Origin of the sequence: Halomonas sp. IOP_31 (assembly GCF_021151495.1) — a bacterium.
In the GTDB taxonomy this organism is placed as follows: domain Bacteria; phylum Pseudomonadota; class Gammaproteobacteria; order Pseudomonadales; family Halomonadaceae; genus Modicisalibacter; species Modicisalibacter zincidurans.
Genome location: NZ_JAIRBP010000028.1, coordinates 1 through 50,013, shown reverse-complemented (window position 1 = coordinate 50,013; position 50,013 = coordinate 1). Strand labels below are relative to the sequence as shown.

Here is a 50,013-nt window from a genome sequence, read left to right as displayed (position 1 = left end):
CTTCAAGGCCCAGGCCAAGGGTCAGAATCTGCGTACTGTTCATGTCCTGCCTCCTGTCCATGTGGAGGTCATATCCTGGCCCAGTTCAAGGGACGAATTCCACACCCAACGACGAAGAGCCTTATTACCTCGCCTGCCCTGGGTAAAATTGACCAGAATCAATAATTATCAAGACTAATCAGCTGTTTGAATTTGGCACGCAAGCTGCAACAGGAAGAAAGCAAACTAGCAAAGGAGCACGCACCATGACCCTTCTCGACCAACCCGTCGGTCAACTGGCCCGCCAATTGCCTGGCGCCACCCGGGTGTTCCATGAATACGGAATCGACTTCTGCTGTGGCGGTCGTGCCACCCTGCGCGACTCGCTGGCCGGGCACGATGCCGATCTGGCCCGCCTCGTCAGCGCGCTGGAAGCGTTGCCGGCTCATCAACCCGGCGAGCGCGACTGGTGCGAGGCCAGCGCCAGCGAACTGATCGATCACATCCTGACCCGCTATCACGCCGTGCATCGTCAGCAACTGCCCGAACTCATTCGCCTGGCCCGGCGCGTCGAGCAGGTTCACGGCGAGCGCCAGGACTGCCCCGCCGGCCTGACCGAGCTCCTCGAGGGGATGCATCAGGAAATCGAAAGCCACCTGCAAAAGGAAGAGATGAGCCTGTTCCCGACGCTCAAGCGTGGCCTCGCCCACAACATGCACGGGCCGATTGCGGTCATGCGATTCGAACACGACGAGCATGGCGAAACGCTGGCCCGGCTGATGGCACTCACCGATGACATCCAGACGCCCAAGGGCGCCTGCACGACCTGGCGCGCACTGTATGCCGGCCTGCGCGAATTCCGCGAGGACCTGATGCAGCACATCCACCTGGAGAACAACGTGCTGTTCGAGCAGGCCACCGCAGACCAGGTAGCGCTGGGTGAATCATCGCCTGCTTCGCCGATGGCAGGCGAATTGCCCCGCGCATGATCGTAATCAAGCCTCACGGATCGGCGGCTCCCTAGGCTGAGACAGGAAACATCGACTGTCATGCTCTGAGCAAGGACGCCTTTTTTTACGGAGACCCGCGTGGACTATTTCCTGATAAAAAATATCCATATGACCGCCGCCGGTCTCAGCCTGGGGCTATTCGGGCTGCGCGCATGGTGGTCGGTTCGCGCGTCTCCACAGCTCCAGCGGCGCTGGGTAAAGGTGTTGCCGCACCTGATCGACACGGTACTGCTGGCGGCGGGGGTGAGTTTGATGATCATGCTGCGCGCCTGGCCTACCCAGCAGCCTTGGCTGGCGGCCAAGCTGATCGCCCTGGTGGCCTACATCGTCATCGGAACCTTGGCGATCAAGCGCGGCAGGACATCAACGATTCGCGCCGCGGCATCCCTTGCCGCCATCGCCATCTTCCTGTACATCGTCGGCGTGGCGATGAACCACAACCCGCTTTCCTGGCTAGCAGGCGTCTGATGCGCCGTTCGCATGCGCGCGGGCGGCAACCCGGCCACTCAGCCACGAACAAGCCGAAAGCAGGCTTGCCTGAGGCGAATCGGCGGTGGAAACTTCCATTCGCGGCAGTGCAGTTCAGATCATCTGCAGGTAGCGTGGCCGCCCCTCGCTAAAAGCGCCGTCGAAGAGCATGACCAGACGCTCCATCAGCAAGCCCCCGGACTGCGTCGGCTCAATGCCGTCGCGTCGAAGCTCGACCAGGTCATCGCTCGCCATGGCCTGCAGGGCCAGCAGCTCAGGCGCGAAATAGTTGCGAAACACGAGGCGATGAGCTTTCTCGACAGTCGCATATCGAACGTTGCCGCCCCCCATGAGGTGCTGGATAACGGCTTGTCTCACTCGGTCATCGGCAGTCAGTTCATAGCCTCGGCAGATGGCCAGCTGACCCGCGTCCAGACGCGCACAGTAATCCGGCAATTCCCGCGCATTCTGGTAATAGCCATCGTCGAGATGGCTGATTGCACCGGCCCCCAGCCCGATGCAGTCGGCCTCGCCCCGCAGATTGTAACCCTCCAGGCAACGCTGCAGCTGGCCATGGCGTTGCGCAGCCACCAACGCATCGCTGGCAAGCGCAAAGCGCCCCATGCCCAGATGCACGTAACCGGCCGGCACCAGGCGCTCCACGCCTTGCGCCAGCAGAGCCAGGACAGCGCCACGCTCGGGCGTTGCGATCCGCTGCCACGGAGCCGATGGGCAAGAGAACGCCGGCCAGACAGCCGCGCCGCACAAGCCATCGCGATACAGGGTAATGCGCTCGGGACGTAGGCTGACCAGGCGCTCGAGCAACGCCGAGAAGCCAACCGCCGTGCGTCCGGACAGACGCAATGCCAGCTCGGTGACGGGCAGGTGGCTACGCTCAGGGCCAGCGGGGGCTGGCCACTCGTCCGCCGGTTGACGCTCACCGGGCACGCCGGCCGGCGTCTCAAGGTCTTGTAGGTCGACGAGCAACCGGTTGAAGCCGAGAGCGGCCAGCAGGGGCAGGCGTTGCGGTGACAGACCGCGAGGATCGATGCGCAACGCAAAGTCGCGATCGCGGCTACGCTTCAGCCCGAAATGCACGTCCAGCTCGGCGAGCAAGCCAGCCAGTTGACCGTCTCCGAGACGCCCCGCCCCGTTCCCGCTCAGCACGAGCCGCTCGATTCGGCGATCGCCATCGAACAGGGCGCTCTGAAGCGCTATCTCGCGCTTGAGATATCCCAGATATCGAACTGGCCCACGGCTATCGTGGCCCAGCCAGGAGGGCACATGGACATAAACCGTCAATGGCTTGGGGATGGGGTCTTCATTGCTGGCAAGCGCCACCAGCCGGTAATCGTCCGCCGAGCGCTTTTCCGGCAAGCGGACCAGGGTGGGAAAGAGTCCGTAATCCGGGGCCGGCCGGTCATGCTTAACGAGCAGAGCGAGATCGATGGAACGGTTCATTGGGCTACCGCAGTGAGCAGATCCAGACTCACCCTAGCGCGCACTACCGACAATGAGCTTGACCGGAATCAAGCCGTCAAACGAAGCCCACTGCGCCTGGTCAAGCCCGCGCCGCCTGGGCACCTTGCGCACCGAACGCCAGCCCCTGCATGGCGCAGATATCGACGATCTCGACCTCCTTGCCGGCGATGCTGACCAGGCCCTGCTCTTCCAGGCGACGGAAGGTGCGGCTCATGGTCTCGGGCACCAGGCCCAGATAGTTGCCCAGGTCGAGGCGCGACATCGGCAGGCGGAAACGTTGCGCCGAAAGGCCGCGGCTGGCGAAGCGCTCGGAGAACGTGAGCAGCACCACGGCCAGGCGCTGTTCGGCGGAACGCCGCGTCAGCAGGTGGTTGGTGCTCTGTTCGGCGAGCAGCTCGCGACTCATGATGCGCATCAACTGATGCTGCAGGGCCGGTGTGCGGTCGCTCAGATTCTCCAGTTCGGCATAGGGAATTTCACACACGCTGGCGGTTTCCAGAGCAACAGCCGTCGAGGGGTGATCCCGCGAGACGATGGCGTCGAGGCCGATGACCTCGCCCGGCAGATGGAATCCCGAAATATGCTCGTCGCCATTGGCCATGAGTGTCGTGGTCTTCACCGCCCCGGTACGCACCGCATAGATCGAGTTGAAACGTTGTCCGGCCTGAAAAAGAAGGGTGCCCCGGGACACCGGCTTGCGACGCTGCACGATCCCCGCCAACCTGCCGACGTCTTCCACCGGCAGGTTATCGGGCAGGCACAACGTGCGCAGACGACAGTTGTGGCAGTTATCGCGTGTCTCGCTCAGCGTCGCAATGCGGGTCATGGCGTGTTTCTCCTTTCTGCGCGCAATGTCATGAGCACGATGTTACCCAACGCCCGCCTAGCCCCCGATAACCATTTAGAGGTAGTCCGGGTGATATTGCGAGGTAAGCGAAGGAGTTCGCTACCCAACTTGACTGAAATCAAAATCGACCCGCCACGATCTCCTTAAGGTGATCTCAGTTCAAGCAGGGGAGGTTCGCCATGGCAAGCCAGCTGACACACCACACCTCTTGGCCCGGCGACGTGACCGAGCCGACGACTCCCTGACTCCTGACCGGACTTCATAGAGGCAAGCAGCAATGAGTCATTTTCTCGACCGCCTGCAGTATCTGGGCAAGCCCCGCGAGGCATTTGCCAATGGCCATGGCGAAACCCGCAGCGAATCCCGTGACTGGGAAGACGGCTATCGTGCGCGCTGGCAGCACGACAAGGTCGTGCGCTCCACCCATGGGGTGAACTGTACCGGTTCGTGCAGCTGGAAGATCTACGTCAAGAACGGCCTGGTCACCTGGGAAACCCAGCAGACCGACTATCCGCGCACCCGCCCCGACCTGCCCGACCATGAACCGCGCGGCTGCCCGCGTGGCGCCAGCTATTCCTGGTACCTGTACAGCGCCAACCGCCTCAAGTACCCGCTGGTGCGCAAGCGCCTGATCAAGCTGTGGCGCGAAGCGCTGGCCCAGTACATCGACCCCGTGCTGGCCTGGGCCGCCATCGTCGAAGACCCCGAGAAGACCGCACAGTACAAGAAGGCCCGCGGCATGGGCGGTTTTGTGCGCGCCGACTGGGATGAGCTGGAAACCCTGATCGCGGCCTCCAACGTCTACACCGCCAAGCAGTACGGCCCCGATCGCATCATCGGCTTCTCGCCGATCCCGGCGATGTCGATGGTCTCCTACGCCGCGGGTGCCCGTTACCTGTCGTTGATCGGCGGGGTATGCCTGTCGTTCTACGACTGGTACTGCGATTTGCCGCCGGCCTCGCCGATGACCTGGGGCGAGCAGACCGACGTGCCCGAATCCGCCGACTGGTACAACTCGAACTACATCATCGCCTGGGGCTCCAACGTCCCGCAGACGCGCACGCCTGACGCCCACTTCTTCACCGAAGTGCGCTACAAGGGCACCAAGACCGTGGCCATCACCCCGGACTACGCCGAAGTCGCCAAGCTGTGCGACGAATGGCTGAGTCCCAAGCAGGGCACCGACGCGGCACTGGCGATGGCCATGGGCCACGTGATCCTCAAGGAATTCCACCTCGCCAAGCCCAGCGCCTACTTCACCGATTATGTGCGCCGCTACACCGACATGCCGTTTCTGGTCGAGCTGGATACCCGTGAGGACGGCAGCTTCGCCCCCGGCAGGCAGCTGCGCGCCAGCGACTTCGATGCCAACCTGGGCCAGGACAACAATCCCGAGTGGAAGACCGTGGCCTGGGACGAAACCAGCAACCGCCTGGTGGTGCCGCGCGGCTCCATCGGCTTCCGCTGGGGCGAGCAGGAAGACGGCGAAGGCCGCTGGAACCTCGAGCCGCTCGATGCCGAAGGCAACGAAGTATCCCTGCAACTGTCGCTGGCCGAGGGTCACGATAGCGTCGCCAAAGTCGGTTTCCCCTACTTCGGCGGCATTGCTCACGAGCATTTCAACCATGTCGCCGGCAACGACGTGCTCTATCACAACCTGCCGGCCAAGCGCCTGACGCTGGCCGACGGCCGTGAAGTGCTGGCGGTGACCGTGTTCGACCTGATGGTCGCCAACTACGGTATCGACCGTGGCCTGGGCGCCGAGGGCGAAGACGACGGCGCGACGTCCTACGACCAGGTGCGCCCGTACACCCCCGCCTGGCAGGAGCGGATCACCGGCGTGCCCGCCGCACAGGCCATCCGCCTGGCGCGCGAGTTTGCCGACACCGCCGACAAGACCCATGGTCGTTCGATGATCATCGTCGGTGCCGGTATGAACCACTGGTACCACATGGACATGAACTACCGTGGCCTGATCAACATGCTGATCCTGTGCGGCTGCATCGGCCAGAGCGGCGGCGGTTGGGCGCACTATGTGGGCCAGGAGAAGCTGCGCCCGCAGACCGGCTGGACCCCGCTGGCCTTCGGTCTCGACTGGCAGCGTCCGCCGCGTCACATGAACGGCACCTCGTTCTTCTACAACCACTCCAGCCAGTGGCGCTACGAGAAGCTCGAAGTCAGCGAGCTGCTCTCGCCCATGGCCCGTCGCGAGGACTTCACCGGCAGCCTGATCGACCTCAACGTGCGCGCCGAGCGCATGGGCTGGCTGCCATCCGCGCCGCAGCTCGACACCAACCCGCTGCAGCTCGCCGAAGCCGCCCGTGTCGCCGGACAGGATCCCGCCGATTACGTGGTCGCCCAGCTCAAGAGCGGCAACCTGCGCTTTGCCGCCGAGGACCCGGATAGCCCGCAGAACTTCCCGCGCAATATGTTCGTGTGGCGTTCCAACCTGCTCGGCAGCTCCGGCAAGGGCCACGAGTACATGCTCAAGTATCTGCTGGGTACCAAGCATGGCCTGCAGGGCAAGGACCTGGGCGACATGGGCGGCGCGCTGCCCGAGGAAGTCACCTGGCGCGAGGACGCTCCGGAAGGCAAGCTCGACCTGCTGGTGACCCTGGACTTCCGCATGTCCACCACCTGCCTGTACTCCGACGTGGTATTGCCGACGGCGACCTGGTACGAGAAGGACGATCTCAACACCTCGGACATGCACCCGTTCATCCACCCGCTGACCGCGGCCACCGACCCGGCCTGGGAAGCGCGCAGCGACTGGGACATCTACAAGGGCATCGCCAAGGCGTTCTCGAAGGTGTGCGTCGGCCACCTGGGCCAGGAAACCGACATCGTCACCCTGCCCATGCAGCACGACTCCCCGGCCGAGCTGGCCCAGGCCGAGGTCAAGGACTGGAAGAAAGGCGAGTGCGAACCGATCCCCGGCAAGACCCTACCGCACCTGATCGCGGTCAAGCGTGACTATCCGGCAACCTATGAGCGCTTTACCTCGGTCGGTCCGTTGCTCGACACGCTGGGTAACGGCGGCAAGGGCATCAGCTGGCAGACCCAGCCCGAAGTCGAGTTGCTCGGCAAGCTCAACCAGCGCAAGACCGAGGGTCCGGTCACTGGCCGCCCAAAGATCGAGACGGCCATCGATGCCGCCGAGATGATCCTGACGCTGGCTCCCGAGACTAACGGCAACGTGGCGGTCAAGGCCTGGAATGCGCTGTCCAGGATCACCGGCCGCGAGCACGCCCATCTGGCGTTGCCCAAGTTTGATGAGAAGATCCGCTTCCGCGACATCGTCGCGCAGCCACGCAAGATCATCTCCAGCCCCACCTGGTCGGGCCTCGAGGACGAGCACGTGTCATACAACGCGGGCTACACCAACGTTCACGAGCTGATTCCGTGGCGCACGGTGACCGGTCGCCAGCAGCTCTATCAGGATCACCCCTGGATGCGTGCCTTCGGCGAGAGCCTGCTGGTGTATCGTCCGCCCATCGATACCAAGGCCGCGGCCAGCGTCTCGGTGCCGCAGGATAACGGTAACCCCGAGATAGCGCTGAACTTCCTCACGCCGCACCAGAAGTGGGGCATTCACTCCACCTATTCGGACAACCTGCTGATGCTGACGCTGTCCCGGGGCGGCCCCATCGTCTGGCTGTCCGAAGATGACGCCCACGCCATCGGCGTGGAGGACAACGACTGGATCGAGGCCTACAACGCCAACGGGGCCATCGCCGCCCGGGCGGTGGTCAGCCAGCGGGTCAAGACCGGCATGGCGATGATGTATCACGCTCAGGAGCGCATCGTGAACGTGCCCGGATCGGAAGTGACCGGCACCCGCGGCGGCATCCACAACTCGGTGACCCGCGTGTGCCCCAAGCCGACTCACATGATCGGCGGCTACGCCCAGCTGTCCTACAGCTTCAACTACTACGGCACCGTGGGTTCCAACCGTGACGAGTTCGTCATCGTGCGCAAGATGCACCATGTCGACTGGCTCGATGGCGAAGACAACGACAGCGTGCAGGAGAGAGTGAAAGTCTGATTCCGCCCCGCTTCACTGACATGACGGCGAATCGTTCCGTGGCAACCGGGCGAATTCGCACCATCGCAGGCTCGGCGCTGCTTGATGGCATTGCCGATTTCGACTGCTCTCAGTCAATGAATTTAGCCTCGGGTTGAAGACATGGGCACGGCCCATCGCGTCCTACAGCGACCCGATCGAATCACCCCAGACAGACCAGCTTGAAAGGAGTTGTAATATGCTGACAAATGCCCAGGAGCAGATCATCGAGGCCACGGCACCGGTCGTGGCGGAACATCTCGATGCCATTACTCAGCGGTTCTACCCGCTGATGTTCGAGCGCTATCCAGAAGTCACCCCCTTGTTCAATCAGGCCCACCAGGCGGATGGCGGGCAACCCCGGGTGCTCGCCAGCGCCGTACTGGCCTATGTGCAGCTGCGCAAGGACCCCGCGAAAGCCAGGACGACGCTCGCCACGGTAGTCAGCAAGCACGTGTCGCTGGGGATACGGCCCGACCAGTACCCGATCGTCGGCGAATGCCTGATGGCGGCCATCGGCGAGGTTCTGGGCGATGCGGTCACGGCCGAGGTGGCGGATGCCTGGGGCGCCCTTTATCAGGAACTGGCGACGCTGCTGATCGAGCTGGAGGAAGCCAGCTACCGTGAATTCGCCGAACGCCCCGGCGGCTGGCGGGGCACGCGGCGATTCCGTATTGCCGAGACCCGTCAGGAAAGCGCGGTGATTCGCTCATTCGTGCTGAAACCGGTCGATGGCGGAGCGGTCGCCGATTTCCAGCCGGGCCAGTTCGTCGGCGTCAAGCTGACCATCGATGGCGAACCGGTGCATCGCCACTACAGCCTGTCCGGCTTTCCCAACGGAAAAAGCTATCGCATCTCGATCAAGCGCGAGCCCGGCGGCCGGGTCAGCCAACACTTTCACGATGAGCTGGCGGTCGACGACGAACTGGAACTTCTCCAGCCCGCGGGGCAGCTGATTCTCGACGAGACCACCGCCCCGGTGATGCTGATCAGCGGCGGCGTCGGCCAGACGCCCATGTTGCCCATGGCCTGTCGTGCGCTCGAACAGGGTCGCCAGGTCGTCTATCTCCACGCGGCCCAGGAACGCGAGCATCACGCCTTCGCCGATGAACTGGATGCCTTGGCCAAGGAGGATTACCCCGGCATATTGACATCGGTGACACTCTACGAACGGGGCGAACGAGACGACCGGGCCGACCACATCGGCCGCGTCAATCGTGAGCTGCTCGAGCGTTACCTTCCCGTTGATTCGCCCGAGTGTTATTTCGTCGGTCCCCAGGGGTTCATGACCGCGGTCGACGAGGCACTGAAGGCGCTCGGCGTGCCCGCCGAACGGCGTCACTACGAGCACTTCGGGCCATCTCGGCCATTGCACGCCGCCTGAATCGCTATCCCGACGTCACAGCCGGGATGAAAAAAAGCCGGTCGCCATGGCGACCGGCTTTGTTTGCTTACTACTTTGCCGACTTACTGCAGTGCGGCTTCTTCGTAATCCAGTTCGCGAATCAAGGTCTGCAGCATCTGCTCATCGATGTGGCGTCGCTTGCGCAGCCGGTAGAGTTCCTTGCGCTGGACCTGGATCGCCTGCATGCGCAAATCCGTTTCCAGCACGTGAAGCTGACGCGCCTGGTTTGCCCGGTCGTCACGCTCCATCGCCATTGCCTGCATCTCCTGCCGGTAGGAATCGATGATCCGGGCCGTGACCGAGCCCTTCAGTTCGGGCTCGTCATGCGCCTGCGCCTGCGACCACTCTTCCAACCAATTGACAGCGGCCTGAGAGGCGATATGCCGCGCCTTCAGCAACTCGCGCTCGTGCTCCTCGAGATCGTTCAACGACAGGAATCTCAGGAAAAAAGGAATCCCCAACGCACCGACCAGCAGCGATAGGATAATCACCGCAGCCGACAGGAAGATCATCAGATCACGCCCGGGAAACGGCGTCCCGTTGACGAACAGGGGCACCGAAAGCACACCGGCCAGGGTAATGGCTCCACGTACGCCGGCCACCGAGCTGAGTGCGGTGATCAGCAGCAGCGGCTGGCTCTCGCCGCTCTTTCCGCGCAGCTTGAGCAGGCGGGTCTCCGCCCAGTGATAGAGGTAAATGAAGGCGAAACGAATCGCGATCAGCAGCGCCATGATCACCACGGCGAAGAACACCAGGGTGGTCATCTCATGGCTCGGATTGCCTGCGGCTCCCCAGACACGCTCGACGATGCCCGGGAACTGCAACCCCAGCAGCAGGAACACCACGCCATTGAAGACGAAGTCGAGCATTTCCCACATGCTGCGGTTGAGGATGCGAGTGCTGGTCTTCACCGGCAGCATGTCGACGCGACTCTGCACCATGCCGGCAGCCACCGCCGAGAGAATGCCCGACATGCCGGCATGCTCGGCAAGAAAGAACGCGGCGAACGGCAGCAACAGGATAGTCACCACGTAGGTCGCCGGATCGTAGAGGTTACGCGCGGTCATCCACTGCTTGAACTTGCCGACCAACCAGCTCAGCCCGCCGCCGATCAACAGCCCCCCCAGCGCGACCAGCAGGAATTCACCGGACACCGAGAGCAGCGAGAAGCTACCGGTGATGACCGCCGCGACGGCGATCTTGAACGAGACCAGGCCCGTCGCGTCGTTCATCATCGCTTCGCCTTCCAGCTGATGCGACATATGGCGTGGCAGACGCCCCTGAGCGATGGCGATCACCGACAACGCATCGGTGGGAGAAAGAATCGCGGCCAGCGCGAAGCTGGCCGCCAGCGGAATCGACGGTATCAACCAGTGAATGAAATAGCCGACCGCCACGATCGTGACCAACACCAGCAGCAACGACATGGCAGCGATCTGCCCGCCATGCTCGGTGAATTCCTTCTTGGGAATCTTCCATCCGTCATAGAACAGCAACGGCGGAATGAACAACATCATGAAGATTTCGGGATCCAGCTCGACTTCCATCTCGAAAATTGGCGAGGCCAACAGGCTGCCCAGCAGGATCTGCAAGATAGGCAATGGCAAGGGAACGACATTGGCCAGTATTCGACTGATGCCGACGGTCAAGGTGAGCAGGAAAATGAGATTGAGTATATCCATGATGTCGGCGAGGCCAGATAGGTAACCAGGGAGTGTTTTCACCAGTCGTTATCGGCTGCCACACGGCGTCTCTGTAGCCCTTCGGCGATAATCGTGAGGGGCGCTAGCGTGCCGACATTGCCTGATGTCCTCTGCCGCCACGGCGTGCAGGAGGATGGCTGCATAGCTTACTCCCAAAACAGTGTTCCGTTACGTGGTGTCGGTACAGAATCGGCCTGTCTTGACTGAAGTCATCCGAGCGGGACGGGGTTTGTCTGCGGGCAGCGGTTTCATGCGCCACAGGGCAAACGTTATGCTGTGGACGCTAGCCAGTCAGGTCGTATGGCTAGCAGCAATCAAGCACTGACAGGGAGCCTAACTATGGATCAACAGCAACTGCCCTCCGAGGCAGGGGAAGTGGCCAAGCGTCACCCGGAGATATGGAAGGCCTACGCCGAGCTCGGCAAGGCGTGTAGTGAGGCCGGCCCTCTGGACAAGGCAACGAGCCGGCTCGTCAAGCTGGCGCTGGCCATTGGGGCAGGCTCCGAAGGCGCCGTGCACTCCCATACGCGCCGGGCATTGGACGAGTCGCTCTCTCCCGAAGCGCTCAAGCAGGTCGCCCTACTCTCGATTCCTACCCTGGGCTTTCCGCAGGCCGTGGCGGCACTGACCTGGATCGAGGACGTTACCGACCCGGCGCCGGCCGATGCCGCACGAGGCTCCTGAGCCAGCCTGGCCGGGACGCCCAGGGCCGTGGCGAGCCCACAGCCAGATGCGGCCGGATTGATCGTGATCAATACCCCTATGCCGCGAAACCCACAGAGTGCCGGTCCGTACCTTGCCTCGACACCTACCCTTGCAGGGCCGACTCGAGTGCAGGGACGTCATCGCTCTCTCAAGGAATCCCTCATGGCCATTGCCAACTACGCCGAACTCCTCACCGAGGCGCACCAGCAGCCCGACCCCCAGCGCCTGCTGTTCGTGTTCGCCAAGGCCGAGCTACCCGACAATCCCGACGCACAGCAGCGCGAGCGCTTCGAACAGGGCGAAGGCGGCGTGCTGACACCGGCTCTTTGCGTCGACAAGACGCTGGATGAACTGAGCGACATTCAGTCGCTGGTCCTCGAATCCCAACGCACCGGCGTAACCTGGGATATCGTCTTCGTCGCCGCCCTGGCCGGCGACGGCGTGAATCCGCCGACCAGCGAAGACGCCGAGCGACCCCTGCAGCGCATGGTCGAGGCGTTGCAGATGGGCAGCATCGGTAACTTCCTGGCGTTCGACCGTCAGGGAAATGCGGTCGACATTCAGTAGCCCGGCAGGTCTATGCTGGGGATGGTGACTTCATCGATTCAGGCTGTGGAGGACGAACATGGCAAAGCGTTTCAAGGTCGGCGATCACGTCCGCTGGAACTCGGAAGCGGGTTACGTCAGCGGGCGGATAATTCGCGTCCATACCCGCGACACCGAATACAAGGGACACAAGCGTCGCGCCAGCGAGGACGAGCCACAATACGAGATCGAAAGTGACAAGACCGATCACATCGCCATGCATAAGGATTCCACGCTGAGCAAAGTCGACGAGTAATCGGACTCATGAGACCCCGTGGTTGACGGCCCACACCGCCGCCTCCACCCGCGAGCGCAAGCCGAGCTTCCTGAGCAGGTTCTTGACGTGAACCTTGACCGTACCCTCGGTGATGTCGAGCCGACGCGCGACCATCTTGTTGCTCATGCCGCGCGCCAATGCACGCAGGATATCCAGCTCGCGCGAGGTGAGCGTCGATAGCGCATCGGCGGGCGCGGCGCGGCCGCCGCTGACGATGCCGGCGAGGATGGCGGCGAGTTGCGGGCTGATCACCAGCTTGCCCTCGGCCGCCTCCTTGATACGCGCCAGCAGGTCCTCGGGTTCCATGTCCTTGAGCAGATAGCCGTCGGCGCCGGCGCGCAGCGCGGCGACCACGTCATCGTCGGCGTCGGAAACGGTAAGCATCACGATGCGCGTATCGATGCCGTTGCTGCGCATCTGGCGCAGCGCCTCGAGCCCATCCATCTTGGCCATGTTCATATCCATCAGGATCAGGTCGAGATCGAGTGTGCCCGCGACCTCGACGGCCTCGATACCGTTGGAGGCCTCGCCGGCGATGACCATGTCCGGGTCCATCTCGACCAGCTGGCGCACGCCGCGCCGGAAAAGCGGGTGATCGTCGACGATCAGGATGCGTGTCTCGCTCATCCCGCGCCTCCCAGCATATTGACGGATTCACTCCCGGTGGTGACTTGCGGGGTGAAGCACAGCGTGACCTCCGTCCCCCTCTCGTCTCGATTGTGCATATCCAGCGTGCCGCCCAGGCCCGCCGCACGTTCGCTCATGATCGTGGTGCCGTAATGATTCGGCCGCGCGTGTTGCGCCGGCAGCCCCACTCCGTCGTCGCGGATGCATACCTTGACCTGGCCCGAATCGGTGGTCTGCAGGTGGATATCGCAGTTTTCGGCCTTGGCGTGGTGGACCACGTTGGAAAGCGCTTCGCGCACTATCTGTAGCACATGGATCTCCTCGTTGGGGGTCAGCGGGCAATGCCGTAATTCGTACTCGAGCAAGATCTTGAGATCGCAGCGCTGGGCGAACTCGCGCACCGTCTCGTTGAGCGCCGCCTCGAGTCCCGGTTCGGCCATCTGCAGGCGAAAGGTGTTGAGCAGCTCACGCAGCTGCCGGTAAGCCGAGCTCAGCCCCTCGCGAAGCTCGTCGATGACCGCTTCCTGGTCGGTCGACGAGCCCTGCTGACGAATCAGCGCCTGCAGGCGCGCCACCTGGATCTTCAGGTAGGAGAGCGACTGGGCCAGGGAGTCGTGCAGTTCGCGGGCGATCACCGCGCGTTCGTCCATCAATGCCAGGCGGCGCTGTTCGTCGTTGTTCTGGGCCAGCGACAGGGCCGTCGCGATCAGCCCCGCCACGGTCTCGACCAGCTCCAGCTGCCGGCGCAGCGGCGGATTACCCGCCGGATATTGCATCAACAGCACCCCATAGCGGCGGCCGGATTCGCTGACCACCACCGGGCGCACCCGCGGCGGCACGCGCCCGCCGCTCAGGCAGGGGCCGCAGTCGGGAGCCTGGCAGAAATCGGGGCGATCGCCCAACTGGGTCGAGATTCGCTGATAGGCGCGCTCGGCCTCGCCCTGCGACAGGCACAGGGTGATCGGGCCGAGCCCCGTGACCTGCTCCAGATGCTCGAGCACGTCACGGAAATCCTCGCTGCCGGGGGTCGAGCTGTTGAGCTGACGCGCGGCCTGATAGAGCAGGCGCAACGCCTCGTTACTGCGTTTGAGCTCAGCGGTCTTGGTCTCCACCCGCAGCTCGAGCTGCGCATATATCTGCGTCAGGCTCTCGTTCATCTGATTGATGGTGCGCGAGATCAGGCCCAGCTCGTCATTGCCCGCGTAAGCCAGGCGCCCCTCGAAATCGCCGTGATGCACCCGATTGACCACGTTGAACAGCTCACGCAGCGGCGGCATCACGTCATTGACCAGCTTGTACATGGCGCCGATCACCACAATCAAGGTCAGAAACAGAGCGATGCCCTGGAGCAGGCGCAGCAGTTGGATGCGCGACTCGGCTTCCTGCTGCAACTGACTGACCAGGCCATTCACCGCACTGACGAACTCGGCGGTCTGGTCGATCAATACCTGTGGCGGGCGCTGTTCGATATTTTTCAGCAGGGCCGGGCGCAGCATGCCCTTCCACATTTCGGTCACGGCCGCGTACCGCTCGGTCAGTGGATGCTGCGGATCGTCGGGAATCAGCGAAGTGATGGCCGGGCCGGTCAGACTGGCATCGAAGCGCTCGAGCTGTTGTCGCAACACGTCGTCGCTTTCCGCTGTCTGCAGGCGCGTGCTTAGCAGACGGTAGGCCTGCATGCGCAGCGAGCCGGCCTGATTGATGGCCGCGGCATCGCCACTCGATGTCTCGGCGATCATGATCGACCCGAGCATGCTGATCAGGGCGAGAATGACGATTCCCGCCATGGTAAGGCCGGCTCGAAAGATCAGCGAGCGGGTAAGCGATAGCTCCATGTTCACTCCGGACAGGACTACCCCCAATGCCCCTGTGATGATTCAGCGAGCACCGGCGCACCCCCACCTCTCAATAAAATTCTTTTAAAACAATATATTGTAAAGACACCCGGCTACCTCTTAAGGAGTAGCCGAGCACCAGCCGAACCCGCCTGCCCATCGCCCCTGTGGATTCCCTTGATTCGAGTCAACAACGCCCCTGTGCATCGTGCCTATGGTTGCCACAGGTTCCGCCGGGCGGGCTCGCGATGGCAAGCCAACACGTCAAGCGATTATCCGTGCCCACCCTGACTCCCGCTCGATCATTTCACTCGTGACAGGAAAGCCATCATGAAGAACCTGGAAGGCGTAACGAGGCCCGATCAATACCGGGCACTGGCACTGAGTACCTTAGCGTTCACCGTGTGCTTTGCGGTATGGACGATTTTTTCGATTATCGGCGTGAGGATCAAGCAGGATCTCGGCCTCAGCGAGACGGAGTTCGGCATCCTGGTCGCAACCCCTGTGCTGACTGGCTCCATCAGCCGGATCTTCCTCGGCATCTGGACCGAACAGCTCGGTGGCCGCCGGGTATTCAGCATCCTCATGCTCGTGACCTCGGTGTGCGTATTCCTGCTCTCCTACGTGGAGACCTACTGGATGTTCCTGATCGCCGCCCTCGGTGTGGGTCTGGCGGGCGGATCGTTCATCGTGGGGATTGCCTACACCTCCTACTGGTTCGAGGAAGAGCGCCAAGGCACCGCGCTGGGAATCTTCGGCGCCGGCAACGTGGGCGCGGCGGTCACCAATTTCGGCGCCCCGTTCTTGCTGATCGCCCTCGGCTGGGAACGCACTGCGGTGATCTACGCCGTGGTTCTGGCGATCATGGCGGTGGTGTTCTGGGTGTTCGCCCAGGAAGACCCGATGACGATGGCCCGTCGCCGCGCCGGCACCCGTGGCACCTCCGCGCTTACCCAACTCGAGCCTTTGCGTCATCCCCAGGTATGGCGCTTCGCGCTCTACTACTTCTTCGTGTTTGGCGGCTTCGTCGCCCTCGCCTCCTACCTGCCACGCTACTACGTCGGCGCCTACGATGTGAGCATCGCGGTCGCCGGCACTCTCACGGCACTGTATTCGCTGCCGGCAAGCGTGTTCCGGGCCTTTGGCGGCTACCTCTCCGACCGTTTCGGTGCCCGCGCGGTCATGTATCTGACCTTCATCGTCTCGCTGGTATGCCTGTTCCTGCTCGCCTACCCGGAGACTCGATACGCCGTTCAGGGCAAGGAAGGCTTGATCGAGTTCAGCTTGGCGATGCCGCTATGGGGCGTGGTAGTGCTGACGGTGCTGCTCGGTTTCTTCATGTCCCTGGGCAAGGCGGCCGTCTACAAGCACATCCCCGTCTACTACCCGAATAACGTCGGCTCCGTCGGCGGCCTGGTGGGCATGATCGGCGGTCTAGGCGGCTTTTTCCTGCCCATCACCTTTGGAATCGTGCTCGACCTCACCGGCGTCTGGACCACCTCTTACATGGTGATGTTCGTGCTCGTTGCCGTTTCCCTGGTCTGGATGCACGTGGCGATCCGACGCATGGAGCGCCGGCACATCCCCGAGCTCTCGGAGGAGCGCTACCGGTACCTGCCGGAAGTTCAGGACTCGACGGACGGAAACCGCCGCAAGACCGGGGAGACGGATGCCCGACCCTAACCACGAAAACGGTGCAACCGGAGCGCTGGGCCCCGGTCGCCAAGAGCAACTATCAGGAGATAACGAGCATGTCCATGGACAACACGCTACACAAAGGTGAGCAGTCGCGGGTACTCACCGACTGGCGACCCGAGGACACCGAGTTCTGGGGGAGCATCGGCAAGTCCATTGCCACCCGCAACCTGTGGATCTCCATTTTCTGTCTGCTGCTGGCCTTCTGCGTATGGATGGTCTGGTCGGTGGTGGTCGCCAAGCTGCCCCAGGTGGGTTTCGACTATACCTCCAACCAGTTGTTCTGGCTGGCCGCGCTGCCGGGCCTGTCAGGTGCCACGCTGCGCATCTTCTACAGCTTCATGGTGCCGATCGTCGGCGGCCGACGCTTTACCGCGCTTTCGACCGCTTCGCTGGCCCTGCCGGCGCTGTGGATCGGCTTTGCGGTGCAAAACCCGGATACCCCCTATCTGGTGATGCTGATCGTGGCGCTCCTGTGCGGCTTCGGCGGCGGCAACTTCGCCTCCAGCATGGCCAACATCTCGTTTTTCTACCCCAAGCGCGAGAAAGGCAATGCCCTGGCGCTCAATGCCGGCCTGGGCAACCTGGGGGTCAGCGTCATGCAGTTCGTGGTGCCGCTGGTGATCACCGCCGGGGTCTTCGGGGCGCTGGGCGGCGAGCCGCAGATGCTGGGGGATAGCCAGCGCCTGTGGTTGCAGAACGCCGGCTTCATCTGGGTGCCGTTCATCCTGCTCGGCGCCGCGGCCGCCTGGTTCGGCATGAACGACATCGCCAGCGCGCGCTCCTCGTTCAAGGATCAGTCGGTCATCTTCAAGCGCAAGCACAACTGGCTGATGTGCATGCTCTATACCGGCACATTCGGCAGTTTCATCGGCTATTCCGCCGGCTTTCCGCTGCTGGCATCCAATCAGTTCCCCGAGGTCGACGTACTCAAGTTCGCCTTCTTGGGGCCGCTGGTGGGGGCGCTGTCGCGTGCCGGCACCGGCTGGGTCTCGGACCGCTTCGGCGGCGCTCGGGTCACGCTGTGGGTGTTCGCGGGGATGATCGCCGGTGTCGCCGGGGTGCTGTTCTTCCTCGGCATCAAGGACCAGCCTGGCGCGTTCTGGGGCTTCTTCGCCATGTTCCTGCTGCTGTTCTTCTTTACCGGGGTGGGCAACGCCAGCACCTTCCAGATGATCCCCGAGATCTTCCGTCAGGAGGTGGCGCGCCTGATGCCGTCACTGAATAGCACAGCGCAGCGTCAGCAGAGCGACAAGGAATCCGCGGCAACCATCGGCTTCACCTCGGCGATCGCCGCCTACGGTGCCTTTTTCATCCCCAAGACCTTCGGCAGCTCCATCGCGTTGACCGGCGGAGCGGAATCGGCACTCTACGGCTTCATCGCCTTTTACGCGCTCTGCATGGGCCTGACCTGGTTCTATTACACCCGCAGGAATGCCGAGACGCCCTGCTGATCCAGCTCGACCGCATGACTGAAGCAGCGCTCCGGCGCCGAGCGGCGGCGCCATGACTTGATTCGAGTCAAAAACTTGACTCGCCAAAAGCCCCAAAGTGGCTTTCGAAAAGACGCTTCAACGGGTCCAGAGAGACATCGCGCAGCGGCCTGAACCGGCGACACCGCCTGGCCCTGACGTACCGCTGCCGACTGGTTGAAGACACAACTACCGCGGAGACCGTGATATGAAAATTCGCTCACAGGTGGGCATGGTCCTCAACCTCGACAAGTGTATCGGCTGCCACACCTGCTCGGTGACCTGCAAGAACGTCTGGACCAGCCGCGAAGGCGTCGAGTACGCCTGGTTCAACAACGTCGAGACCAAGCCCGGCGTCGGCTACCCCAAGGAGTGGGAGAACCAGAAGAAGTGGAAAGGCGGCTGGCTGCGCAACAAGAACGGCTCCATCCAGCCGCGTATCGGCGGCCGCTACCGGGTACTGGCCAAGCTGTTCGCCAACCCCGACCTGCCCGAGATCGACGACTACTACGAGCCGTTCGACTTCGACTACCAGCACCTGCACCAGGCCGGCGAAAGCAAGCACCAGCCGGTGGCGCGCCCGCGCAGCGCCATTACGGGGCAGCGCATGAACAAGATCGAATGGGGCCCCAACTGGGAAGAGATCCTCGGCACCGAGTTTTCCAAGCGCCGCAAGGACAACAACTTCGAGCAGGTCCAGGCCGATATCTACGGCCAGTTCGAGAACACCTTCATGATGTACCTGCCGCGCCTGTGCGAGCACTGTCTCAACCCGACGTGCGTGGCGGCGTGCCCGAGTGGCGCGATCTACAAGCGCGAGGAAGACGGCATCGTGCTGATCGACCAGGACAAGTGCCGCGGCTGGCGCATGTGCATCTCGGGCTGCCCGTACAAGAAGATCTATTACAACTGGAAGACCGGCAAGTCCGAGAAGTGCATCTTCTGCTATCCGCGCATCGAGTCCGGCATGCCGACGATCTGCTCCGAGACCTGCGTCGGCCGTATCCGCTATCTGGGCGTGCTGCTCTACGACGCCGATCGCATCCAGGAAGTGGCGTCGTCGCCCGACGAGCGTGACCTGTACCACCGCCAGCGCGAGATCTTCCTCGACCCCTCCGACCCCGAAGTGATCGCCCAGGCCAAACGCGATGGCATACCCGAGAACGTGATCAAGGCCGCCCAGGCCTCGCCGGTCTACAAGCTGGCCATGGATTGGGGTCTGGCGCTACCGCTGCACCCGGAATACCGCACCCTGCCGATGGTGTGGTACGTACCGCCACTCTCGCCGATCCAGTCCGCCGCCGAGGCCGGGCACATCGAGAGTGACGGCGTGCTGCCCGACATCGAATCGTTGCGCATTCCGGTTCGTTATCTCGCCAACCTGCTCACCGCCGGTGAGGAGGAGCCGGTGGTGCTCGCGCTCAAGCGCCTGATGGCGATGCGTGTATACAAGCGTGCCCAGCAGGTCGAAGGGCGTAAAGCTGAGGACGTGCTCGAGGCGGTGGGGCTGACCGAAGCCCAGGTCGAAGAGATGTACCGCTACCTGGCCATCGCCAACTACGAGGATCGCTTCGTGATCCCCACCAGTCATCGTGAGCAAGCCCGCGAAGCCTTCCCCGAGCGCGGCGGCTGCGGCTTCTCGTTCGGCAACGGCTGCCACGGCGGCGATAGCGACACCAGCCTGTTCGGCGGGCGCAAGCACACCACCACGCTGGTCAAGCCGATGACCCACCGCGATGACGAACCCGCGGTACCGGCCACGTCCGATGCCGTCAACCACTTCACGCCGACACCGGCCCCGAAACGTCCCGCGCCGGAGGAAGAGTCCAATGCGTAGCCTGATCGTCCTTGCCCGCCTGCTCGACTACCCCACCCGGGAACTCCAGCAGGCCGCCACTGAAATGCAGACCGTCATCGCCGACGAGGCCCACTTGAGCCATCCGCAGCGCGCCGCGCTGCATGGCTGGATCGGGCGTATCGCCAGCAGCGATCTGCTCGATCTCCAGGCCGATTACGTGGCGCTGTTCGACAAGGGTCGCTCGACCTCGCTGCTGCTGTTCGAACACGTTCACGGCGAATCCCGCGACCGCGGCCAGGCCATGGTCGACCTGCTCGATCAGTATCGCCAGGCCGGTTTCGAACTCAGCGCCCGCGAGTTGCCGGATTATCTGCCGGTATTCCTCGAGTACCTGTCGACCCGCGAAGAAACCGACATTGCCCAGCAACTGAGCGACATCGCGCACATCCTGGGCCTGCTCGCCGCCCGGCTTCGCGAGCGTGAGTCCGATTACGCCCTGGTGCCCACCGCGCTGCTGGCCATGCTCGGTGCCGATACCGCCATCGAAGAGCACGCCGAGGCCGTCAAGAAAGAAGCGCGCGACGACACCCCCGCCGCCCTCGACGCGGTATGGGAAGAGGAAGCCGTGCGCTTCAATGCCACGTCCGACGAGGACTGCGCGCTGCAGTCCGCCACCGGCCGTCGCCAGGCGGAACTCAAGCGTCAATCCCAGGCCGACATGCCGATCCGCATCGTACCGCCCGTCGTTGACGCCACTTTAGGCCACTAATTCAGGAACCTGCCGTCATGAACTATCTCAATGTACTGCTGTTCGGCCTGTATCCCTACGTCGCCGGAACGATCTTTCTGGCGGGCTCCCTGCTGCGCTTCGACCATGGTCAGTACACCTGGAAGACCGGCTCCAGCCAGATGCTCTCCAAGCACAGGATGCGCCTGGCCAGCAATCTGTTCCACATCGGCATCATCGTGCTCTTCTTCGGCCATCTGATCGGCCTGTTGACTCCGCACTGGGTCTATGCGCCGTTCATCAGCGCCGGCGCCAAGCAGATGGTCGCCATCGTGGTGGGCGGCATCGCCGGGGCGATGTGCCTGGTCGGCGGGGGCATGCTGGCCTGGCGGCGCCTGACCAACCCGCGGGTCAAGGCCTCGTCGGGCCCGATGGACGGCGTCATCATCCTGCTGCTGGTGGTGCAGGTGATCCTGGGGCTGCTCACCATCATCCCGGCGCTGGGCCACCTGGACGGCAGCGTGATGCTCGAGCTCGCCCGCTGGTCCCAGGCCATCGTGTTCTTCCAGGGCGGCGCCGCCGAGTATCTCGCCGGGGTCGGGCTGATCTACAAGCTGCACATCCTGGTGGGGCTGACCATCGTGCTGGTCTTCCCGTTCACCCGCCTGGTGCACGTATGGAGCGCCCCGCTGGGTTATCTCGGTCGCCGTTATCAGATCGTGCGCCGCCGGGCCTGAGCCTGCCCTGTACGGCCAGGCCGTGTTGGCCTGGCCTTCGCAGCCCAGCTTCCCTTTGAGGTTTGATTATCATGCAACTGATTCCGCTCGAAAGCCTGCCCGCCAACGCGCAGACGATGGCCATACCACCGGTATGGGTCGGCGACGTGAACATACCCGCCGAAGAGATCGCCCAGGAAATGCAGTACCACCAGGCCGACTCCGTGGAAGCGGCCCAGCGCGAGGCCGCCCGTGCGCTGGTGGTGCGCGAGTTGCTGCGCCAACGCTGTAACGAGCTGGACCGGGACGTCGAGGCGAGTGAAGAGATGGCCTTGGCCGCCCTGCTGGACGCGGAACTGGACGTTCCCGAGCCCGACGAGGCCGACTGCCGACGCTACTTCGAGGCCAACGCCGAGCGTTTCTGCGAGCCGGTTCGAATGGCTGTTCGCCATATCCTGCTGGCGGCTGCGCCGGACGATGCCGAGGCTCGCGACCGGCAGTACCATCTGGGCGGGACACTCATCGCCGAGTTGCAGGCGATTCCCGAGCGCTTCACCGAGTTCGCCCAGCGCCACTCCGCCTGCCCCTCGAAGGAGGACAGCGGCGAACTGGGTTGGCTGACGCCGGGACAGACCGTGGCCGAGCTGGACCGCGCCCTGCAGCGCCTGCCCGAAGGATTGCACGACCGGCCGCTGGCCTCGCGCTACGGCTGGCACGTGGTAAGCATCGATTGCCGCGAGGGCGGCCACACCCTGCCCTACGCGGATGCCGCCGAGCGGGTACGTCACACCCTGCGCGAGCAAGCCACGCGCCGCGCACTGCGTCACTACCTGCTGGCGCTGGAAGCGCGGCTGGGCGTCAGCGGCGTGGCGCTGGACGACGAGAGCGCCGGCGCCCTGATGCAGTAAGCCATTCACAGACGCATTGCGTAACGTCATATTACCGCCATATTACCGCCACCCGCGGGTGGCCGAGGAGGATTCCATGGCCCACGTTCAGGCCGATGCGCCCTTCGTGCCGCTGTTCGACAAGCCCATCGAGGGTTTCGGCGAGCTGTTCCGGCAACTCTCGCATGGCGATATCGGCGCCTCGACGATCCAGTCGCGAGCCGTCGGCGGCGTGGCCAACCGCACCCTGGTGTTCGCCCTGCCGGGTTCGCCCAAGGCCTGCGTCACCGCCTGGGACGGTATCCTTGCCGCACAGCTCGACGCACGCGCCCGGCCCTGCAATTTCGTCGCCATGGTGCGCCCCGAGGTCTCGCCCTGTGGCAGCCGCGAGCCGCGAGCCGCCGCGGAGCGGCAAGCATGAAGCGATACCCTCCCCCCGGCCTGCTAATTCACCGTCTGACGCATCGCTCCCCGTCCAATCGAAGGTGAAACATGGCTACATTAGTGGGTGACTTCGGCCGTCATATCCGCTACCTGCGCCTTACCGTGACCGATCGCTGCGATTTCCGCTGCGTGTACTGCATCAAGCTTGATATCGATCAGTTCCTGTCGGCGCGCTACAGCTATACTCATGGTGGTAACCGGCCACGTTTCAGGCCGTCAACAGGAGTACCAGACCGATGAAAGCGCTTGTCTACGCAGGAGCGGGCCAACGAAGCTGGAAGGACAAGCCCCGCCCCGGTATCGAAAAACCCACGGATGCTATCGTTCGGTTGACGCATACCACCATCTGCGGAACCGACCTGCATATCCTGAAAGGCGATGTCCCCGCAGTTGAAGCCGGCCGTACCCTGGGCCACGAGGGGATAGGCGCCATCGAGGAGGTGGGCGATAGCCTCAGCAGTCTCAAGCCGGGCGATCAGGTGCTTATCTCCTGCATCACTAGTGTTAGACCATTCCAGGCGTCGGGCCCTTACTTAGGCTTCGACTGAAAAGTCGACGAGCGATGGCCAGGCAAGGCAAAGTTAATACTCCGCAAAAGCCGAACGTACTGTAACGCTCAGCACACTGAACCGTCTATTGGGTTATCAAGGACATTGCTAGCGACCGGGACGCTTCCGTAGGACATGTGTTTGAAAACGGGTGATTGACTTCAAGTGGGAGACAGCGATGCCGGAGGACAAGGCCCGCATCATCCGCGAATTGCAGGAACAAGGCCGCAAGGTCGCGATGGCCGGCGACGGAGTGAACGATGCCCCAGCGCTGGCCCAGGCCGATGTCGGCATCGCCATGGGCACCGGTGCCGACGTGGCGATCGAGAGCGCGGGCTTCACCCTGGTCAAGGGCGACCTCGACGGCATCGTCCGTGCCCGCAAGCTGTCGCTGGCCACCATGCGCAATATCAAGCAGAACCTGTTCTTCGCGCTGATCTACAACGGGGCCGGCGTGCCGATCGCCGCCGGGATCCTCTATCCCTTCCTCGGCATCCTGATCGGGCCGATCTTCGCCGCCTTCGCGATGAGCGCCTCCTCGCTATCGGTGGTCTTGAACTCGCTGCGCCTGCGCCGGGTGAGGATCTGAGCATGGCCAACGACCAGCGCTGGTTAGACCGGCAACCAGGGAAGCTTCGCTTCTGGATCGTCGTGGGGCTCTCCCTGGCGGCCGTGGTCTTCCTGCTCTGGGAGGAGCACCGAGTGCATCTGCTCGGTGCCCTGCCCTGGGTGATCCTGCTGGGTGCTTGTCTGCTGATGCATGTGTTCATGCACGGCGGGCATGGTGGACACGGCGGCCACGGAACGAATGGCGACCATCAGGCACCGCACAAGGAGGATCGCGATGAGTAGCGAGATACCGTCCTATGGCCTGTGGAGCCTGGTCATCCTCAACTCGGCGATCTTCATCTTCTTCGCCTTCAGCTTCTTCAAGCCACAGACGCGCCGCGACTGGCGCTCGCTCGGGGCCTTCAGCGCCTTCCTGGTGGCGCTGTTCACCGAGATGTACGGCTTCCCGCTGACCCTCTACTTCCTCTCCGGTTGGCTGCAGTCGCGCTACCCGGAGGTGGACTGGTTCGCCCACGACTCGGGCCACCTACTGGAGATGCTCTTCGGCTGGCAGGCCAACCCGCATTTCGGGCCGTTCCACCTCCTGAGCATGGTATTCATCGTCGCGGGTTTCTGGCTCATCGCCGCCGGCTGGCGGGTGCTCTATGCCGCCCAGCGGCGGGGAGAACTGGCCACCACCGGGCTCTATGCCCATGTCCGGCATCCGCAGTACGCCGGCTTCGTGCTGGTGATGACCGGCTTCCTGCTGCAGTGGCCCACCCTGCTGACCCTGGTCATGTTCCCGGTATTGGTGTGGATGTACTCACGACTGGCGATCCACGAAGAGCGCGAGGTAGCGCGTCGGTTCGGTGAGGCGTGGCAAGCCTATGCGACACACACGCCACGATTCATTCCCCAGTGGCGGACAGCGCGTACGAGCGATTGGCGCGCCTAGGTCGACCTTCAGGAGATTATCCACCGTGACGACGTTGGCGCAACAGGGCAAGGAAGAACGGGCGGCGGGGCTGGTCACCGTCGGCGCCATGCTCGTGGCGCTAATACTCGCCAACTCGCCACTGCGTGACTTCTACCAACTGGTGCACCATACCCCCGTGTCGCTGCAGGTCGGCACCCTGGGCATCGACAAGCCGTTGATCCTGTGGATCAACGACGGGCTGATGGTGTTCTTCTTCCTGCTGATGGGCGTCGAACTCAAGCGCGAGATGCTCGGTGGTCTGCTGGGCTCGGCCCGGCAGGTGGCATTGCCGGCGATCGCGGCGACCGGTGGCATGCTGCTGCCGGCGCTGGTCTACCTGATCGTCAACGGCACCGCAGGGATCGCCGCCCACGGCTGGGCCGTGCCCACCGCCACCGACATCGTGCTGGCCCTGGCGGTGCTGTCGCTATTCGGCGAGCGCGTGCCCCCGGCATTGCGGGTGTTCCTGATGGCCCTGGCGGTCTTCGACGATCTCGGTGCCATCGTGATCATCGCGCTGTTCTATACCGAGCGCCTCGTCGGGGAGGCACTGCTCATCGCCGGTGCCGCCCTCGCCGGCCTCGTACTCCTCAATCGCTTTCGTGTCATGCGCGCCCTGCCCTACGTGCTGCTGGGGCTGGTGCTGTGGGTCGCGGTACTCAAGTCCGGGGTTCACGCGACCCTGGCCGGGGTCGTGATCGCTTTGGCCATTCCCGCCAGGACGCGGGATGGCCACCGGGAAGGCTCCCCACTCGATCGCACCTACCATGATCTGAGGCGCTGGGTCACCTTCGGCGTCGTGCCCGTGTTCGCCTTCTTCAACGCGGGGATCGCGGTGAGAGCAGGAGGCGAGGGCTTCGGCAACGTCTTCCTCGGGGTGACCCTCGGTCTCTTGCTGGGCAAACAGTTGGGGGTGTTCACCTTCGCCTGGCTGGCGATCCGGCTGCGCCTCGCGCGGATGCCCGCCGGGGTTCGCTGGTGGCACCTCTACGGGGTGGCCGTGCTGGCGGGTATCGGTTTCACCATGAGCCTGTTCATCGCCGGGCTCGCCTTCGACACCCCGGCGGCCCTGACCGCGGCCCGCCAGGGCGTGTTACTCGCCTCAGCCGTCGCGGCGCTGGTCGGCGCTGCGGTGCTGGCGGCGACGCTGCCCCGGCAGTCTGCACCACCGGCGGAGGATTCGACTATCGATCCTGGGAGGTTGTCATGAAACGCAGACCCTTTCTCGTCGGCGCGACCGTGGTGGCCGGCGGCGTCGGGGCGGCCTTCACGGCCGTGCCGTTCATTGCCTCCTGGCTGCCCAGTGCCCGCGCCAGGGCCGCCGGAGCCCCCGTCGAGGTCGACGTCGACAAGCTGGAGCCGGGGCAGCAGTTGACCGTGGAATGGCGCGGCAAGCCCGTCTGGGTCTTGCGTCGGACCCCGGCGATCCTCGAGCGACTGGCGACGCTAACGGATTCCGGCCGACTTCGCGATCCCCTCGCCGAGGTGGAATCACAGCAGCCGGCCTATATCACCGGGCCACTGCGCTCGCTCGAGGAGGAGTATCTGGTGGTCATCGCCATCTGTACCCACCTCGGCTGCGTGCCCCTGTTTCGACCGGAGCCAGGCTCGGTCGGCGACGACTGGCCGGGCGGCTACTTCTGCCCCTGCCACGGCTCCCGATTCGACTTCGCCGGACGCGTGTTCAAGGCGGTGCCGGCCCCGATCAATCTGGAGGTCCCGCCGTACCGCTTCCTGTCCGATCACCAGATCGAGATCGGCGTCGCCCCGAAGCCAACGACATCCTGACACTGAGAGGTATCCACTATGACCGCCAAGACATCGACCACCAAGCCCCCCGCGGCGCGTAAAGCCCCGCGCAAGCGCCAACCCACCGCCCCACCAGAGATGGACGCCCCGATGACCGCACCCGAGCCCGAAGAAGGCACCCTCCCGAGCCACCCGGCCACGGAGCTACTCGCCTATCAGACCGACCTGTGGCGACGCGGCGTACGCTACCTGGACACGCTGCGTGAGCGCGCCGACAACATGCTCGAGCATGAGCAGGCGGGCAAGCCGCCACTGCTCGACTTCGATTACGAGATGCTCGTGGATGGCCGTCGACTGGCGCGCCCCGCCAACTATGCCCTGCTGCGCATCACCCGGGTCGGCGAGGACTGCCTAGAGGACTGCCTCGACGAGACTAGGCCGCCGGTGATGATCGTCGACCCGCGTGCCGGCCACGGCCCAGGCATCGGCGGCTTCAAGCGCGACTCCGAGGTGGGCATGGCGCTCCACGAGGGACACCCGGTCTACTTCGTGATCTTCTTCCCCGAGCCCGTCCCCGGCCAGACACTGGAGGACGTGCTGCACGTCCTGCGCCGCTTCGTCGAGACGCTGGCCGAGCGCCACCCCGGCCAGCCGCCGGTGCTCTACGGTAACTGCCAGGCGGGCTGGGCCATCGCGCTGCTCTCCGCCGACTGCGAGGGTCTGGTCGGGCCGGCGGTGCTGAACGGCTCGCCGCTCTCCTACTGGTCCGGCGAATCCGGCGTCAATCCCATGCGCCTCGCCGGCGGCCTGCTGGGCGGTGCCTGGCTGACGCACCTGATGGCCGACCTGGGAGACGGGCGCTTCGACGGTGCGAACCTCGCCACCAACTTCGAAGCCCTCAAGCCGGCGAATACCCTGTGGCAGAAGGACTATCAGCTGTTCGCCGACATCGACGGCCAGCGCGAACGCTTCCTCAAGTTCGAGCGCTGGTGGACGGGGTTCTATAGCCTGAGCAAGGAAGAGATCGTTGCCATCGTCGAGAACTTCTTCGTTGGCAACAAGCTGGAGCGTGGCGAGCTCGAGCTCTGCCCCGGCTGTAGCGTCGACCTCAAGCGCATCCGCAACCCCCTGGTGATCTTCGCCTCCGGCGGCGACAACATCACCCCGCCCCATCAGGCGCTCAACTGGATCCCCGCGGTCTATCCCGATACCGCGGCACTCAAGGCCGCCGACCAGCGTATCGTCTACCTGCTCAATCCCCACGTCGGGCATCTGGGCATCTTCGTCTCCTCCAAGGTGGCGCGCCTCGAGCACCGAGCGATCCTCGAGAGCGTCGGCAATCTGAATGACCTGGCCCCTGGCCTCTACGAGATGCGCATCGACAACCCCACCGGCGACCCCGACTGTCACAAGCCCCAGTTCCAGGTGCGCTTCGAGGAGCGCCGCGTGGAAGACCTGGACTATCCCGACCAGGCCCCGGCCTTCGATCGGGTGCGAGCGCTCTCCGAGCACAATGTGGCCCTCTACGAGACCTTCGTCGGGCCCTGGGTGCGGTTTTACACCACCCCCTGGTCCGCCGAGGCGCTGCGACAACTGCATCCGGCGCGGACCAGCCGGCTGATGTTCTCGGAACGCTTCTCCCCCTGGATGACCGGAGTGAAGTGGCTGGCCGAGATGGTGGAGACCGCGCCGGCGCCGGTCGATAGTGACACCCCCTATCGGCAATGGGAGACGCTGGTGAGCGACTCTATCGCCTCGACGCTGGAGCTTGCCGGCACGACCCGCGACAGCATGTACGAGATGGGGTTTCGCAGCCTCTACGGCGGGGGATGGTGGAGCGAGAACGAGTGACCCAGTCGAAGCCGACCCGGTTTACAGCCAATACCTATAGAGCAACCCACTAATGGAGAGCAATAAATGAAGATCGAGACCTTTCATGACCTGATCGACTGGACTCGCCAGCTGCATGCCCAGTTGGCCGAATGCTTCAGGCACTGTGCCACCCAGCAGGAGGAGGCACGGGCCAAATCGCTTCTGGAGTATCTCGCCGATCACGAAGCGGTCCTGGAGCATACCGTGGCCAGCTTCGAGCAGCAGGCCGACCCCAAGACCCTAAACACCTGGGTTTACGACTATCTGTCGCATGCGCCCATCAAACCCCATCAGGCGTGCAATTTGCCCTATGCCGAGATGGGCTTCGAAGACATCAGCCGGGAAGTCTTCTCGCTGCACGATCAGGTCATCGCGCTATACCGCTACCTGGAAGGACGCGCCGACATCCCCGAGGCTCGGGACCTCGTTCGCGAGCTCTTGAAGCTTGAGGAACACGAGGCAATGCGTCTGTCCCAACAGATCAACCGAGCCCGAGACCTGTAGTCGGGCGCTGAACAGGGACCATCTTTCGCCCCCGGAGTAAGGAAATTCGACTATGCCAAACCGTCGATCGGCCATTCTGGTGGTCAACTGCGGGTCATCCAGCCTGAAGTTCGCCGTGTTCGGTGTGACGGAAGGGCTCGCACGGCTGGTATGGGGAGCGGCCAGTGGGATCGGCACGTCACAAGGCCGGCTCCAGATGTCGAGTGCACAGGGAACGGTTGACGACCACCCCGCGCGAATGGCTGATCATGCCACCGCCATCGAGAAGGTCGACACCCTTCTTCAACAGCAGACAAGCCGACTGGACCTCGTCGGCATCGGGCACCGGGTGGTCCATGGTGGCCCCGATTGCGACTGCCCTCAACGGATCGATGCCTCCCTGCTGGACCGACTTCACGCTCTGGTGCCACTGGCTCCGCTGCACCTGCCACACAACCTGGCCGGGATCAGCGCCATGCGCACGCAATTCCCCGACGTGCCCCAACTCGCCTGCTTCGACACGGCGTTCCACCACGGCCTGCCCGCGGTTGCCCGGCACACCGGCCTGCCCCGGGAATACGCGGCCCAAGGGGTGCGTCGCTACGGTTTCCACGGCCTCTCCTACGAGTTCATCGTCGACGACCTGAGACGGCGCCACGGCCCCGCAGCGCTCGACGAACGACTGATCGTCGCACACCTGGGCAACGGGGCGTCGATGGCGGCGATCCGCCACGGGCGCAGCGTCGAGACCACGATGGGCTTCAGCGCCTTGGGCGGCATGCCCATGGGTACCCGCAGCGGCGATCTGGACCCCGGTATCCTGCTCTATTTGGCCGGTCATGACGGGCTCGATGCCGCAGAGATCGAGGAACTTCTCTATCGACGCTCGGGGCTGCTGGGGCTTTCCGGGGTGAGTGCCGACATGCGGGAACTCCTGACGCACCGCGAGGATACGCCGGAGGCCGCGCAGGCCGTCGACTTCTTCTGCCATCGTGCCCGCCACTTCATCGGTGCCCTGAGCGCCGCGCTCGGCGGGCTGGACCGGCTGATCTTCACCGGCGGCATCGGCGCGAACTCACCGGCGATCCGGGCACAGATCTGCGCAGGAATGGGGTATCTCGGCATCACACTGGAGGAAGGACGCAACCGCACGCCCGGGCCGGTGATTTCCGCCGCCGAGGGCCCGGTCCGGGTAGAGGCCGTGGCCACCGATGAAGAACGGATGATCGCCCGGCACGTGCAGCGCACATTAACCAACACCCAGGAGGTGACATGACCCAGATGGCAACGCCAATGGCCTTGGCGACGCTCGATGACCTGATTCAGCGAGCCAGTGGCGGTAACCCGATCCGCGTCGCCGTGGTCAACGCGGCCCAGGCGGCGGTGCTGGAGACGCTTCGCGAGGCGGCGAGGCGACGCATCGCCGAGCCGGTGCTCATCGGCCGCCCCGCCGAGGTCGTCGAGGCCGCCGCGGCGATCGGGTGGGACCTCGATCCACAAGCGATGATCGAGGCCGATTCGGATGTGGAGGCCGCCCGCATCGGGGTGGAGCTCGTGCAGGCCGGACGCGCGGATGCGCTGATGAAAGGGCACCTCCACACCGATACCTTCATGCATGCCCTGCTGGGCAATGGCCTGCGACAGCCCGGCCGGCGAGTGAGCCACGTCTTTTTGGTGGACGTGCCCGACTGCCCACGCCTGCTGGCCGTGACCGATGCGGCCGTGAACATTACCCCCGACCTCAATGCCAAGGCGCAGATTCTCCAGAACGCCATCGAGCTGATGCACATGATCGGGCTCGAGCGGCCACATGCCGCGGTCATTTCCGCCGTGGAAACGGTCAATCCGGCCATCGTCTCTACCCTGGATGCGGCCTGCCTGACCCTGATGGCCCGCCGCGGCCAGATTGCCGGCGCCGAGGTCGACGGGCCACTGGCCTTCGACAACGCCATCTCGGAACGTGCGGCCCGCGAAAAGGGCATCGACTCCCCGGTGGCGGGGAAGGCCGACATCCTGCTCATGCCGGATCTGGTGTCAGGCAACGTGTTGGCCAAGAACCTCGAGTACCATGCCGGCGCCACGGCGGCCGGGGTGGTCATGGGGCTGACGGTGCCGGCGGTACTGAGTTCCCGGGCCGACCCGCCCGAGGCGCGCCTGGCCGGACTGGCCGTGGCGGCGCTGATGTACCGCGCGGGGATCCGCCTGCCCGTGCCCTCCCCTGACGAAGCGGAATCCACCTTCTGCTGTTCCCCGCAACCCGAGTCGGCCTGCTGCCCCAGGGAGGTGCGCTGATGGACACCACGACCCGAACCACCACCCGAGCCACCATCGACGGGACGACAGCGAGCCCACCGGCGACGACCACCGACGCGCGCCTGCACGCCATGATGAGCCTCTTCACAGGGGGGCTGTCACCGACCGCCGTCCAGCAGGCCTGGTGGGACTGGGCGCAACACCTGCTGCTGTCACCGGACAAGCAGACGGAACTCGTCGGCAAGGCCCTGCGCAAGTGGCAACGTTTCGGCAGCTACTGCGAGCGCGCCGGCCAGGCGCCGTGTGAGCCCTGCATCGAGCCGCTGCCCCAGGACAAACGCTTTCGCGACGAGGCCTGGCAGCGCTGGCCCTTCAACATGCTCTATCAGGGCTTCCTGCTGCAGCAGCAGTGGTGGAATGTGGCCACCACCGGCGTACCGGGCGTCTCGCGCCACCATGAGGCGATGGTGAATTTCGGCGCGCGGCAGATGCTCGACATCTGGTCGCCGTCAAACTTCCTCGCCACCAACCCCGAACTGCAGGAGCAGACGCGGCGCGAGGGTGGCGCCAACCTGGCCCGTGGTGCCTCCAATCTGCTGGAGGACTGGCAGCGACGCCAGGCCGGCGAAGGGCCGGTGGGGGTCGAAGCGTATCGGGTCGGCCGAGACGTGGCGGTGACGCCGGGCAAGGTGGTCTACCGCAACCGGCTCATCGAGCTGATCCAGTACGCGCCCACCACCCAGGAGGTCCATGCCGAACCGGTGCTGATCGTGCCGGCCTGGATCATGAAGTACTACATCCTCGACCTCTCCCCGGAGAACTCCCTGATCCGCTACCTGGTGGCCCAGGGCCATACGGTGTTCGTCGTCTCCTGGAAGAACCCGGGCAGCGACGAGCGAGACCTGGGCATGGCCGACTACCGCCGGCTGGGGGTCATGGCGGCCCTCGACGCGGTCACGGCCATCTGCCCGGAGCAGCGCGTCCACGGCGTGGGCTATTGCCTGGGCGGGACGCTGCTGTCGATCGCCGCGGCCGCCATGGGGCGGGACTGTGACACTCGCCTGGCCAGCCTGACGCTGCTCGCCGCGCAGACCGACTTCAGCGAGGCCGGCGAGCTGATGCTGTTCATCGACGAGGACCAGGTACGCTTCCTCGAGGACCTCATGGCGGTCAGGGGCTATCTGGATACGCGCCAGATGGCGGGCGCCTTCCAGTTGCTGCGTTCCCAGGACCTGATCTGGTCGAAGATGGTGCGCAGTTATCTGGCCGGCGAGCGTCCGCCCATGTTCGACCTGATGGCCTGGAACGCCGACGGCACCCGCATGCCGGCACGCATGCACAGCGAGTACCTCCGGTGGCTGTTCCTCGACAACGATCTCGCCGGTGGGCGCTACCGGGTGGACGAACGGCCCGTATCGCTGACCGACATCGAGATCCCCGTGTTCGCCGTCAGCACGCTCAAGGATCATGTCGCCCCCTGGCGCTCCGTCTACAAGGTTCAGTGGCTGACGCCGGCGGACGTCACCTTCGTGCTCTCCAGCGGCGGGCACAACGCCGGCATCGTCAACCCGCCCGGTGATTCCCGCCGCTTCCACCAGATCTCGACCATCCAGGCTGAGGACCCCTTCATGGATCCGGATGGCTGGCAGGCCACTGCCGCGCATCATGACGGCTCCTGGTGGCCCTGCTGGCAGGGCTGGCTGGAAGGTCACAGTACCCAGCGCATACCCGCTCGGGAGCCGGGGGAGACCCAAGGCTATCCGGCGCTGGACGAAGCGCCAGGACGTTATGTCCTGGAGAAATGAGCCCGTCCTGCGGGGAAGGGGGCCGCTGCCATCGATGGCCCCAGAGCAGCCGTGCCGAAGGGCGCGGCCAATGTCATAGTCAGCGAGGTGAGCAATCATGAAGGAATCCAACGTCGTTCTCTGCGCCCCGGTGCGCACGGCCATCGGCACCTACGGCGGCACACTCAAGGCCACGCCGGCACCCGAGCTCGGCGCCACCGCCATCGCCGAGAGCCTGCGCCGCTCGGGCTTGGCCCCCGAGGACGTGCAGAGCGTGGTGCTGGGTCAGGTGGTCCAGGCCGGCGCCAAGATGAACCCGGCGCGCCAGGCCGCGATCCATGCCGGCTTGCCGGTGTCGGTGCCGGCGATGACGGTCAACCGGGTCTGCGGCTCCGGCGCCCAAGCCGTGGCCAGCGCCGCCCAGGAGGTGATGCTCGGGCATCTCGACTGTGCCATCGCCGGCGGAATGGAGAATATGGACCTCGCGCCCTACCTGGATCTCGCCGGACGCTGGGGCCATCGCATGGGCAATGCCGAAATCTACGACAGCATGCTGCGCGACGGGCTCAATGATGCCTTCTCCGATCAGCACTCGGGGTGGCACACCGAGGATCTGGTCAGCCGCTTCGGCATCAGCCGCGAGGATCAGGACCGATGGGCGGCGCGCAGCCAGCAGCGCTTCGGCGAGGCGCAGGCGGCAGGACGCTTCGACGCCGAGATCGTGCCGGTCGAAGTCAACTCCCGCAAGGGCACGGTGGCCTTCGGGCGCGATGAGCACAACCGCCCCGACGCCACCGCCGAGGGCCTCGGCAAACTCAGGCCGGCCTTCCGCAAGGAGGGCACCATCACCGCCGGCAACGCCCCCGGGCTGAACACGGGCGCGGCGGCGATGATCGTCGCCGATCGCGCCTGGGCGGAACGCCAGGGCCTCGCGCCCATGGCGCGTCTGGTGAGCTACGGCGTCGGCGCCGTCGAGCCCGGCTACTTCGGCCTCGGCCCGGTGCCGGCGGTGCAACAGGCACTAGCACGCGCCGGCTGGCGCATGGGTGATGTCGAGCGCATCGAGATCAACGAGGCCTTCGCGGCCATCGTCCTTGCCCTGATCGGGGAGCTCGGGCTGGCCGAGGACATCGTCAATGTGGAAGGCGGCGCGATCGCCCATGGCCATCCCATCGGCGCCACCGGGGCGGTGCTGACCACCCGGCTGCTGCACGCCATGGCCCGGGACGACGTGCGCCGCGGCGTGGTCACCTTGTGCATCGGTGGCGGCCAGGGGGTGGCGCTGGCGCTGGAGCGCCTAGCGTAACCGCGAATCAACCCGTACGCGCGGCTCGCTATGAAAGTGCCGAGCCGCGCCACTCAAGGAGGCAACATCATGAAAGCACTCGTCTATCATGGTCCTGGCCAGCGTCGCTGGGAGGACAAACCGCGCCCGAGCATCACCAAGCCCACGGATGCGGTGGTGCGCATTACCCATACCACCATCTGCGGCACCGACCTGCACATCCTCAAGGGCGACGTACCCGCCGTGGAGGATGGTCGTATCCTCGGCCACGAGGGCGTCGGCGTCGTCGAGGAGGTCGGCGACGGCGTGAGCCATATCCAGGTTGGCGACGAGGTGCTGATTTCCTGCATCACTTCCTGTGGCCGCTGCGACTACTGCAAGCGCGGCATCTATGCCCACTGCCGCGACGGCGGCTGGATTCTCGGCCATCTGATCGACGGCACCCAGGCGGAATACGTGCGCATCCCCCACGCGGACAACAGCCTGCACCGCTTGCCCAAGGACATGGATCGCGCCGCGGCGGTGATGCTGAGCGACATTCTGCCCACCGGCCACGAGATCGGTGCCCTGAATGGTGAGGTCACGCTCGGTGACACGGTGGCCATCGTCGGCGCCGGCCCCATCGGCCTGGCAGCGCTGATGACCTCCCGCTTCTACTCCCCGGCGCGGATCATCATGGTCGACCCGGACGAGAACCGCCTGGCCATGGCGAAGCAATTGGGCGCCACCGACACCATCGCCCGGGAGCCGATCGATGCCATCGACGAGCTGACCAATGGCGAAGGCGTGGACGTGGCCATGGAAGCGGTAGGCATTCCCGAAACCTTCGACATCTGCCAGCGCATCGTCCGCCCGGGGGGGCATATCGCCAACATCGGCGTACACGGCAAGAGCGTCGAGTTCCGCCTACAGGATCTGTGGATCAAGAATGTCACGGTGCGTACCGGCCTGGTGAACACTGACACGACCCCGGTGCTGATGCGCATCGTCGAGGCCGGTGGCGTCGAGCCCGCGGGGCTGGTGACCCACCGCTTCAAGCTTGACGACATCGAGAAGGCCTACGACGTGTTTTCCCAGGCAGCGAAGGAGCAGGCCATCAAGATGCTGCTGACCGCCGAGTGATGTTCACCCTCATCGGCAATGACGGCCACTTCGAGGCCACTGATATCGATCCTGTGAATAAGGAGCGCAAGCATGGAGTTGAACGGCAAGACGATCGCGATCACCGGGGCCGCCCAAGGGCTTGGCCGCGCCATGGCGGTACACCTCGCACAATGCGGCGCGCAGACGGCCCTGCTGGACAGGGATGAGGACGGCCTGCAACAGACCCACGCCGCTTGCGAGCAAGCGGGACCGCGCAGTCGGTACTATCCCGTGGATATCACCGAGGAAACCCATGTGGAAGCCTGTTTCCAGGCGCTGGCGAATGATTTCGGTAGATTGGATGGGGTGATCAACAACGCCGGCATCACCCAGGATGGTCTGCTGGTCAAGGCCAAGGATGGCCATGTCGTCAAGAAGATGTCATTGACGGACTGGGACGCAGTCTCGCATATCGATATGCGTGGCGTCTTTCTGTGCGCCCGGGAGGCGGTGGCGCGGATGATCGAGATGCGGGCGGATGACACCACCCGCCAATCCCCTGGGCTGATCCTTAATATTTCGAGTATCAGCCGTGCGGGCAATATCGGCCAGACCAACTACTCGGCGGCCAAGTCGGGGGTGGATGCGATGACCGTCACCTGGGCCAAGGAGCTCGCCCGCCACAACATCCGCGTCGCCGCCATCGCTCCCGGGTTCTTTCGCACGGCCATGGTCGAGGCGATGCCCGACAAGGTCCTCGACAAGCTGCGGGCCCAAATCCCGGCGGGACGGCTGGGGGACCCCGCGGAAGTCGCTCACGCGGCGCAGTTCATCTTCGAAAACGACTACTTCAATGGCCGCATCCTGGCGTTGGATGGCGGGCTGCGTTTGTAGACGGGGGCGCAGCAAGAAGGCGTGGTTCTGACTTATAAAGGAGTGAACAGCAATGAAACACGAACAAGCGGAACGGAAGTCTTTCGTGGATCCGGTATGTGGCATGGCGATCAGCTTCCAGACTGCCGCCGTGGGGAGTGAATACCGGGGAAAGCGCTATTACTTCTGTTCAGCGGCTTGCCGCGAACAGTTCGAGGCGGATCCCGAACGGTACGCTCGTGCGCAGTGGCAGCATAGGTCGAGACGTGGGTGAACGTCGAGGCCCTTCAGCCGTGATCCAGGCCCAGACCGTCTGCGCCGTCCCCTCGCGCCGGGAGCCCGTGACCGTGATCGGCGCGGGCCCCGCCGGGTTGGCCTGCGCCATCGTGCTGGCGCGCGCCGGGCAGCGCGTGATCGTGCACGAGCGCCGCCGTCGCGTTGGCGCCCGCTTTCACGGTGACTTCCAAGGGCTCGAGAGCTGGAGTGACGACATCGATGTGCTCGATGAACTCGCGAGCGCGGGGATCCGACCCAGCTTCGAGCATCATGCCATCTCGCACGTGACGGCCTTCGACGGCCGGGACGCTCGCCACGAGATTCGTGCGGAGAAGCCATTGTACTACCTGGTCCGGCGCGGGTCGGGGACGGACACGCTGGATCAGGCGCTGCTCGAGCAGGCCCAGGCCAGCGGCGTGGAGGTAAGGCTCTCCTCTCCCCTCAAGAGCGCTCCCGGCCTCGCCGTCGTGGCCACGGGGCCGATGCTCGCCAACGTCATGGCGGTGGGCTACCTGTTCGAGACCCGCATGCCGGACGGCCAGTGGGCCTGCTTCAGTGATCGCCTGGCGCCGGGCGGCTACGCCTACCTGCTGGTACGGAATGGCCAGGGTACCGTCGCTACCTGTCTGTTCCGGGAGTTTACCCATAGCGACGCGTTCCTGGCGCGCACGATCGCCTTCTTTATCGAGCATGCCGGGCTGGACATGCGCACCGCGCGCGCCTTCGGCGGGATCGGCAACTATGGACCGCCCTGCCGGGGCGAGCACGAGGGGCGCCTGCTGGTGGGTGAGCATGCGGGCTTTCAGGACGCACTCGCGGGCTTTGGCATGCGGTATGCCCTGCGCTCGGGCATCCTGGCCGCGCGCAGCCTGCTGGAGGGTCGCGATTACGACGCGCTGTGGCAACGCGCGCTGCTGCCGGCCATCCGCCAGGGCATCGGCAACCGACTGCTGTACGCCAAGGCCGGTGACCGGGGCCGACGGGCCATATTTCGCCGGCTGGCAGCGGGGGATGCGCGCCCGATGCTCGCCAAGCTATATCGCCCGAGCCTGTTGGGCCGGATCCTGTATCCGTTCGCGCGACGCCACGGACGCATACCCCAGCACGACCCGGACTGCTGCGACGACGCCTGCACCTGTGTGCGCTGCCTGTGCCAGCGCCACGTCACCTCAGGGGTTGTCGAGCCACAGCTGAAGACCCGACCACCGACATCCTAGAGAGAGGAAGGACGAACATGGAACTCATCGACATGAAAGGACGCAAGGGCCTGATCGTGGGGGCCGCCAACGAACACAGCCTGGCCTGGTCGGCCGCCCGGCATTTCCACCATGCCGGCGCGGAGCTGGCGCTCACCTACCTCAACGACAAGGCGCGGCCCCATGTCGAGCCACTGGCCCGGGAGGTGAACGCCGGGCTCTTGCTGCCCTGCGATGTCACCGTGCCGGGGCAACTGGAGGCGGTATTCGAGGCGATCCGTCAGCGCTGGGGACGGCTGGACTTTCTCCTGCACGCCATCGCCTGGGCCCGCAAGGAGGAACTGCACGGGCGACTCACGGACTGCTCGGCCGAGGGCTTCGCCGAATCGATGGTGATTTCCTGCCACTCGCTGATCCGCATGGCCCAGCTGGCCGAGCCGTTGATGGACCGGGGCGGCAGCCTCATGACGCTGAGCTACGTCGGCGCCGAGAAAGTCGTCGATCATTACAACGTCATGGGCCCCGTCAAGGCCGCGCTGGAGGCCTCGGTGCGCTATCTGGCCCATGAGCTGGGCCCGCGCAACATCCGCGTCAATGCCATTTCCGCCGGCGCGGTCAAGACCCGGGCGGCCTCCGGCATCAAGCACTTCGACGAGCTGCTCAACGAGTCCGTGAAGCGGGCGCCCCTGCGCCGCACCGTGGAAACCAATGAGGTCGGGCGCACCGCGCTGATGCTGGCCAGCGACTACACCACAGCGATCACCGGCGAGGTGCTCTACGTCGACGCCGGCTTCCATATCGCCGGCATGGTATTTCACTGAGTCATGACATTTCACTGAGTCATGACATTTCACTGCAACTAGCAACTAGCAAGGAGGCTTCCATAATGTTGTCGGCATTCCTCAGTCGTATCGTTCAGGCCGGAGAGCTCACGGTGATAACACCGTCCGGGCAGCGGCAGCGTTTCGGGCCGGGTGGCGCGCCGGCGGTCACGGTGCGGCTTCACCGCCGGGCGCTCTATCGCAAACTGATCATGAACCCCGGCCTGCATCTGGGCGAGGCCTACATGGACGGGACCTTGACCGTGGAGGAAGGAAGCCTGCGCGACTTCCTCGATCTCTGCACTGCCAGCGCCGAAGCCCTCGATCGCCATCCGATGCAGCGACTGCAGCGGCTTGGCCGACCCCTGCGTTATCTGCAACAGTACAATCCGCTCGGCCGCTCGCGCGCGAATGTCGCCCATCATTACGATCTCTCGGCCGAGCTGTTCGATCTATTCCTCGACCGGGATCGCCAGTATTCCTGCGCCTATTTCCCGGACGGCAACGAGAGCCTCGAGCAGGCGCAGGAGAAAAAGAAGCGCCATATCACCGCCAAGCTGCTGTTGCAGCCGGGCATGCGCGTGCTCGATATCGGCTCGGGCTGGGGCGGCCTAGCCCTGCATATCGCCGAGAGCGCCGAGACCCGTGTCAAGGGGATCACCCTCTCCGAGGAGCAGTTGAAGGTCGCCCAGCAGCGGGCGGTGCGCTCAGGGCTGGCCGAGCGTGCGCGCTTCGAGCTGCTCGACTACCGAGCGGAGCGCGAGGTCTACGACCGGATCGTCTCGGTCGGCATGTTCGAGCACGTCGGGGTGTCGCACTATAGGGAGTTCTTCCGCACCTTGAAGGGCCTGCTCAAGCCCGACGGCGTCGCCCTGATCCATGCCATCGGGCGCATGGAACCGCCGGGGCAAACCAATCCCTGGCTGCGCAAGTACATCTTTCCCGGCGGCTATTGCCCCGCACTCTCGGAGGTGCTGGCCGAAGTGGAGAAGGCCGGCCTGTGGGTAACGGACATCGAGGTGCTGCGCCTTGACTATGCGGAGACGCTGCGGGAGTGGGAGCAACGCTTTGCGGCCAACCGCGAACAGGTGCGAGCCCTCTACGATGAGCGCTTCTGTCGCATGTGGGAATTCTATCTGAACATGTGCGAGATGGCCTTTCGCAACGGACCGATAATGGTCTTCCAGATCCAGCTCGCACGCCAGCGGGACGCCGTCCCCTCGCACCGGAACTACATCGCGGAATGGGAGCGTGCCCTGGAAAACCGCGCCAACAACGAAATTGTGTGAGCGGACCGGGTCGAAAGATGGCGTCCCCGTTGGCACCGAGCTCAACGGGCTCCGAGTAATAGGGAGGCCGCTCCTATGCAAGCCGTGAAACGTATCATCGTCGCCGCGTCGGCCCTCCTCGTGCTCGCCGGCGCCGCCGGCCTCGGCTGGAAATATCTCGACTGGAAATATGAGGGCGATTTGCACGAGGACCACGATCGCCTGGAGCTGCTGGGCAATGTCGACGTGCGACAGGTCAATCTGGCGTTCAAGGTCCCGGGGCGGATAGCCGCGCTCATCCAGGAGGAGGGCGACGCCGTCGCGGCGGGACAGGTCGTCGCGTCCCTCGAGCGGGATGACTTCGACGACGAGGTCCGCCTGGCCCAGGCACGGGTCGAGCGCCAAGCGGCCGCACTCGCCGCGCTGGAAGCCGGCACGCGGTCGGCGGAGATCGACCAGGTGCGCGCCCTGGTCGCGCAGCGTCGGGCGGCGCTGCGCCTCGCCCAAGCCACCCTAGACCGCCAACAGGCGCTGGCGGCACGCAACGTCGCCTCGCATCAGATCCATGACGAAGCGCAGGCGCGCCTCGACGAAGCCCGGGCCCAGCTGCGTGCCACCATGAAAACCCTGGAGCTGGCGGAGGCCGGGCCGCGCCGGGAAGACATCGACCAGGCCCGCGCCCAGCTCAATGCCGATCTGGCCGCACTCAGCCTTGCGCAGCGACGCCTTACCGATGCAACCCTGATCGCACCCAATGACGGGGTCATCCTCACGCGCGTGCGCGAGCCCGGCGCCATCGTAGCGCCGGGTGAGACGATCTACACCCTGACCTTGACCTCGTCGGTCTGGGTCCGCACCTATGTGAGCGAACCCGAACTTGGCCACGTCCGTCCAGGCATGCCGGCCGAGATCCGCACCGACTCCGGCGGGGTCTATCGAGGGCAGGTCGGCTTCATCTCGCCGCGCGCCGAATTCACACCCAAGACCGTGGAGACCCGCGAGCTCAGAACCAGCCTCGTCTATCGGCTGCGGGTGATCGTCGAGGATCCGGACGACGGCCTCAGGCAGGGCATGCCGGTGACGGTGATCCTGCAACCGAATCAGGAGGCTGAACCATGACCGAGACTCTTGTCCGGATCGATGGGGTCACAAAACGCTTCCTTGAAAATGGAACACCCGCCGTCGAGGCGCTGACCGCTCAAATCAAGTCCGGCCAGGTCACTGGTCTGGTCGGGCCCGACGGCGCCGGCAAGACCACACTCCTGCGCCTCATCGCCGGCCTGCTCCTGATCGATGACGGCACCCTCCGCGTTTGTGGCTTCGATCCGAAGACACACGCCGCTCCCCTGCACCGCGTCGTCGCCTACATGCCCCAGCGTTTCGGCCTCTACGAGGATTTGTCGGTGATCGAAAATCTCGAACTCTACGCCGATTTGCGCTCGGTAATCGGGACTGAACGGGATGAAGCCTTCGCGCGGCTGCTGTCGTTCACCGGGCTCGAGTCCTTCACCGGACGACTCGCCGGAGCGCTCTCCGGCGGCATGAAGCAGAAGCTCGGCCTCGCCTGCGCGCTGATCAAGCGGCCCCGGTTGCTGCTGCTCGACGAACCGAGCGTCGGGGTCGATCCCCTCTCGCGGCGCGAGCTCTGGCGCCTGGTCTACGAACTTGTTGATCAAGACATTGGTGTGGTCTGGAGCACCGCCTATCTCGACGAAGCCGAACGCTGCGCCTCGGTGCTGCTGTTGAGTGAAGGCAAAGCGCTGTACCAGGGGCCGCCCCAGGCACTGACCCGAAGCCTTGAGGGACGAACCTTCCAGGTTCGAAGCATAAGTGGCGAGCGCCGCGCCGTGCTGGCTCGCGCTTTGGAACGGCCCGCCGTGATCGACGGCGTCATCCAGGGACGCAGCGTCCGGCTGGTGGTCGGCAAGGGCGGCGCTGCACCAGCGCCGGGCGACATCGGCGCCGGGCCCGAGGCGGTGATAGCAGCGGTGCCCCCGCGCTTCGAAGACGCCTTCATGGACCTGCTCGGCGGCGGCCCACGGGGTCGATCGCCCTTCGCGGACGCCTATGCATCCCGGGAACATCCTATCGACAGCGTCGTCGAGGCCCAGGATCTCACCCGCCGTTTTGGCACCTTTACCGCCGCCGACGGGATCCATTTCCGGGTCAAGCGGGGCGAGATCTTCGGGTTGATCGGGCCCAACGGCGCCGGCAAGTCGACGATCTTCAAGATGCTGTGCGGGCTGTTGCGGCCGACGTCCGGGACGGCCCGTGTCGTCGGGCTCGATCTCGCCAAGGCTCCGAGCGAGGCGCGGGCACGGCTCGGCTACATGGCGCAGAAGTTCTCGCTCTACGGCGATCTGAGCGTACGACAGAATCTGGAATTCTTCGCCGGCGTCTACGGACTCGGCGGCCGCCGGCGCCGCGACGCCCTGAAACGCATGGTCGAGACCTTCGCCCTCGGCCCCCATCTCGATGTCGACGCCAGCACCCTGCCGCTGGGCTTCAAGCAGCGGCTGGCGCTCGCCTGCGCGGTGATGCATGACCCCGACGTGCTGTTTCTCGACGAGCCCACCTCCGGCGTCGACCCCCGCACCCGGCGCGAGTTCTGGTCGCACATCAATGCCATGGTAGCGAACGGTATGACCATCATGGTGACCACCCACTTCCTCGACGAGGCGGAGTACTGCGACCGCATGGCGCTGGTCTATCGCGGCCGCGTCATCGCCATCGGCGCGCCGGATGACCTGAAGGAGCGGGCTCGCGGTGCGAGCCGACCCGATCCGACCCTCGAGGATGCCTTCATCGCCCTGGTCGAAGCCGATGACCGCGAGAGTCTGGCATGAACGCGAACATCTCACCGGGCAAACAGAAGCTTCGCCGGGTTCTCGGCATCGTGCGCAAGGAGACCCGCCAGGCCTGGCGCGATCCCAGCAGCATCCTGGTGGCCGTCGTGCTACCGCTGATTCTGCTGTTCCTGTTTGGTTACGGCGTCACCTTCGACCCGCGCTTCTTCACGGTCGGGTTGGTGGTCGAACAGCCGACCCCCGAGAGCGGCAGCTTCACCGCAGCGCTGTCCCACTCACCCTATTTCAGAATTGAAACCGCGCGCGATCGCCGCACCTTCGAGGCGGCTCTCGTCGCTGGCGACATCCACGGTATCGTCGTGCTGCCGGCCGACTTCGCCGAGCAGGCGTATCGCGGCGAGAGCGCACCGATTCAGGTCATCGTCAATGGCAGCGACCCCAACACCGCCGATCTGGTGGGCAATTACTTAGGGCTGCTGTGGGCGAACTGGCTCGAGCAGGAGTCGGTTAGTCGGGCCCAGCCCCTGCTGCCCATGGCCGTCGAGCTCCAGCCGCAGGTTTGGTTCAACCCGGAGGCCTCGAGCCGCCACTACCTGGTACCCGGTTCTATCGCCATCATTCTCACCATGATCGGTGCGTTGTTGACGGCGCTCGTGATCGCCCGTGAGTGGGAGCGTGGCACCATGGAGGCTTTGCTCGCCACCCCCATTGAAATTCCCGAGCTCCTTGTCGGTAAGTTGGTGCCATATTTCCTGCTCGGCATGGGCTCAATGGCGCTGTCGGTCGCCACTGCCGTGCTCCTGTTCGGCGTACCCTTCCGCGGCTCCTTCGCGCTGCTCACGCTGGTCTCGGCAGTCTTCCTGTTGGCCGCCCTGGGTCAGGGGCTCTTGATCTCGACGGTGACCCGCAATCAACTCGTCGCGTCGCAGGTCTCCATTCTGTCGGCCTTTCTGCCGGCCTTCTACTTCTCGAACTTCGTGTTCGAGATCGATAGCATGCCCTGGGCCTTGCAGCTCATAAGCTACGCGGTGCCGGCCCGCTACTTCGTTTCGACGCTGCAGACACTGTTTCTCGCCGGTGACATTTGGAGTGTGATCCTGCCCGACCTGCTAGGGCTCGCGGCAATCGCCACCGGCTTCTTTACCCTGACAGCTATAACCACGCGCAGGCGGCTGGAATAGATCATGTGGCGGCGCATCCTGGCACTGATCACAAAAGAACTGCTGGCCAGCGTCCGCGACCGGCAGACGCGCTGGGTGGTTCTGTTCTCGCCGCCATTTCTGCTGCTGATCTACGCTTTCGCCATCACCCAGGAAGTCACGAACGTCTCCATGGCGGTTCTCAATCAGGACTTGGGACGGGAAGCCCGCGAACTCGTTAGCCGCTTCGAAGGGGCCGAGACTTTCGAACGCATTCACTATCTGACGGGCGTGGCCGAGATCGCGTCGGCAATCGAGTCCCAGGACGTGATCATGGTGCTCCACCTCGGGCCGGATTTCTCGCGTCGGATCGCCGCCGGGGAGCGCGCCGAGGTCCAACTGCTGCTCGACGGTCGGCGCACCAACGCGGCGCAGATCCTGCTGGGCTATGCCACGCGCATCGTCGCGCGTTTCAACGAAACACTGAGCAAAGGTGGCGCGCGCCCGCCGACGAGGGTGATCACGCGGGCCTGGTTCAACCCTAATGCCGAACCGCTGTGGTCGGCCGTCCCCGCCCTTTTCGCGGTCCTGACCGCAATGGTCGGCTTCATGGTCTCGGCGCTGGCCGTTGCCCGCGAACGGGAGCTCGGCACCTTTGAGCAGCTGCTGGTCTCGCCGCTCCAGCCGGTCGAGATCCTCGTCGGCAAGACGGTACCGGCGCTGCTCATCGCCCTCACCAGTGCCAGCGCCATGCTCGCACTCGGTTGGATCGTGCTCGACGTGCCGCTGAGGGGTTCGCTGATAGGGCTGTTTGCGGGTATGACCGTGTATCTCGCCGCCATCATCGGCATCGGGCTGTTCATCTCATCACTCGCCTCGACCCAGCAGCAGGCTGTCATCGGACTGCTGCTCTACCTGGTGCCGGCCGTACTGCTGTCCGGCTACGCGACCCCGGTGGAAAATATGCCCGACTGGCTGCAGTGGCTCAGCACCATCAACCCGATCACCCACTTCATCGCCATCTGCAAGGGCGTATTCTTGAGGGCCGTGCCGGCGGAGGTCATCCTCCGTCATATCTGGCCGATGGCGCTGATCGCGACCACCACGCTCTCGGCCGGGACCTGGCTGTTCCGGCGACGCACCACCTAGTCAATCGACGCGGCCAGCGGCGAGGCCCCCAGGAAACACGGACGATGTCGCTTACAACAGCAGTCGCGCTGTCCAGCCGATCGCTTCGAGGCCGCGTGCGCCCCAGCCGCGACGGCGCCAGGCGGAAAGCGTGATTTCCTCTGCCTCTGCAAGGTCCTCTATATATTGGGCCTGCAGTTGCTCGGCCAGGGTTCGATCGCGTGCGATCAGCACGAGTTCCTGGTTGACGAACAAGCTCAGGTAATCGAGGTTTGCGGAGCCGACGACCGCCCAGGTTGCGTCGATGACCAAGGTCTTGGCGTGCAACTGACGTGGCAAATACTCATAAATCCGCACCCCCGCGGCCAGTAGCGGCGCATAGGATGCCTTCGTCGCCCAGCCTGCAACCAGCGGATCGCCCTTGCGGGGCACCAACAGCCGCACGTCCACGCCGCGGGTCGCAGCGGCCTGCAGCGCCTGGTCGACCATGATTCCCGGCCCAAAATAGGGCGACGTCAGGTAGATGTGAGACTGGGCCTTCGCGATCAGTCCGGCATGCAGGCAGGCAAGACGATGTTGGCAGTGACGCGAGTAGCTCGCCACCAACAACGCCTCCATGTTTTTGGGGTCTTTGGGAATGGCGCTTGCCGGGAGCTGGTGTGCATCGTGCCAGAGCCGGTCGAAATGTCCGATGGCAAGCGTTGCGAGCGGGCCGGAAACGCGCACATGGGTGTCACGCCGACGCCTCGCTCCGTGCAGTCGGCGCGAGTTCAGACGGCGAATGTTGAAGCCGCCCAGGAATACTTCCCGGCCGTCCACGACTAGCAGCTTGCGGTGGTTGCGCTGGAGGTATTGCAGCGGATGCCGGGCGCGAAACGGCCTGAACCACCGGAACTGAACCCCGCTGCCTTCGAGTTCGCGCTGAAGGTTGTGGAAGCTCCGCTGGCCAGCACCGAACGCGTCGAGATGCAGCCGCACGTCAAGTCCGCCGCGTGCTTTGGCCGCGAGCGCGGTCACGAAGCGCGCTCCGACCTCGTCGGCCGCAAATATATAGGATTCCATGCGGATATCGCGTCTAGCGTTTTCAATCGCTGCAATCATTGCATCGTAGAGAGTATCGCCTTCTACGAAAAGTCGGATTGCGCCCCGGCCCTCCCGAAGTTCTGGAACGCAAGTGGTGGCGTCGGCTTGCGTACTTAGCGGCATGCCGCCATGTACAGACCCACCCGGTTTTTCGCTGGCAAGGCTCATAGCTCACATCTAGCATTCCCGAGCCTCGCCTGCCACTTCAGCAGCGCGGGCGTGCAGGAGGTTCATCAAGCCGCGACGGTTCGATATTTGCGGTCAAGGCTGCATTCGCCGCAAGGCAACAGGGCAAATACGAGGAGTTCCGCCGGGCACCAATGGGTCTGCAAGAACGCGCCGATGAAGCGTCGATTGTGCGCCTGGCCGGGGTGATCGGCGTCAAGGGAACGTCGTCATTTGTGATTAGCGATGTCCTTGTTCCGAGGCTTGTCGAACAGGAGCAACTGGAGGCACTTGTTGAAAATGCCCGGGACTGCGAACGGTCTCGTCCATCAGATGACGTGTTGAGATGGCGCCACGGGGCCGCCGACGCCATTTTCTGTGTCAGGTCGATGCCGGAGTTTTCACATCATAACCGGCATCGCGGATTGCTTCGGACAAGGCCCGCTCGCTCAGAAAACTTTCCACCTCTATATTGTGCGTCCCGAGATCACACGAAACCTTGGCGGCCGGATCGATCACCTTGATCGCCTTCTCGATTGCAGCGGTACAGTGCCCGCAGCTCATCTTCGGAACGTTCAATCTGATCATAACTATCTCCTTCGAATTTCAATTGGGGTGAGGCTTTCCAGCATGGGAAGGTCAAAGGCAGGATGGCAAATATTGCGACCCTATTAACCTTCCAGCAAGTGGGAAGCCTTATCTGGGAATTGAATAGTTCAGGAGCCGTCGTCGTCCATGCCAACCCCACAAACAAGCGACCTCGGTAACGCGTGCGCTGGGCTCCGTCCAGAAAGCAACCTGCTCACCGCCCAGCCGGGACTCTATCATCGCCCGCCGCAAGGGCGCAAACATCACAACACGCGGGGCTGGGTCTCCCAAGACGGTGGCAGCCGGCAAATTGCCCGGCGACAGAAGGCACCTTGGGTGCTGGTCAGCAACCTATCGGATCGCGCCAGGCGGGCAGAGATGGTGGTGAAGATCTACCGCCAGCGCATGTAGATCGAGGAAGGGTTCCGCGATGTCAAAAGCCCCCTGTTCGGGCTGGGCTTCGGCATGCTCCGGTCTCGGCAAGGCAAGCGCATCGAGATCCTGCTGCTGATTACCATGCTGGCCAATGTGGTCGTGATGGTGGTCGGCCTGGATGTCCGGGCCCCGTGCCCATTCGACGCAGCCATCGCCCAGCACATGACAATACTCGCCGAATAACACCAAGGCCACCTAGACCGTCAGCGTCTCGTCGGTGGACGCGATGATCTTGAAGGGCAGCACAGTTTGTGAAACTATCGGATCAAACCTCGTTGCTCGTTGGCGATGAGGTGAGCGGTAAGGCTTCGCATTCTTTTACCTTACTCATCTCACGAGTTTTTTCTATATCCTGGCTGACACAATCGCGGGATTAGGGGTGCTGGTTGTAGGCGAGCCGCCGGTGAGCTCCGTGATAAATGAGGGGGGGCGTATGCGTGATGCTGCTGCCAACGTGGATCCCGGCCGTCAGACCATAATCATTCTGTTGACGCTGATCACGGTCATTTTGGTGGGATGGGCGCTCAAGGCGACCTATGTGGTCACCATGCCGCTGACGCTGGCGTTTTTCGTCACGCTCATCCTGCGGCCGTTACAGAGCCGGCTTAATGCTCGATTACCGCGGCCGTTGCGCTGGCTGAGCGTTGTGGTGTGCATGAGCGTTTTGCTTGCCGTGCTCGGTGTGCTGGTGGCGAGCGTGTGGTTCAGTCTGAGCATGATACTGGCCAAGGCGCCGACTTATGCCGCGGCCGCCCAGCAACTCTGGGCGCAGTTACAAGCGCTCGCCGAGCGCCATGCGATGCATGGCGATATCCTCACCGAGCCACTTCGCAATCTGTACGGGCCGGCGTTGAGCTGGGTGACTTCCGGATTTGGCTATTTGTGGCTATTGATGGCCATGCTGCTGCTGGTGTTCTTTCTGGTGCTGCTGATGCTGATCGAGGCCGGTGAATGGCGGGAGACAATGACCGCCGGCCTCGGTGAAACCCGCGTGCAGACCATCATGGCGACGATCACCACGGCGTCCGAGCAGGTGCGGCGCTTTCTCGTGGTCAAGACCCTGATCAGCGCAGTCACCGGGGCGAGCAGCGGTCTATGGCTGTGGCTGCTCGGGGTGGATTTCGCGCTGCTGTGGGGGATCGTTATTTTTCTGCTCAATTACATCCCCTATATCGGCTCCACCATCGCCGTGATCCCGGCGACAGTCATTGCCTTGCTGCAGTTCGGGCCCGGGTGGGCGCTGGTGACGATCGCCGGATTGATCGTCATCCAGCAATTGCTGGGCAATGTCGTCGACCCCCGCTTGACAGGCCGTAGTCTGGCCATCTCACCACTGGTGGTGCTTGTTTCCATCGTTTTCTGGGGCTGGGTCTGGGGCTTGGCTGGCATGCTGATCGGAGTGCTGCTCACCGCCACGATCGTGATTGTTTTTGACCATATTCCCAGGCTGCGGCCACTCGCCACCCTGCTCAGCCGCAGTGCATCGGATCCTCGGCCAATAGACTAACTCATGATTCCACTGAGTCGAGTAAGGAAACCTCATGGTATTTTTGACATTCTTCAGCCGTCTGGCTCATGGTACGGGGCCGCATGAGCGAGAACGGAAAGTCAAGTAATGGTGACGCCGACGTGAGCCTTGATCTCGAGCATCTGCGAGACCCGAACGACAATGCGAGCGATCGTTCGGACGGCGTGGTGGCGAAGCCCGGTGGTGGCTTCAATACCCTGCTCGCCGCTACCTTCGTTGTCTTCCTCGGCTACGGCACGGTGTTGCCGATCCTGCCGCTGTTCCTCGACCGGGTACTGTCGATGACCGGCGCCGACGAGGTCGCGCTGCACACCGGGCTGCTGACCGGGGTGTATACGCTGGCCTTGTTCGCTTTTGCTCCGTTGTGGGGTGGCATTTCCGATCGGCTGGGCCGTCGGCCGGTCCTGCTGTGGGGTCTGGCGGGGTTCGCGTTGGCCATGCTGGGGTTCAGCCTGGTCAACGACCTGCCGCTTGCCTATGGGATGCGGGCACTTGCCGGCGCACTTGCGGCCGCGGTGATCCCGGTGGCACTGGCCCAGGCGGCGGAGTATGGCGGCGCGGTTCCCCGTGCGCGCCGCTTTGCCTGGCTCAGTGCCGCCTCTACCTTGGGTTTCTTGTCCGGCCCCATGCTCAGCGGTTGGCTTGCCAGCATCCCGATGGTGATGCCCCAATCCGACATGCTACTCGGCGGGCCGGTGGCATGGCCGTTCGTGGTCACGGCGGGCCTGGCCGGTGCGGTGTGGCTGATGGCCTACCGTCACGTTCCCGAACGACCGGCTCGCCTTCCCTCTTCCGGCAGGCACACCCCCGAGGTAACACCGACCTGGCCTACGGGCGGTCTCCTGACGCTGACATTGCTGGCGATGCTCGGCCTGGGCGCTTTCGAAGTCGGCCTCAGCCTACAGGCGCGACAGTCGATCGGGCTTGATCCCTTCAGGATTGGATTGCTGTTCACCGCGTGCAGCCTGGTGATGCTGATGGCCAGACGCTCTATGCGACGAGTCAGGGCGACAACCGCCTCGTCAGGATCTCCCTCGAGGAGGGCACACGGCATGCCGCCGAGCTGGCACCGGCCCCCTACCATCTCGCCGTTTCGCCCACCGATGGGCGGGTGCTGGTCACCAGCCGCGCCGAACCCCACCTGTGGATCATCGCCCCGGACACCCTCGAGGTGTTGCAGACCGTGGAGCTGGGGGGCATCGGTCACCAGATATCTCTCGGGGCATCGCCTTCCAGGTGAACCAATGAGTTGGTGACCGCGAAGTCTGCTTCCGCACCTAGTACTACAGTCGTAACTACAGCCGTGATCGTTCATGCATTGCCATCCGGGCTTGCTGCTGCCGACAGTGGCACTGCCAAGCCCGGTACTGGTGCTTTCGTCGCCAGTCCGACCAATGAA

The 50,013-nt window shown here is 64.2% G+C and carries 45 protein-coding genes and 1 pseudogene; 39 read left to right on the top strand and 7 right to left on the bottom strand.

Features of this window, described 5'->3' with window-relative positions:
* Nucleotides 1-245: 245 nt before the first annotated feature.
* Together ytfE and K7I12_RS13550 are read left to right on the top strand one after the other, a co-directional pair.
* The gene (gene ytfE, locus K7I12_RS13555; protein ID WP_231664438.1) at nucleotides 246-968 is read left to right on the top strand and encodes an iron-sulfur cluster repair protein YtfE; all 723 of its coding nucleotides are present in this window, start codon (nucleotides 246-248) and stop codon (nucleotides 966-968) included.
* A gap of 99 nt (nucleotides 969-1,067) precedes the next feature.
* Nucleotides 1,068-1,457: a SirB2 family protein gene (locus K7I12_RS13550; RefSeq protein ID WP_231664437.1), complete on the top strand. Its 390-nt coding sequence runs from the start codon at nucleotides 1,068-1,070 to the stop codon at nucleotides 1,455-1,457.
* Between the two features lie 114 nt (nucleotides 1,458-1,571).
* On the opposite strand, the gene K7I12_RS13545 is transcribed toward K7I12_RS13550, so the two are convergent.
* The gene (locus K7I12_RS13545; RefSeq protein WP_231664436.1) at nucleotides 1,572-2,918 is read right to left on the bottom strand and encodes a hypothetical protein; all 1,347 of its coding nucleotides are present in this window, start codon (nucleotides 2,916-2,918) and stop codon (nucleotides 1,572-1,574) included.
* 100 nt (nucleotides 2,919-3,018) lie between these two features.
* On the bottom strand, nucleotides 3,019-3,765 hold the full coding sequence (gene fnr / locus K7I12_RS13540; RefSeq protein ID WP_031383387.1) for a fumarate/nitrate reduction transcriptional regulator Fnr: 747 nt from the start codon (nucleotides 3,763-3,765) through the stop codon (nucleotides 3,019-3,021).
* A gap of 298 nt (nucleotides 3,766-4,063) precedes the next feature.
* Here fnr and K7I12_RS13535 point away from each other — a divergent pair, with 298 nt between their 5' ends.
* Both K7I12_RS13535 and hmpA read left to right on the top strand, forming a co-directional pair.
* On the top strand, nucleotides 4,064-7,831 hold the full coding sequence (locus K7I12_RS13535) for a nitrate reductase subunit alpha (protein ID WP_231664435.1): 3,768 nt from the start codon (nucleotides 4,064-4,066) through the stop codon (nucleotides 7,829-7,831).
* A 217-nt stretch (nucleotides 7,832-8,048) separates the two neighbouring features.
* A complete protein-coding gene (gene hmpA / locus K7I12_RS13530; protein WP_231664434.1) occupies nucleotides 8,049-9,233 on the top strand; it encodes an NO-inducible flavohemoprotein in 1,185 nt (394 codons plus the stop codon).
* 83 nt (nucleotides 9,234-9,316) lie between these two features.
* Here hmpA and K7I12_RS13525 read toward each other — a convergent pair whose 3' ends face one another.
* A complete protein-coding gene (locus tag K7I12_RS13525; protein WP_231664433.1) occupies nucleotides 9,317-10,978 on the bottom strand; it encodes a Na+/H+ antiporter in 1,662 nt (553 codons plus the stop codon).
* 318 nt (nucleotides 10,979-11,296) lie between these two features.
* Here K7I12_RS13525 and K7I12_RS13520 point away from each other — a divergent pair, with 318 nt between their 5' ends.
* From K7I12_RS13520 to K7I12_RS13510, 3 genes are all read left to right on the top strand, one after another.
* On the top strand, nucleotides 11,297-11,641 hold the full coding sequence (locus K7I12_RS13520; RefSeq protein ID WP_231664432.1) for a carboxymuconolactone decarboxylase family protein: 345 nt from the start codon (nucleotides 11,297-11,299) through the stop codon (nucleotides 11,639-11,641).
* 183 nt (nucleotides 11,642-11,824) lie between these two features.
* Nucleotides 11,825-12,229 carry a ribonucleotide reductase subunit alpha gene (locus tag K7I12_RS13515; RefSeq protein ID WP_231664431.1) on the top strand — a complete coding sequence of 135 codons (405 nt, stop codon included), beginning with the start codon at nucleotides 11,825-11,827 and terminating at the stop codon, nucleotides 12,227-12,229.
* A 58-nt stretch (nucleotides 12,230-12,287) separates the two neighbouring features.
* Nucleotides 12,288-12,503 carry a DUF2945 domain-containing protein gene (locus K7I12_RS13510; RefSeq protein WP_231664430.1) on the top strand — a complete coding sequence of 72 codons (216 nt, stop codon included), beginning with the start codon at nucleotides 12,288-12,290 and terminating at the stop codon, nucleotides 12,501-12,503.
* A 6-nt stretch (nucleotides 12,504-12,509) separates the two neighbouring features.
* On the opposite strand, the gene narL is transcribed toward K7I12_RS13510, so the two are convergent.
* Together narL and K7I12_RS13500 are read right to left on the bottom strand one after the other, a co-directional pair.
* Nucleotides 12,510-13,151, bottom strand: coding sequence for a two-component system response regulator NarL (gene narL / locus K7I12_RS13505; protein ID WP_231664429.1), 642 nt, complete (start codon nucleotides 13,149-13,151; stop codon nucleotides 12,510-12,512).
* Entirely contained in the window at nucleotides 13,148-14,986 is a 1,839-nt protein-coding gene (locus K7I12_RS13500; protein ID WP_231664428.1) for a type IV pili methyl-accepting chemotaxis transducer N-terminal domain-containing protein, read from the bottom strand. Before K7I12_RS13500 ends, narL begins: the two co-directional genes overlap by 4 nt.
* Nucleotides 14,987-15,316: 330 nt before the next feature.
* Between K7I12_RS13500 and K7I12_RS13495 the strand changes: the two genes are divergently transcribed.
* The 29 genes and pseudogenes from K7I12_RS13495 (at nucleotide 15,317) to K7I12_RS13355 (ending at nucleotide 44,836) form a co-directional block, all read left to right on the top strand.
* Nucleotides 15,317-16,669, top strand: coding sequence for an MFS transporter (locus K7I12_RS13495; RefSeq protein ID WP_231664427.1), 1,353 nt, complete (start codon nucleotides 15,317-15,319; stop codon nucleotides 16,667-16,669).
* A gap of 68 nt (nucleotides 16,670-16,737) precedes the next feature.
* Nucleotides 16,738-18,135 (top strand): NarK family nitrate/nitrite MFS transporter, encoded by a 1,398-nt coding sequence (locus K7I12_RS13490; RefSeq protein WP_231664426.1) that lies wholly within the window; start codon nucleotides 16,738-16,740, stop codon nucleotides 18,133-18,135.
* A gap of 226 nt (nucleotides 18,136-18,361) precedes the next feature.
* Complete coding sequence (narH, locus tag K7I12_RS13485) at nucleotides 18,362-19,990, top strand: nitrate reductase subunit beta (RefSeq protein WP_231664425.1); 1,629 nt, start codon at nucleotides 18,362-18,364, stop codon at nucleotides 19,988-19,990.
* Nucleotides 19,983-20,720 (top strand): nitrate reductase molybdenum cofactor assembly chaperone, encoded by a 738-nt coding sequence (gene narJ / locus K7I12_RS13480; protein ID WP_231664424.1) that lies wholly within the window; start codon nucleotides 19,983-19,985, stop codon nucleotides 20,718-20,720. Before narH ends, narJ begins: the two co-directional genes overlap by 8 nt.
* 17 nt (nucleotides 20,721-20,737) lie before the next feature.
* The gene (narI, locus tag K7I12_RS13475; protein WP_231664423.1) at nucleotides 20,738-21,415 is read left to right on the top strand and encodes a respiratory nitrate reductase subunit gamma; all 678 of its coding nucleotides are present in this window, start codon (nucleotides 20,738-20,740) and stop codon (nucleotides 21,413-21,415) included.
* Between the two features lie 71 nt (nucleotides 21,416-21,486).
* A complete protein-coding gene (locus K7I12_RS13470) occupies nucleotides 21,487-22,302 on the top strand; it encodes a peptidylprolyl isomerase (RefSeq protein WP_231664422.1) in 816 nt (271 codons plus the stop codon).
* Between the two features lie 109 nt (nucleotides 22,303-22,411).
* A pseudogene (locus K7I12_RS13465) lies at nucleotides 22,412-22,702 on the top strand (molybdopterin-binding protein); the annotation flags it as partial.
* 259 nt (nucleotides 22,703-22,961) lie between these two features.
* On the top strand, nucleotides 22,962-23,273 hold the full coding sequence (locus tag K7I12_RS13460) for an alcohol dehydrogenase catalytic domain-containing protein (protein ID WP_031383376.1): 312 nt from the start codon (nucleotides 22,962-22,964) through the stop codon (nucleotides 23,271-23,273).
* A gap of 178 nt (nucleotides 23,274-23,451) precedes the next feature.
* Nucleotides 23,452-23,862: an HAD-IC family P-type ATPase gene (locus K7I12_RS13455; RefSeq protein ID WP_442908060.1), complete on the top strand. Its 411-nt coding sequence runs from the start codon at nucleotides 23,452-23,454 to the stop codon at nucleotides 23,860-23,862.
* Nucleotides 23,863-23,864: 2 nt separating this feature from the next.
* A complete protein-coding gene (locus tag K7I12_RS13450; RefSeq protein WP_092848848.1) occupies nucleotides 23,865-24,125 on the top strand; it encodes a DUF2933 domain-containing protein in 261 nt (86 codons plus the stop codon).
* The gene (locus tag K7I12_RS13445; protein ID WP_092848845.1) at nucleotides 24,118-24,777 is read left to right on the top strand and encodes a methyltransferase family protein; all 660 of its coding nucleotides are present in this window, start codon (nucleotides 24,118-24,120) and stop codon (nucleotides 24,775-24,777) included. The genes K7I12_RS13450 and K7I12_RS13445 overlap by 8 nt, the downstream gene beginning before the upstream one ends.
* Before the next feature lie 25 nt (nucleotides 24,778-24,802).
* A complete protein-coding gene (gene nhaA, locus K7I12_RS13440) occupies nucleotides 24,803-26,008 on the top strand; it encodes a Na+/H+ antiporter NhaA (protein ID WP_231664421.1) in 1,206 nt (401 codons plus the stop codon).
* Complete coding sequence (petA, locus tag K7I12_RS13435; RefSeq protein WP_231664420.1) at nucleotides 26,005-26,586, top strand: ubiquinol-cytochrome c reductase iron-sulfur subunit; 582 nt, start codon at nucleotides 26,005-26,007, stop codon at nucleotides 26,584-26,586. Before nhaA ends, petA begins: the two co-directional genes overlap by 4 nt.
* 18 nt (nucleotides 26,587-26,604) lie before the next feature.
* The gene (locus K7I12_RS13430; protein WP_231664419.1) at nucleotides 26,605-28,398 is read left to right on the top strand and encodes a DUF3141 domain-containing protein; all 1,794 of its coding nucleotides are present in this window, start codon (nucleotides 26,605-26,607) and stop codon (nucleotides 28,396-28,398) included.
* A gap of 66 nt (nucleotides 28,399-28,464) precedes the next feature.
* Complete coding sequence (locus K7I12_RS13425; protein ID WP_231664418.1) at nucleotides 28,465-28,923, top strand: ATPase; 459 nt, start codon at nucleotides 28,465-28,467, stop codon at nucleotides 28,921-28,923.
* 52 nt (nucleotides 28,924-28,975) lie between these two features.
* Nucleotides 28,976-30,178: an acetate/propionate family kinase gene (locus K7I12_RS13420; protein ID WP_231664417.1), complete on the top strand. Its 1,203-nt coding sequence runs from the start codon at nucleotides 28,976-28,978 to the stop codon at nucleotides 30,176-30,178.
* Entirely contained in the window at nucleotides 30,175-31,194 is a 1,020-nt protein-coding gene (locus tag K7I12_RS13415) for a bifunctional enoyl-CoA hydratase/phosphate acetyltransferase (protein WP_231664416.1), read from the top strand. The genes K7I12_RS13420 and K7I12_RS13415 overlap by 4 nt, the downstream gene beginning before the upstream one ends.
* The gene (locus K7I12_RS13410) at nucleotides 31,194-32,960 is read left to right on the top strand and encodes a PHA/PHB synthase family protein (RefSeq protein WP_231664415.1); all 1,767 of its coding nucleotides are present in this window, start codon (nucleotides 31,194-31,196) and stop codon (nucleotides 32,958-32,960) included. Before K7I12_RS13415 ends, K7I12_RS13410 begins: the two co-directional genes overlap by 1 nt.
* A 97-nt stretch (nucleotides 32,961-33,057) precedes the next feature.
* Nucleotides 33,058-34,245 (top strand): thiolase family protein, encoded by a 1,188-nt coding sequence (locus K7I12_RS13405; RefSeq protein WP_023004657.1) that lies wholly within the window; start codon nucleotides 33,058-33,060, stop codon nucleotides 34,243-34,245.
* A gap of 69 nt (nucleotides 34,246-34,314) precedes the next feature.
* Nucleotides 34,315-35,346, top strand: a complete 1,032-nt coding sequence (locus tag K7I12_RS13400; protein WP_231664414.1) for a zinc-dependent alcohol dehydrogenase family protein — start codon at nucleotides 34,315-34,317, stop codon at nucleotides 35,344-35,346.
* Between the two features lie 72 nt (nucleotides 35,347-35,418).
* On the top strand, nucleotides 35,419-36,201 hold the full coding sequence (locus K7I12_RS13395; RefSeq protein WP_231664413.1) for an SDR family oxidoreductase: 783 nt from the start codon (nucleotides 35,419-35,421) through the stop codon (nucleotides 36,199-36,201).
* A 52-nt stretch (nucleotides 36,202-36,253) separates the two neighbouring features.
* Nucleotides 36,254-36,454: a YHS domain-containing protein gene (locus K7I12_RS13390; protein ID WP_035557733.1), complete on the top strand. Its 201-nt coding sequence runs from the start codon at nucleotides 36,254-36,256 to the stop codon at nucleotides 36,452-36,454.
* Complete coding sequence (locus tag K7I12_RS13385) at nucleotides 36,447-37,673, top strand: NAD(P)/FAD-dependent oxidoreductase (RefSeq protein ID WP_231664412.1); 1,227 nt, start codon at nucleotides 36,447-36,449, stop codon at nucleotides 37,671-37,673. The genes K7I12_RS13390 and K7I12_RS13385 overlap by 8 nt, the downstream gene beginning before the upstream one ends.
* 17 nt (nucleotides 37,674-37,690) lie before the next feature.
* Nucleotides 37,691-38,473 (top strand): enoyl-ACP reductase FabI, encoded by a 783-nt coding sequence (fabI, locus tag K7I12_RS13380; RefSeq protein WP_231664411.1) that lies wholly within the window; start codon nucleotides 37,691-37,693, stop codon nucleotides 38,471-38,473.
* A 65-nt stretch (nucleotides 38,474-38,538) separates the two neighbouring features.
* Complete coding sequence (locus tag K7I12_RS13375) at nucleotides 38,539-39,762, top strand: SAM-dependent methyltransferase (RefSeq protein ID WP_231664410.1); 1,224 nt, start codon at nucleotides 38,539-38,541, stop codon at nucleotides 39,760-39,762.
* A 75-nt stretch (nucleotides 39,763-39,837) separates the two neighbouring features.
* The gene (locus tag K7I12_RS13370) at nucleotides 39,838-40,860 is read left to right on the top strand and encodes an efflux RND transporter periplasmic adaptor subunit (protein ID WP_231664409.1); all 1,023 of its coding nucleotides are present in this window, start codon (nucleotides 39,838-39,840) and stop codon (nucleotides 40,858-40,860) included.
* Nucleotides 40,857-42,587 (top strand): ATP-binding cassette domain-containing protein, encoded by a 1,731-nt coding sequence (locus K7I12_RS13365; RefSeq protein ID WP_231664408.1) that lies wholly within the window; start codon nucleotides 40,857-40,859, stop codon nucleotides 42,585-42,587. The genes K7I12_RS13370 and K7I12_RS13365 overlap by 4 nt, the downstream gene beginning before the upstream one ends.
* A complete protein-coding gene (locus K7I12_RS13360; protein ID WP_231664407.1) occupies nucleotides 42,584-43,729 on the top strand; it encodes an ABC transporter permease in 1,146 nt (381 codons plus the stop codon). The genes K7I12_RS13365 and K7I12_RS13360 overlap by 4 nt, the downstream gene beginning before the upstream one ends.
* 3 nt (nucleotides 43,730-43,732) lie before the next feature.
* Nucleotides 43,733-44,836 carry an ABC transporter permease gene (locus K7I12_RS13355; RefSeq protein ID WP_231664406.1) on the top strand — a complete coding sequence of 368 codons (1,104 nt, stop codon included), beginning with the start codon at nucleotides 43,733-43,735 and terminating at the stop codon, nucleotides 44,834-44,836.
* Between the two features lie 51 nt (nucleotides 44,837-44,887).
* Here K7I12_RS13355 and K7I12_RS13350 read toward each other — a convergent pair whose 3' ends face one another.
* Together K7I12_RS13350 and K7I12_RS13345 are read right to left on the bottom strand one after the other, a co-directional pair.
* The gene (locus K7I12_RS13350) at nucleotides 44,888-45,916 is read right to left on the bottom strand and encodes a phospholipase D-like domain-containing protein (protein WP_269438679.1); all 1,029 of its coding nucleotides are present in this window, start codon (nucleotides 45,914-45,916) and stop codon (nucleotides 44,888-44,890) included.
* 528 nt (nucleotides 45,917-46,444) lie between these two features.
* Nucleotides 46,445-46,651, bottom strand: coding sequence for a heavy-metal-associated domain-containing protein (locus tag K7I12_RS13345; protein ID WP_231664404.1), 207 nt, complete (start codon nucleotides 46,649-46,651; stop codon nucleotides 46,445-46,447).
* Nucleotides 46,652-47,116: 465 nt separating this feature from the next.
* Between K7I12_RS13345 and K7I12_RS13340 the strand changes: the two genes are divergently transcribed.
* From K7I12_RS13340 to K7I12_RS13330, 3 genes are all read left to right on the top strand, one after another.
* A complete protein-coding gene (locus K7I12_RS13340) occupies nucleotides 47,117-47,269 on the top strand; it encodes a hypothetical protein (RefSeq protein WP_175547008.1) in 153 nt (50 codons plus the stop codon).
* A gap of 250 nt (nucleotides 47,270-47,519) precedes the next feature.
* Nucleotides 47,520-48,593 (top strand): AI-2E family transporter, encoded by a 1,074-nt coding sequence (locus tag K7I12_RS13335; RefSeq protein WP_231664403.1) that lies wholly within the window; start codon nucleotides 47,520-47,522, stop codon nucleotides 48,591-48,593.
* Nucleotides 48,594-48,661: 68 nt separating this feature from the next.
* On the top strand, nucleotides 48,662-49,870 hold the full coding sequence (locus K7I12_RS13330) for an MFS transporter (RefSeq protein WP_269438678.1): 1,209 nt from the start codon (nucleotides 48,662-48,664) through the stop codon (nucleotides 49,868-49,870).
* The last annotated feature ends 143 nt before the right edge of the window (nucleotides 49,871-50,013 follow it).

Excerpts from the sequence above, each read along its gene's own strand:
- K7I12_RS13390 (WP_035557733.1), top strand. The coding sequence starts at position 36,254 with ATGAAACACGAACAAGCGGAACGGAAGTCTTTCGTGGATCCGGTATGT.
- K7I12_RS13425 (WP_231664418.1), top strand. The coding sequence starts at position 28,465 with ATGAAGATCGAGACCTTTCATGACCTGATCGACTGGACTCGCCAGCTG.
- K7I12_RS13350 (WP_269438679.1), bottom strand. The coding sequence starts at position 45,916 with ATGATTGCAGCGATTGAAAACGCTAGACGCGATATCCGCATGGAATCC.
- K7I12_RS13410 (WP_231664415.1), top strand. The coding sequence starts at position 31,194 with ATGGACACCACGACCCGAACCACCACCCGAGCCACCATCGACGGGACG.
- K7I12_RS13365 (WP_231664408.1), top strand. The coding sequence starts at position 40,857 with ATGACCGAGACTCTTGTCCGGATCGATGGGGTCACAAAACGCTTCCTT.
- K7I12_RS13375 (WP_231664410.1), top strand. The coding sequence starts at position 38,539 with ATGTTGTCGGCATTCCTCAGTCGTATCGTTCAGGCCGGAGAGCTCACG.
- K7I12_RS13330 (WP_269438678.1), top strand. The coding sequence starts at position 48,662 with ATGGTACGGGGCCGCATGAGCGAGAACGGAAAGTCAAGTAATGGTGAC.
- ytfE (WP_231664438.1), top strand. The coding sequence starts at position 246 with ATGACCCTTCTCGACCAACCCGTCGGTCAACTGGCCCGCCAATTGCCT.
- K7I12_RS13500 (WP_231664428.1), bottom strand. The coding sequence starts at position 14,986 with ATGGAGCTATCGCTTACCCGCTCGCTGATCTTTCGAGCCGGCCTTACC.
- K7I12_RS13545 (WP_231664436.1), bottom strand. The coding sequence starts at position 2,918 with ATGAACCGTTCCATCGATCTCGCTCTGCTCGTTAAGCATGACCGGCCG.
- narH (WP_231664425.1), top strand. The coding sequence starts at position 18,362 with ATGAAAATTCGCTCACAGGTGGGCATGGTCCTCAACCTCGACAAGTGT.
- fnr (WP_031383387.1), bottom strand. The coding sequence starts at position 3,765 with ATGACCCGCATTGCGACGCTGAGCGAGACACGCGATAACTGCCACAAC.
- narJ (WP_231664424.1), top strand. The coding sequence starts at position 19,983 with ATGCGTAGCCTGATCGTCCTTGCCCGCCTGCTCGACTACCCCACCCGG.
- narL (WP_231664429.1), bottom strand. The coding sequence starts at position 13,151 with ATGAGCGAGACACGCATCCTGATCGTCGACGATCACCCGCTTTTCCGG.
- narI (WP_231664423.1), top strand. The coding sequence starts at position 20,738 with ATGAACTATCTCAATGTACTGCTGTTCGGCCTGTATCCCTACGTCGCC.
- K7I12_RS13490 (WP_231664426.1), top strand. The coding sequence starts at position 16,738 with ATGTCCATGGACAACACGCTACACAAAGGTGAGCAGTCGCGGGTACTC.
- K7I12_RS13450 (WP_092848848.1), top strand. The coding sequence starts at position 23,865 with ATGGCCAACGACCAGCGCTGGTTAGACCGGCAACCAGGGAAGCTTCGC.
- K7I12_RS13335 (WP_231664403.1), top strand. The coding sequence starts at position 47,520 with ATGCGTGATGCTGCTGCCAACGTGGATCCCGGCCGTCAGACCATAATC.
- K7I12_RS13515 (WP_231664431.1), top strand. The coding sequence starts at position 11,825 with ATGGCCATTGCCAACTACGCCGAACTCCTCACCGAGGCGCACCAGCAG.
- K7I12_RS13345 (WP_231664404.1), bottom strand. The coding sequence starts at position 46,651 with ATGATCAGATTGAACGTTCCGAAGATGAGCTGCGGGCACTGTACCGCT.
- K7I12_RS13430 (WP_231664419.1), top strand. The coding sequence starts at position 26,605 with ATGACCGCCAAGACATCGACCACCAAGCCCCCCGCGGCGCGTAAAGCC.
- K7I12_RS13495 (WP_231664427.1), top strand. The coding sequence starts at position 15,317 with ATGAAGAACCTGGAAGGCGTAACGAGGCCCGATCAATACCGGGCACTG.
- K7I12_RS13420 (WP_231664417.1), top strand. The coding sequence starts at position 28,976 with ATGCCAAACCGTCGATCGGCCATTCTGGTGGTCAACTGCGGGTCATCC.
- K7I12_RS13460 (WP_031383376.1), top strand. The coding sequence starts at position 22,962 with ATGAAAGCGCTTGTCTACGCAGGAGCGGGCCAACGAAGCTGGAAGGAC.
- K7I12_RS13360 (WP_231664407.1), top strand. The coding sequence starts at position 42,584 with ATGAACGCGAACATCTCACCGGGCAAACAGAAGCTTCGCCGGGTTCTC.
- K7I12_RS13455 (WP_442908060.1), top strand. The coding sequence starts at position 23,452 with ATGCCGGAGGACAAGGCCCGCATCATCCGCGAATTGCAGGAACAAGGC.
- K7I12_RS13415 (WP_231664416.1), top strand. The coding sequence starts at position 30,175 with ATGACCCAGATGGCAACGCCAATGGCCTTGGCGACGCTCGATGACCTG.
- K7I12_RS13535 (WP_231664435.1), top strand. The coding sequence starts at position 4,064 with ATGAGTCATTTTCTCGACCGCCTGCAGTATCTGGGCAAGCCCCGCGAG.
- K7I12_RS13340 (WP_175547008.1), top strand. The coding sequence starts at position 47,117 with ATGCTCCGGTCTCGGCAAGGCAAGCGCATCGAGATCCTGCTGCTGATT.
- hmpA (WP_231664434.1), top strand. The coding sequence starts at position 8,049 with ATGCTGACAAATGCCCAGGAGCAGATCATCGAGGCCACGGCACCGGTC.
- K7I12_RS13405 (WP_023004657.1), top strand. The coding sequence starts at position 33,058 with ATGAAGGAATCCAACGTCGTTCTCTGCGCCCCGGTGCGCACGGCCATC.
- K7I12_RS13520 (WP_231664432.1), top strand. The coding sequence starts at position 11,297 with ATGGATCAACAGCAACTGCCCTCCGAGGCAGGGGAAGTGGCCAAGCGT.
- fabI (WP_231664411.1), top strand. The coding sequence starts at position 37,691 with ATGGAACTCATCGACATGAAAGGACGCAAGGGCCTGATCGTGGGGGCC.
- K7I12_RS13355 (WP_231664406.1), top strand. The coding sequence starts at position 43,733 with ATGTGGCGGCGCATCCTGGCACTGATCACAAAAGAACTGCTGGCCAGC.
- K7I12_RS13510 (WP_231664430.1), top strand. The coding sequence starts at position 12,288 with ATGGCAAAGCGTTTCAAGGTCGGCGATCACGTCCGCTGGAACTCGGAA.
- K7I12_RS13370 (WP_231664409.1), top strand. The coding sequence starts at position 39,838 with ATGCAAGCCGTGAAACGTATCATCGTCGCCGCGTCGGCCCTCCTCGTG.
- K7I12_RS13445 (WP_092848845.1), top strand. The coding sequence starts at position 24,118 with ATGAGTAGCGAGATACCGTCCTATGGCCTGTGGAGCCTGGTCATCCTC.
- K7I12_RS13470 (WP_231664422.1), top strand. The coding sequence starts at position 21,487 with ATGCAACTGATTCCGCTCGAAAGCCTGCCCGCCAACGCGCAGACGATG.
- petA (WP_231664420.1), top strand. The coding sequence starts at position 26,005 with ATGAAACGCAGACCCTTTCTCGTCGGCGCGACCGTGGTGGCCGGCGGC.
- K7I12_RS13395 (WP_231664413.1), top strand. The coding sequence starts at position 35,419 with ATGGAGTTGAACGGCAAGACGATCGCGATCACCGGGGCCGCCCAAGGG.
- K7I12_RS13400 (WP_231664414.1), top strand. The coding sequence starts at position 34,315 with ATGAAAGCACTCGTCTATCATGGTCCTGGCCAGCGTCGCTGGGAGGAC.